This is a genomic window from Pseudanabaena sp. FACHB-2040, from assembly GCF_014696715.1.
Lineage (GTDB): Bacteria > Cyanobacteriota > Cyanobacteriia > Phormidesmidales > Phormidesmidaceae > JACVSF01.
In genome coordinates this window covers 228187-285857 of sequence record NZ_JACJQO010000013.1, presented here as the reverse complement: position 1 = coordinate 285857, position 57671 = coordinate 228187, and the positions used below count along the sequence as shown (strand labels likewise).

Genomic DNA, 57671 nt, shown 5'->3' with positions numbered 1-57671 from the left:
GCATCTCGGATGTACGGGGTTCGTCGGAGGAGCGCAACCGGGCTATTCAGGCCGATCTGCTGACCCAGTTTCGATTGGCGCTGGCGGTGGTAGATGCCCTCTGCGAGAAAGGCGATAACGCCTTTGCTAGCCAGTTTCGGGTTGATTTGGTGGAGCACATTCAGGAGCTAGAGGGGGGCATTACAGTAGATGCCGAAGTAACGCTGGTGCGCTACCTGCAAGACACGCTAGAGGGTTACTTTGAGTTTTTTGCCAGCTGCAGCCCCACCGCCCGTCAGGCCGTAGAGGCTTACCAAGCTGCTCTCAATCCGGCACACGGCTGTGTGTATGCGGCCCGCGCCCTCTACGACCAGACCATCAATCAGATCAATCTGCTGTTGCGAGATACCTGGAATCGCTGGCAGCAGACTATGCAGGGCATTACCCGCCACTACTGCGATATTGAAGCGACCGACGGAATTGACCATATGATCTATGCGGGTCGCTCCATCGATCCTCAGTTCACGCCTTTTCACCTGCGCAGTCTGCGCTACGAGCAGATGCGGGCGGTCTGCGACTGCGCTCGCGCCGCCTCTACCCTCAAAGACAACAGCCATACCCATTTAGAAGTTACCCATCTAGTGCTGGTGCAGGCCGCAACCGTAGACATCACCCACGATGAAAACACTGAGCGGCTGTTTGATGTGCGGGGCACTCGTGACACTCGCTATGAAATTGTCAAAAAACGGATCGACAAAGCCTGCGAGGCCGAAACGCGCGATCGCATTACCCAACCCGGTATGTTAACGGTGGTCTACTCCACCGAAGAAGAGTGGCAGGAGTACCAGCAGTATCTACGCTATCTGCACCGAGAAGGCTGGGTCGAGTCCACCATCATTCAGGGCAATGTAGAGCCGATGCAGGGCGTTAGTGGCCTAAAGTTTGCCAGGGTCAAAGTGTTGCCTGAGGGACTAGTTAGCTAGCACAATGCGATCGCGCCCCGTGTGCTTAGCCTGGTAAAGCGCCCCATCTGCTCTGCCTATCAGAATCTCTGGGCTGCTGCTTGGGGTCGGCACACAGGCTGCCACCCCCAGACTCAGCGTGACAAACGCCTCAATTTGAGATCCGGCATGGGGAATGCAGCGGCTGCGGACAGCTATGCGCATATCTTCTGCCACGATTTCAGCCCCGGCCAGGTCAGTTCCCGGCAGGATTACGACAAATTCTTCACCGCCGTAGCGGGCCAGCAGGTCAGCAGGTCGCTTGATGCTGCGGCTCAAGGTTCGCGCCACCCGCCGCAGACAGCCATCGCCTGCTTGGTGGCCGTAGATATCGTTGAAGTTTTTGAAGTAGTCGATATCGCACATAATCAGCGATAGGGGGGCCTGTTCACGGGTCAGTCGCCGCCATTCCTGGTTGAGGTACTGCTCAAAGCAGCGACGGTTGGCAACTTGAGTCAGCCCGTCTAGAAAGGCGATTTTTTTGAGCTGTTCGTTGGCCTGCCTCAGGTCGTGATTGAGCCTCGCTTGCTGAATGGCAATGCTGACCTGAGTCGAGAGGTTCTGTAGCAAGCGCACATCTGCTGTCTGCCAGAGCCGGGGGCGATCGCACTGATGCACTACCAGCAGTCCCCAAAGCGTTTCGTCCTGGAGGAGGGGCACGACCACCTCCGCCTGAATGCCAAAATACTCTAGAAACTGGAGCTGGTCAGGCTGAAGCTTTTGGGTGTGAATATTGTCTACCGCCAGCCCCCGACCCTGTCGATAAAAGTTGAGATATTTCTCGTTCACTGACCAAGGATCACGCAGGGTCCACTCCATCATGGAGGGGTATTTGGGGTCGAGCGACTCTTTGATGACTTGGCCGCTCATCACCGGACTGCACTGCAGAATAATGACCCGATCCGCCTCAATGAACTGGCGTACGGACGTCACCGTCTGCTCCAAAATGCTGTCTAGGTCTAGCAGCTGGCGGATGCGCTGGGCCAGTTCGCCAATAATTCGCTCACGCTGAACCTGGCGCTGCAGTTCGGCCTCCGCCCGCTTGTGATCAGTGATGTCTAGCGTGACTCCGGCCAGCCGCACGGGTCGCTTGTTTTGGGCAAAGACCCGGCCTCGGCTAGAGAGCCACCGCAACGAGCCATCGCGACGGATAATGCGAAACTCCAGGTCGTAGCGCTGGCAGGACTGAATCACGTTCTCTAGGGTTTGGCGGGTGCGATCGCAATCCTCCCCATGCACCATACTCAGAAACGTCTCAAAGCGCCCGTCAAACTCTCCTGCAGCCAGCCCAAACAGCCGCTCCTGCCCCTCAGACCAGACCATCATGCCATTGGTCAAATCCCAATCCCAGGTACCCGTACAGGCTCCCTCTAGGGCAATTCGTAACCGTTCCTCCCGCTCTTGCAGGCCCTTGTCCGGCAGGCACAAAGGCGGTCTCTCTTGCCCCGCAATAGGTAGCGGCACATGGGCGGCAACCCGTAGATTTAGGGGATGCAGTCCCTGGCGGGTCAAAATGCCAACTGGATGACGGGCCTGGTTCACAACCGGCAGCCAGTCAACGGTGCCCACTTGAAACAGATCCTGGGCCTGCCGCTCAAGGTCGGCGGAGGGCTTGACGACAGCATCAGATATAGGTACCGCAACCTGACCCACCAGAGTCAGAGACAAGTCTAGATTCTCGGCTGCGGCCTGGGCCGCCTGCTGGTAGGTGAAGAGGGATGGCTGCGGCCTACCTTGAACCAGCGCATAGGCACGATTAGCGGCAACCATCTGGTGGAGCACCTCAGCAACAGGCATTTGGGCAGGGGCTTCGACAGGCGTTGGGTCGATAGTCAGCGCCTGCTGAAAAGATCTGCAGCAGCAGGTGTCAAACAAAAGGTCTTCAGAGCCTGTCACTATAGTTAGCCACCGGGAGGGATTGTGGATCTGCTATTGCCAAGGGTTAGCACTATCTAGAGATATTCTTCAGAGTTCCCGGTGGTTACGGAGCAGCGCCAAGCAATCAATCTGATTTAACGTGAGGTTAAGAGGCCCGCAGCGTACCTGTCGGAGCCGGGGTCTAGAGGATAACACCGCACTGGCAGGCTCGGTTAAGCCGTAAGCTAAAGTACAAATGAATGGGGCATCTTAATTCTCTGCTGACTGCTGACTGCATGGATGTTACAACCCTTGAGCTAAAGTTTTTGCTGCGGCTTTTGGCCTTTCCCGGCTACCGCACCCCCATTAGCCAGATCAAGATAAATCCACAGACCAAAGCTCCAGAGCGTGACAGAATTTGCCACAGTCTATGCAGCAAAGGACTGGTGGATTTCACTGGCGAGGTTAAGCAGTTTAGCCTCACCCCCGCTGGCCGCACTCTGCTCGGCCTAGATACGTCTACCTTGCCCGTCACGCCTGACGAGCTTTTGGTTTTGCGGGCCTGCACCAGCACCCAGGGACTAACCACGCCCAGCCAAGTTTCTAAAAAGGTGCCAGCCGCCAGCCGCCAACGGCTAATTCAGGGCCTGGAGGGCCGGGGCCTTTTAAAGATTCGCAGCACTCAGGTCAAAGAAGTTTGGCTGACTGCCCCCGGCAAACAGTTTTTGCTGACAGACTGCACCCCCCAGGGCACAGCCCCCATCCTAAGCCTGTCCATGCTGGGGAACTACGTGCAGTTTTTAAGACAGACCTGGCATCAAGCAGTGCCGGAGACCCCCCTAGAGCCTGCTGCTCCCTCTAGCGCCGATGACGTGCTAGAAAGCATTATCGAACTAGATCAAAGGCTGGCAGCAGACAACTATTTGCCCATTTTTCGGCTCAGAGAGGCGCTGCAGCCGCCCCTGAGCCGGGATGCGCTCGATCAGCTGCTGTACCAGCTGCAGCGAGAGGACCGCATCGAGTTCAGCACGCTACAGGATGTGACGGCCTATAGCCGCAGCCAGATCGAGGCGGGCATTTCCCAAGACATTGGTGGGGCATTGTTTTTTATCAGCGTAATTGGCTAGCGTGGTCTATGAGCAGGACCCAAGGGGCAGAGATATCAGCGTGACATCCCTGGAGCAACTCGTTCAGCGCAGCGTCAATCCTTTTGACCCGGCTACTTTCAAGCCGGGCAACTTTTGGCAAGAGGCGCAGAACCCGGCCCAGGAGGTCACGGCGATTCACCAGGAGGCGGTGGTCACGGTTGAAGACCTCTTGGAGCAGGTGCGGTGCGATCGCATTTCCCGCACCCTGCTGCTAGCGGGGGATTCTGGCTCGGGCAAGAGCTATCTGCTGGGTCGGCTCAAGCGCCGGCTCAACGACCGGGCTTTCTTTGCCTACATTGGCCCCTGGCCCGACAGCCAATACCTCTGGCGGCACGTCTTACGCAATACCGTAGATAGCCTGGTTCACGCCCCTGAAGGCAAGGCCGAGTCGCAGCTGCTGCTCTGGCTCAAGAGCCTGCCCAGCCTAAAAGAGCACAGCCTGCTCAAGTGGGTGCAAGGCGAGCGCAGTGTTTTTATTCGAGAATTGCGGGCTAGCTTTCCGGCGGGTATTTACAATGCCAAGGAATTTTTTGGCGTTCTCTACGACCTGACCAACCCCGACCTGCGGCCTCTGGCCTGCGACTGGCTGCGGGGCGACGACCTTGATGAAGAAGACCTGAGTGCCCTGCGGGTCAAGGCATCGATTAACTCTGAAGATGCCGCCCAAAAAATCCTGATGAACTTTGGCCGCATCTCAGGATCGACCCAGCCCATCGTGCTCTGCTTCGACAACCTCGACAATATTCCCAAGCAGGCCGACGGCAAGCCCGATCTGCAGGCGCTTTTTAACGTCAACTCCACGGTTCATAACGAGAGCCTGAACAACTTTGTCATTCTAATCAGCATCATCACTGGCACCTGGCGGCAGTACCACTCGTCTCTGCAGCCTGCCGACAAGGCCCGAATTAACTGCACCCTGACTCTCAAAGGCATTCACCTGGATCAGGCAGAGTCGCTGTGGGCCAGCCGGCTAGCAGATTTTCATCAGCAGGCTGAACCTAAACCGGAGAGTGCGATCGCACCCCTCACGCGCCCCTGGCTAGAGAGCAAGTTTCCCGGTGGTCGCGCCCTGCCCCGCAACGTGCTGATGCTGGGCCAGCAGCTGATCAAGCAGTTTAAAGACAACGGTCACCTGGGCGATCCGCCTGCGCCTCAGCCGATTGACAAGCCGCCCCCGCCCCCGCCCCCTCGGCCCCATGCGGCTGCAGTCGAATCCGCCAGCTTTGACCTGCTCTGGCAAAAGGAGTTTCAAAAGGTGCGCGGTCGCCTCAGCCGCATCTCTCAGCTCTCATCACCCGAGCTAATCTGGCGGCTGCGCGAGGCCCTAGAAGCCCTGCAAATCCCCGGCCTTCGGACATCCTTTCTCAAAAGCCCTAAATTTTCTGCCTATTCCCTGGCCCACGAAGCGCCCGTTAGTACCGGCATCATCTGGACTGAAGATCGCAATATGACCAGCTTTTACCACCTCATGCGAGCCTGCGAAAAGGCGGTAAATACAAGCAACGGCAACGGGCGAGACTCCGCTGGCAAGGTTCACCGCATGTACCTGATTCGCGCCGAAGACCTGGGGCGGCCCAACAGCAAGGGGCACCAGATCTACCGCCAGGTCTTTGCCTATGCCAACTACCTCCATGTCATTCCCGACCTGCTCTCTGTTCACTATCTAGAGACCTATCACGCCCTGGTCAATGCCGCTTCTGGAGGCGAACTAGTGGTGGGTCACACCACACCCACCGTGGCCATGCTGCAGGAGATGGTGCGGCAATCTGGCTCGCTCAACGGCTGCCCGCTGCTACACGAGTTAGAGGTGGTGCCCGAAGGAGCCCCAGCACCGCCCCTGACAGAACCAGAAGCAAAGACCACCGTTAAATCCACCAAACCCACAGGCTCCAAGGCACCTTCCCGAGGTTCTCGCCCGAGCCGTTCCCACAGCCCAAAGTCGCCCCACTTGGATCAGGCCAAGGAGTACATTCTCAGCCTGATGACCACTCAGGGCCTAATGGGCGTCCAAGCCCTGACCGAAAACACGCTCAACCAGGTTTCCGGTCTTAGCGATCGCGAAGTTAAGCCGCTGATTCAGCAGCTTTGCCAAGAAAACCGACTGCAGTTTGTGGACCCCAACGCCGCCTACGAAGCTCAGCTCATCTGCCTGGTGCCAGAGTAATGCCGCCCCTGTCCGTCACCGATATTCGGCTCGCCTTTGAATGCCCCCGGCTGCTGTACCTGGGGTACCACAGCGGCGGGCAGACTTTGTTTTTGCCCGCTGGCGGAGCGACCGGCATTGGCAGCGCTTTTCATCAGCTAGCTGATTGGTGTGTGCGGCAGCTGCGGCAGGATGCTGCCTTTCAAGAATTTTTGAGGCCAGAAACTCTCGATAGCGCAATGTTGGCTCAGCAGATCCAGCAGCGGCTCTACGCCACAGTGTTCTACCCCTATTTGCAGGCAACCGTTAAGCGCGATCCGGCTAGGGCGGTGGGGCTACACCAGATTTGGCAAGGGCTACAGGGGTTGATCCAGCGGTGGGCCGAGTGGCTGGTGCAAAATCGGCGGTTTTGCCCGCCTGAACAGCTGATTCAAAAAACGTTTTTGGGCCAGGAGTTAACGGTGCGCTATACCTTTGCTCTGGCCAACGGTCAGCGGCAAACCGTTACGGGCCGCTACGACAGCCTAATGTACGACTTCCGGGAGCAGCGGCTCTGTGTAGCGGAGTACAAGACCTACTCCGCGCCCGACTCCTCGGCCCAAGTGGTGCAGGTGGCGCTATACGGGCTGCTGCTGCGGGAAACAGTAGGCGTGCCAATCAACTCAGCTGTCTATAGTGTGCTGCCAGACTGGCGAGAGCAGGTTTATTCCTGGGAGCAGCTGGCCGAAACCCTCCACCAGTTAGTGCCCCAAAAGCTCCAGCAGATTCAGACCTGGCTGGCCTGGCGGGTCGGTCAACTAGACCCACCGCCCGCAACGCCTTATCCCCATCTATGTGAGATCTGTCCGCAGCGGGCCAAGTGCCAGAGCTATTTTGGCGATGGGCCTTCCCCCGCTTCCTCAGAGTCCGCCAGGAAGGAGCAGTCTAAACCAACCAAGGCCCAGTCAAAGCAGCTTGATTTGACCGGCGGCAGTGCTCAGGCTTTGCAGGCTGAAGTTACGCAAGCCGTTCCAGTTAGGCAGCCCCAACCGACTGCACCCGTACCGCTTCCGGAAAAGCCACAGCCCGTCTCTCCAAAAGCGCAGAGTCAGGCAAAGGCTGATTCGGCCACAGCGAACTACGACCAAATTTCAGCCCAGCTAGTGCACACTCTAAAATCCTTTGGCGTCGGCGTAGATTCGCAGGGAGTGGCTGTGGGGCCAGCCTTCGTTCGGGTGCGGCTCAGGCCCCATATGGGCGTCAAGGTCAGCTCTATTCTGCGGCTATCGGACGATCTGCGGGTGCAGTTGGGGCTAACCGCACCGCCGATGATCGCGCCTCAGGCTGGATTTGTCAGCGTGGACTTGCCTCGACCCGACCGGCAGACAGCTCATTTTGACCAGTACCTGCAGCAACAGCACCTGCCGATCACAGCACCCGTACAAATCGCCATTGGCGTCAACCTAGACGGGGAGCTGATCGAGGCCGACCTATCTGACCCCAACACCTGCCATTTTTTGGTAGGCGGCACTACCGGCAGCGGCAAGAGCGAGTTTTTGCGATCGCTCTTGCTCTCCCTCGTCGCCCGCCACACCCCTGCCCACCTGCAAATCGCCCTGGTCGATCCCAAGCGCGTTACCTTTCCCGACTTTGAAACCCTGCCCTCGCTGCTAGAACCTGTGGTGAAAGATGGCGAGGGTGCGATCGCACTCATGACCCGCCTAGTCGAAGAGATGGATCGGCGCTATCAACGCTTCGAGCAGGCCCGCTGCGCCGACTTAGCAGGCCACAACGCCAAAGCCCAAGAGCCCCTGCCGCGTATCGTCTGCATATTTGACGAATACGCCGACTTCATGGCCGAAAAAGAAACCCGCACCGCCCTGGAGTACAGCATCAAGCGCCTAGGGGCCATGGCCCGTGCCGCAGGCATTCACCTGATCATCGCTACCCAGCGCCCCGAAGCCAAAGTCGTCACACCCCTGATCCGCTCCAACCTGCCGGGACGAGTTGCCCTCCGCACCGCCAGCGATGCCGACTCTATGATTATTTTGGGCGGCAAGCAGGGCGACGCAGCCAATCTACTAGGCAAGGGCGACCTGCTTTACCTCCAAGGAGCCCAGCTGCTGCGGCTGCAGAGCTTGTTTGCAGGGCAGGTGGCGGTTTAGGGGAGTAGAAGAGGCGTGGGGAGGGGGAGATTGGGGAGATTGGAGAGGTAGGGAGGATGGGGGAGATTGGGGGGAGAGAAAACGTATAGGTTGAGTCTTCCTTCACCTTCCCCACCCCCCCTATCTTCATGTCCCCGCGTCCCCGCGTCCCCGCGTCCCCGCGTCCCCCTTTCCCCCTACCCGTTAAAATGGGAATTTGCTGCTAGCTGAGACAACCATGACTGTCCGCGTTCGCCTTGCCCCCAGTCCTACGGGCAATCTTCACATCGGCACTGCCCGAACTGCTGTCTTCAACTGGCTCTTTGCGCGCCATGAGGGCGGCCAGTTCATCCTGAGAATTGAAGACACCGACGAGGAGCGATCGCGCCCCGAATACACCGAGAACATTCTCACGGGCCTCAAGTGGCTGGGCATGACCTGGGATGAAGGCCCTTTCTTTCAGTCCCAGCGGCTTGACCTGTACCGAGAGGCGATTCAAAAGCTGCTGGACCAGGGGTCGGCTTACCGGGCCTACGACACTCCAGAGGAGCTAGAGGCCATGCGGGAGGCCCAAAAAGCGAAGGGACAGGCCCCGCGCTACGACAACCGCCACCGCAATCTGACCGACGAGCAGCAGGCTGCTTTTGAGGCAGAGGGCCGCACTGCCGTCATCCGCTTTAAAATCGACGACGATCGCACCCTCACCTGGAACGATATGGTGCGCGGCCCCGTTACCTGGAAGGCCAGCGATTTGGGCGGCGACATGGTCGTAGCTCGGGCCTCGGCGGGTGGCCAGATCGGCCAGCCGCTCTACAATTTGGCTGTGGTGGTCGATGACATTGATATGAACATCACCCACGTCATTCGCGGGGAAGACCACATTGCCAACACGGCTAAGCAGATCTTGCTGTACGAAGCCTTTGGAGCGACGTTGCCAGCTTTTGCCCACACGCCGCTGATTTTGAACCAGGCAGGGCAAAAGCTCTCTAAGCGCGACGGAGTCACCTCAATTTTTGAGTTCCAGAAGCTAGGCTTTACCGCTGAGGCGCTGACTAACTATATGACCCTGCTAGGCTGGTCACCGCCGGATGCCGAGGAACTGTTTACCTTACCCCATGCAGCTGAGAAGTTTGGCTTTGACCGGGTGAATAAAGCCGGGGCTAAGTTTGACTGGGACAAGCTGGACTGGATCAACAGCCAGTATCTCCACGCGTTGCCGCCTGAAACGCTGCTAGAAGCTATCTTGCCCTATTGGCAAGAGGCGGGATATGCGTTTGATCTGGAGAGCGATCGCAACTGGCTACTGCCCCTGGCAGCTCTGATTGGTCCTAGCTTGACTCGCCTGCCTGACAGTGTGGCTCAGGCCCACTTCTTCTTCAGCGAGATTTTGCCTTACTCCAGCGATGCCAAGGCTCAGATGCAGCAGCCGGGAGCGGCTGAGGTGGTGCAGGCGGCGGTAGATGCGATCGCATCTGAAACGTCGCTCAGCAGCCCTGCCGATGTGAAGGCGTTAGCTGACCAAGTGGCTAAGGCCCAAGGCGTGAAGAAGGGCCTGGTTATGAAAACCTTACGAGCTGCCCTGATGGGAGATATGCAGGGGCCGGATTTGGCCGAATCTTGGGTGATTCTGCACCAGCGGGGGTTTGATGTGGCACGTCTGAAGGCGGCGCTGGGCTTAGTAGAAGGGTAGAGGGGTGGATCAGCAGGGGGGGAATGGGTTTTCTGCTCCCTTAATCTGCCTAAAAAATGGGGTGTGTCAGGACTTAAACTGGCGCACCCTATATTTTTCATTGATCGACTGAATCTGGTTACGTTACATTAAGTAAAGATTGATCTCATAAAGAGAGCTTGGCAATTTCTCTATCGCCGCTCTGAGGACAACTGCCCAATTCCCGATGCATTATTAACTTAAGGTAAGCATCCTTTTAAAAACTCTGCCCTTTGCTCTCCCTTAAGGAAGCTCTCTGGCATTTCTCTGCGAATCGTTTTTCTGCGACATCGTTCTCGTCTGCTGTTTTAGAGGCCACCTGGTTATGAAATTCTCCTGGAGAGTTATCTTGCTCTGGACCCTGCCGATCCTGGTGATTGGGTTCTTTTTCTGGCAAGGCGCATTCTCATCTGCACCGGCAGACGTGGGCCGCAACACTGCCAACACCCGCATGACCTATGGCCGCTTTCTTGACTATTTAGATGCTGGTCGGGTGACTGCTGTTGACCTCTATGACGGGGGACGAACAGCGATTGTAGAGGCGGTCGATCCGGAACTGGATAACCGGCTGCAGCACTGGCGGGTAGACCTGCCAGGAAATGCTCCTGAGCTGGTCAGCCGCCTACGGGCAATGGACATCAGCCTCGACTCCCATCCCATCCGCAACGATGGGGCGCTTTGGGGAGCCTTGGGCAACCTGCTGTTCCCGCTGCTGCTAATTGGCGGTCTTTTCTTCTTGTTCCGCCGCTCTGGGGGCGCTGCCGGAGGGCCTGGACAGGCCATGAGCTTTGGCAAGTCTCGCGCTCGCTTTATGATGGAAGCCAAGACCGGCATCATGTTTGATGATGTGGCCGGGGTTGACGAAGCCAAAGAAGAGCTAGAAGAAGTCGTCACTTTCCTAAAGAAGCCAGAACGCTTCACCGCGATTGGTGCCCGGATTCCTAAAGGCGTGCTGCTGGTGGGGCCTCCAGGAACAGGTAAGACTCTACTAGCCAAAGCTATTGCCGGAGAGGCTGGTGTACCTTTCTTCAGCATTTCCGGTTCGGAATTTGTAGAGATGTTTGTTGGGGTGGGCGCTTCTCGCGTTCGCGACCTCTTTAAGAAGGCTAAAGAAAATGCGCCCTGTATCATCTTTATCGATGAGATCGATGCTGTCGGGCGACAGCGGGGCGCTGGCATCGGCGGCGGTAATGATGAGCGAGAGCAAACCCTTAACCAGCTCCTAACCGAGATGGACGGATTTGAGGGCAACACCGGCATCATTATCATCGCGGCCACCAACCGGGCTGACGTGCTCGACTCAGCGCTGCTGCGTCCGGGTCGATTTGATCGGCAGATTTCAGTTGATCCGCCTGATGTTAAAGGGCGACTGGAAATCTTGGAGGTTCATGCTCGCAACAAGAAGCTGGCTCCTGAAATTTCTTTAGATGCGATCGCACGTCGCACCCCTGGCTTTACTGGCGCAGACCTCGCTAACCTGCTGAACGAGGCCGCCATTCTCACAGCCCGTCGCCGCAAAGAAGCAATCACAATGGGTGAGGTCGACGATGCCGTCGATCGGGTGATCGCCGGGATGGAGGGCACTCCCCTGGTCGATAGCAAGAGTAAGCGACTGATTGCCTACCACGAAATTGGCCACGCTATTGTCGGCACCCTGATCAAAGCCCACGACCCAGTGCAAAAGGTCACCCTGATTCCTCGGGGACAGGCTCAGGGCCTTACCTGGTTTACCCCCAATGAAGAACAGACCCTAATCTCCCGCTCCCAAATCCTGGCGCGCATTGCCGGGGCATTGGGCGGTCGGGCCGCCGAAGACATCATCTTTGGTGATGCCGAAGTGACGACCGGCGCAGGCAACGACCTGCAGCAGGTCACCGGCATGGCCCGCCAAATGGTTACCCGCTTTGGTATGTCTGACCTAGGGCCGCTGTCTCTAGAAAGCTCCCAGGGAGAAGTCTTCTTGGGCCGTGACTGGCTGCAGCGCTCGGAGTACTCCGAAGAAATTGCCTCCCGAATTGATGGCCAAGTGCGCTCTATTGTGGAGCACGCTTACAACACCTCTAAGCAGATCATCCGCGACAATCGGGCGCTGATCGACCGGCTGGTAGACCTGCTGATTGAAAAGGAAACGATTAACGGCGACGAGTTCCGCCAGATTGTCTCTGAGTACACGGCGGTGCCTGAGAAAGAGCAGTTTGTACCCCAAATCTAAGCCCTGTTAGGCTAACTACCGCAAAGACTCGTCCCTTGGGCGAGTCTTTTTTTAGCTTTAAGGATCTTCTATGGCCCGTCCGACTCTCTACCTGGCAATTACTAATCACGGCTTTGGTCACGCTACCCGTGCTGCTGCCGTTGCCGCTACGGTGCAGCAGTATCTGCCAGAGATGCAGCTTATCCTGGCCACTACAGCCCCGCAGTGGCTGTTTCAGACTTACCTGAAAGGAGACTTTACCCTCCGCCAGCGGGCTTTTGATATCGGGGTAATTCAGTCAGACAGCCTAACGATGGACAAGCCCACTACCTTGGCCAAACTTCAGGAGATCCGGCAGACAGAAGCCGATTTAGTGGCTTCAGAGGCCGCTTTTTTGAAAGAAGCGGGGGTCGATCTAGTGTTAGCCGATATCCCGCCGCTAGCTGTGGCCATTGCCCACGCTGCTGGGGTGCCCTGCTGGATGATGAGCAACTTCGGCTGGGACTTTATTTACCGGCCCTGGGGCGGCGAATTTGAAGCAATTGCTGACTGGATAGCAGCCCAGTTTGGGGCGTGCGATCGCATGTTCCGCTTACCCTTCCACGAACCCATGTCAGCGTTTCCCGCAATCGAAGATGTAGGGCTGACAGGGGGCAACCCTCGCTATGAGGTAGAGGAACTGCGAACTGACCCGTCCGTGCTTGCGCTATCGCAGGGGCAGCTCACGGCTCCGCCCGAAAAAACCGTCCTGCTCACCTTTGGCGGCCTCGGCATTGAAAAAATTCCCTATGCTGGCCTGGCCCATTTTCCCGACTGGCAGTTTTTGACCTTTGACCAGCAGGCCCCCGATCTGCCCAACCTGTTCAAAGTGCCCAACCGTCAGCTTCGGCCCGTCGATGTCATGCCCCTGTGCAGCCGAGTCGTCTCCAAACCCGGCTTTAGCACCTTCTCTGAGGCCTGCCGATTAGACCTGCCCATTATCACCCTCACCCGAGAAGGCTTTGCCGAGGCCCCAGTCCTGGTTAGCGCCATGCAAGACCACGCCTACCACCAGGTTTTAACCCCAGCCGAGTTCTTTGAAGGCGACTGGGCCTTTTTAACGCAACCCCTGTCGCCCCCTCGCAAAGACACGCCAATTGCTAAAAACGGCAACGAGCAGATTGCCGAAGCTGTTGTGGCCTACTTGCGATCGCCTCGGTAAGGGCGCAGGAGCCTGCGCCCGATACAGCTTCAGTCAGTTAATTCTTAACAATCAGTCCTAACAAAAAGAATCCGTATTAAACAGCCATCGGCTGGCGGCTCCAGCGATGCGCGGCCTGGGCAATGCGCTGGCCATAGCTAAGCGCCGTCAAGCGGTCACCCGAGTCCAAAGCTGCCTCAGCTTGACCCATCGTCATTGGGCTCTGGCCCATCATTCCCATGAAAGACCCCAGGCGGTTAACGCCATCGGTTTTGCCGATGTAGTGGCTGGGCAAATCGCCTGCCCCTACCCACACCATGCCGTGCTGCGTTGCGTTGATCGCTAAATAGAGCAGCGTGCTCTGCTTGTCACCACTCAAAGAACCAGAATGGGTAAAGCCACCAGCAATCTTATCCTTCCACTGCTGCGCAAACCAGGCCGAGCTAGCCGCATCTATAAAAGCTTTGAATTGAGCAGCCACGCCTCCCATATAGGTCGGCGAGCCAAACACAATGGCATCGGCCTGAGCCAGCGCAGCCATCACAGTGTCATCCTGCCAGCGGCCATCAACGATTTGCTCACCGGTAATTCGCAGTAGCTGAGCGGTCGCGCCCGGCACCTGATTCACGCCTTCTGCCAAAGCCTGGGCCAGCAAATGAGTATGGCCCGAGCCTGAGAAGTAGACAATTGCAACGGTTGTCATAGGATCTACTGGAGTAAGGACATTCAATCTAGAATAGATACTAAAAGTACCTACTTACTAAAGTAAAGTAGGTACCTCAAAGTAACTAACTAAATTCGCTCCATAAAATCCCAGTAGCTGTCATGCCGCGTCTATCAAAAGATCTCAACCCTTGCCCTGTCGGCACCTTAATGGCCATTTTGTCGGGGCCATGGACTCTCTATCTGCTGTGGGTACTTTCTACCGATGGGGCGCTCCGGTTTGGCGTGCTGAAGCGGCGAGTAGAGGGAATTTCGACTAAAGTGCTCACCGAGCGACTGCGGATGCTGGAGCAGGAGGGCCTGATTTATCGGCAGCATGAACCTACCATTCCGCCCCAAGTCACCTATGGCCTAACAGAGCGGGGGCAGGAGCTAGTCGGCGTGCTAGACCAGCTCAATGACTTGGCCCGGCGCTGGTATGGCGGCTCAAGCCAGCCCTGTGAACCGCCGCAAGCCTCTTAAGCTCCGCCTTTGGGCATGGGAAGATTGGGGGGGCTGGGCGGGTTTTGGTAAGGCAGCGGAATGTACTGCACCGAAGGTCGTCCCATCATCGGTTGGGGGTAGAGATCCATCAGGCTGTAAATGTCTAGGGGTAAGCCGGCTGTGACCGGCAGACCCATCTCTGTGGCCTCTTCCACGGCTACCGGATAGTCGTGGGTTACCTGGCCCGTGGTTAGGCGCTCAATGATTTTGTCGATGTTTTCGGGCTGGATTTTTTGCTCGGGAATGGCGTCTTCGAGGAGCGATCGCACAAACCGCTGCACTTGAGCGATGGCCTTACGGGACAGATCGGCGGTGATGATAGTCTGGTCGTCAATCTTCTCAATCGGTTTCTCCTCTAGCACTCGCAGCACGCTGGCTGCAGCCACATTGCCCAATTGCGGGTCTACAGGGCCAAGTACGGCGTTTTCATCCATGACAATCTCATCGGCCGCCATCGCCAGCATGGTGCCGCCACTCATCGCATAGTGGGGAATAAACACCGTCACCTTCGAAGGGTGGCGCAGCAGAGCGCGGGCAATTTGCTCGGTCGCCAGCACCAGGCCCCCAGGAGTATGCAGAATAATGTCAATCGGCACATTTGGCGGCGTCAGGCGGATAGCCCGCAGGATTTGCTCAGAGTCCTCAATGTTGATAAAACGAGACAGAGGAATGCCTAGCAAGCTGATCGACTCCTGCCGGTGAATCAGCAGAATCACCCGACTGCCGCGCTTTTGCTCCAGCATCCGGATGGCATTGAGGCGGCGAGACTCGACCAGTCGCCGCTGCAGTGCGGGCTGAAGCGATGACAAAACCAAGAAGATAAGGAAGAGATTGCCAAAATTCATAGGGCTTAAGCGCGTAGGAAGATCAGAGCAGAAAAATGGGCATCTGGGCCAGATATACCTGATTTAGCAAGAAATTTGGTCAGGAAAAAGGAATCTCCGACCTTTAGTAAAGCTCACTTTGCTATCTCTAGAAATCTCACTGCGGGAACAGGCCCCCCGATCGAACAGTCATACTTCACACTCTGCAATTATTAAAATCAAATGTTGAAAGCTTTTTTGAGGGTTAGCGCACCGTGATTGAACTGAGTTTGATGGTGCTGCTGGGGCAAGCCAGTTATCCCCTGCCAGCCTCGACTCTGGCCCACACAGACTTGGCTCAAGCAGCCCCTTCAGCCCAAAATGCTCCTGACCCTGGCTCAAGATCGGGGGTAACCAGCCCCAGAGAGCTAACTAGCAATCTATCCTTCGCGGTGATTAGCTCACTGTTTTCGATCGCGCCGACTAGCGCCAACCGCCAAGCCTTGCTCACCCTGCCGAATGCTGGCGAGGAAGCCCCCTTTGATGAGCTGTCCTGGGCTGCAGATGGCCGTTTGGCAGCTGTTTATAACCTCAGAGAAGTCTATGTCTGGACCCCAAACAGCCCAGCTCCGACTCAGGTGTTTAACAGCCAGTGTGCCTATATGCCTAACCTGGATCTGATTTGGCCCAGCCAAGGAACAACGCTGCTGATTCGAGAGCTGTGCGAGGCTCCTGCCTCCACCTCGTCTAGAAGCATGAGCCTGTATGTCTCCGATGCTACCAGCATCAGCGGCACTCGTCGTTTACCAGGGCTGCCTACCAATCTCAGCTCTCGCCCCTATGTGTCTCCCGATGGCAGCCAGGTTGCCTATGTCGAGGCAGACCATATTTATCGGCTGACTATCGATGCAGCTCAGCCTCAGCGCATCACAACCCAGCCTGGTGTGTACGGTGCTGCCGGCAGCCCGCTAGCCTGGTCTCCCGATGGCAGGCAGCTGGCTTTTTTTGAGGGCAACTATCCCAACCAGCGGCTCAATGTGGTTGATAGTGATGGCAGCAACCGTCGCCTGCTCACGCCCGAGCCTGACTTCCAAATCTACCGCAGCCGGATTTACTGGTCTCCCGACGGCAGCCGCATTGCGTTTTACCAGCCAGTAGATCCTCCCTATGACAACCGGGAAGCCGTGCAGCTGGTGACGCTTGCGACCGGAGAGATTAGAACGGTGACCATCCCTGGTTTCTACGATGCTTTGAGCTGGTCTCCTGATGGGCAGAAGATAGCACTGGCTTCAGGCAAAGTTGAAAATCAGGAGCTGTTTGTGCTGGATGTGGCAACGGGTGAGTTTACCCCGCTGACGCCAGAGCCTTTGGCCCAGGTCATGAATACCCTCTGGTCGCCGGGTGGTGACTGGATTGCTTTTAGCGGGGAGCAGGCTGGTCAAGATTTGGCCAATCAGGTTCTCTATGCAGTGCGGCCCGATGGGACAGAGTTGCGATCGCTCACCTCCCCCGATGAATATGTCTATCCCTTTGTCTGGGGGCCTTAGGCCGCGAGCCTTAAATCTCGGCTGGAATTTTGGCCGGATCGGGCACCGCTGCCAGCGCCTGCCGCACTACCTCTGATCCGGCCCCCAGACGGCAGGACTGTTCGGTGATCTGGCGCTTCCAGAGGCGGCTGCCAGGTTGCCCAACAAACAGCAGCAGCAGATGGCGGGTGAGGGTACTGAGCTTAAACCCTCGGGCACACCACTCATCAATGTAGGGCAGCATGGCCTCTGCCACCTGGTGGCGGGTCAGGGGTGGGGTCGTGGCTCCAAAGATAGCCTGATCTGCCGTAGCAAAGCTGTAGGGTTCGTCGTAGGCAGCCCGACCGATCATCACCGCATCTACCTGCTCAAGCTGGGCCTGGGCCTGATCCAGGGTCTTAAAGCCGCCGTTGATTTCAATAAACAGGTGGGGAAACTCTCGCTTAAGGCGATGCACGTCTTCGTAGCGCAGGGGCGGAATATCTCGGTTTTCTCGGGGGCTGAGGCCTTTGAGCCAGGCCTTACGAGCGTGGACCGTGAAGTAGCGGCAGCCTGTAGCGCTGACCACCGTCACAAAGTGAGCCATGTCTTCGTAGCGATCCAGGTCATCAATGCCAATGCGGTGCTTGACGCTAACGGGCAGGTTAGCTGCCGCCATCATTGCCGCGACACAGTCGGCTACCCGCTGCGGCTGGGCCATCAGACAGGCTCCAAAATGGCCGCTCTGCACCCGATCGCTGGGGCAGCCCACATTCAGGTTAATGCCGTCGTAGCCAAAGTCAGCTGCAATCCGGGCGCATTTTGCCAGCGCTGCCGGATCGTCGCCGCCTACCTGCAAGATCAGCGGCTTTTCTTCGGCAGAAAAGCCCAAAAGACGCTCTAGATCGCCGTGGAGAATGGCCTGACTCGTCACCATCTCGGTGTAGAGCAGCGTCTGCCGAGTGATTTGCCGCATAAAGTAGCGGAAATGGCGATCGGTGCGGTCCATCATCGGGGCCACGCTGAGCGGATAGCCTGGAGGAGCCCCAGCAGCAGTGGGGTGGGCAGGCTGCAAGATAGCAACAGTTGACATCGTCAAACGCTTTTTTTACCGAGGGGATAGTCAGAACAACCCTATCCATTATGGCGGTTCAGCTAACCCAATCAGCTTTCGCTCCAGCTAAGCGGTAGGATCGGCTACGGCACACTGCAACTGCACCTCAATGACTGCGCTGATCCAACTTACCGAAACCGTTCTCCACCAAACTCTCGCCCTGCAAATGCCCGCTGGCGGCGTAGCGCTCCAGGGCCGCCTGCAGGTGCCCGGAGACAAGTCTATTTCCCACCGCTCCCTCATGCTGGGATCTATCGCACAGGGAGAAACCCGCATTAAGGGCCTGCTGTTGGGAGAAGACCCGCGCAGCACAGCCAAATGCTTTCGGGCGATGGGGGTGACCCTCTCAGATCTGGAGCAGGAGTGGGTGGCGGTGCAGGGAGTAGGTCTGGGCAATCTGCAGGAACCCTCTGAGGTGCTAGATGCTGGTAATTCAGGCACCACGCTGCGGCTGATGCTGGGCCTGCTGGCGTCGCATCCGGGGCGCTTTTTTACGGTGACTGGGGATGGGTCGTTGAGATCGCGACCCATGGGCCGCGTGATCAAACCCCTAATCGAAATGGGAGCCGACATCTGGGGCCGCCAGGGCAACACGCTAGCGCCGCTGGCGGTGCGGGGGCAGCGGCTCAAGTCCATGCACTACCGCTCTCCCGTAGCCTCAGCTCAGGTCAAGTCCTGCATTTTGCTGGCAGGGCTCATGACGGAGGGGCGAACCACCGTGAGCGAACCGAGCCTATCGCGCGACCACAGTGAGCGAATGCTGCGGGCTTTTGGGGCGGATATCGCAGTGGATCCTGAAACCTGCAGCGTCGCAGTCAGCGGCCCTGCCACCTTGACGGGCCAGACGATTGTGGTGCCCGGAGACATCAGTTCTGCTGCCTTCTGGCTGGTAGCAGCCCTAATCACGCCCGGATCTGAGCTGGTGATTGAGAACGTCGGCATCAACCCGACCCGCACCGGCATTCTCGATGCTCTCTGGCAGATGGAGGCCGACATTACCCTAGAAAACGAGCGGGAAGTCACGGGAGAACCCGTGGCCGACCTGCGGGTGCGCGCCAGCGCCCTCAAAGCAGCCACTTTCAGCGGCGATTTAATTCCTCGCATGATCGACGAGATTCCAGTGCTGGCCGTGGCGGCGCTGTTTGCCCAGGGCACAACGGTGGTGAAGGATGCTGAAGAACTGCGGGTGAAGGAGTGCGATCGCATCACCGTCATGGCTCAGCAGCTCAATCGTCTAGGCGCGCAAGTCACCGAACAGCCCGATGGCCTAGAGATTGAGGGCGGTGCAATGCTTCAGGGAGCCGAAGTAGACAGCTACACCGACCACCGAGTAGGCATGAGCCTAGCCATTGCGGCCCTGCGCACCTCAGGGCAAACCACCATTCAGCGAGCAGAGGCGGCAGCGGTTTCCTATCCCAGCTTTGTTCAAACCCTGGCGAACCTATGCCAACCCGCATAATATGAGAAAACCTTGAATCTGGCGATGACCCAGGGTTGCCCCGTGACTTGAGCCTGTTTCTGAGCCAATCAGGCTGGCTGCGGCAAGCTGCTCTGGTGGGTCTGCCGCAGCTCGGCCACAGCTCCGATTCTGCTTAGAAACTGCCCAGGATCTACTTAGGATCGCAGAGAGCACTAGCGTCAATAGGGTCAATAGCCTCTTGCCGTTACCCCATTGATCTGAGATAGCTAGAGATACCCGAAGGCAGCAGCCTACCTAGAGCCTAGAGCCCTGTCGATTTGTTTAGTTTCGCTCCTGTCGCAGAAAACGCTGCCCTGCCCTAGGCTCCTCAGTTGAGGTGCCTGTTTCCCGATATTGGAAGGCTTTCATGGAGAAAATCCTGGTCATTGGACAGGAGAGCAAATCTCACAAGGCTATTTTGAGACTGCTCGTTAGCGAAGGCTTTGAAGCCATCACTGCCGATAATGTCGAAGCGGGCATTCAAACAGCTCAAAGTGAGCGCCCTGACCTGCTGGTTTCAACCCTAGATATTGATGGCAGTGACAGCCGGGTGCTTCTAGGCGCGCTAAAGCAGCGATCTGAGCTGGCCATTATTCCCTTCATTTTGGTAACCAACCAGGGCGAAAAATTTTATCTCAGAGAGTGCATTGAACTTGGGGCTGATGACTGCCTGGTAGAGCCCATCACCGACCCAGAAATCATCTCGGCGATCAAAACCCGGCTGCAGAAGCAGGCTCAAATTACAGAGCAGTATGTCGCTGTTTTAAGAAACACGGCTGAACGGCTCAACCGGCTAGCGCACTACGACAGCCTCACAGATCTGCCTAACCATCACCTACTGCACCAGCGGTTAGTGCAGGCCATTGAGCGCTTTAGCCAAAATCACCAGCCGGTGGCGCTGCTCTCCCTCAGCCTTGACCGCCTGCGGCAGGTCAACAACACGCTGGGCTACCAGGCTGGGGACGCGCTGCTTCAGGCCACTGCCCGAAGGCTGCGGGCTTCGCTGCCAGAGGGGTCTACCGTCGCCCGGCTCACAGGTAACCAGTTTGCCGTTTTGCTTACCGACTTTACCAGCCGGCAGGCGGTGCTAGCAGTTGCGCAAGACCTCATCAACCGCCTGTCTCAGCCCTTTTCACTGCCCAGTCAGGAAGTTTTTCTCACTACCAGCATTGGCATTGCCCTCTACCCCGAAGACAGCACCGACATCAGCACCCTGCTGCGTCAGGCCGATGCCGCCCTAGAGTGGGCCAAGCAGCAAAAAAGCAACTCCTGCCAGTTTTACCGCATCGATATTCCGGTGGTGCCAGCCGATCAAATTGTGCTCGAAACCTGGCTGCGCTATGCCCTGGAGCGGCACGAGTTTGAAGTGTACTACCAGCCACAGATGGGGCTGGTCGATCATCGAATTTTGGGAGCCGAGGCGCTGATTCGCTGGACTCACCCGGAGCATGGCCCCATTTCTCCAGCCCAGTTTATTCCTCTAGCCGAAGAGACTGGGCTGATCGTGCCCATCGGCGAGTGGATGCTGCAGCAAACCTGCCGCCAGGTGAAGCTCTGGCAGCAGCAGGGATTGCCACCTCTGCAGGTGTCGGTTAACCTGTCGAGCGTGCAGTTTAACCAGCCCCATCTGGGCCAGACCATTGCCACGCTGCTGGATCAGGCCGGGCTATCGTCCTCCGCCCTAGAGCTAGAGATCACCGAAACCGCGCTGATGCAGGATGCGGCCGCTGCGATCGCAATTCTTTCTGACCTCAAAACCCAAGGTTTCAAAATTGCCATTGATGACTTTGGCACCGGCTACTCTTCCCTCAGCTATCTCAAGCAGTTCCCGATTGACACATTGAAGATCGATACCTGCTTTGTACAAGGCGTTACCACCGATCCTAAAAACCGGGCAATCTTAACAGCGGTAATCCAGATGGCCCACGATCTGCAGCTAACCGTTATTGCAGAAGGCGTTGAGCTAGAAGCTGAACTAGCCTTGCTAGAGAGCTACCGCTGCGACATCGCTCAAGGCTACTACATCGGTCGGCCCATGCCTGCCAAGCAGTTTGAAGCCTTTTTAGCCAACTATTTGGCAAAGCCTGGGCAAAATATCGATAAATCTGCCTATGCTCACCGTTTCGGCGTAACTTCTTAGGAAGACCGTCAATTGCCTCTGCCACCCTGGGCACACTCTGAAGAAGCCAGGCGGGTACTGCCGACTTAAGGCTCATATGGGGCAACCGTTTATGTGGCAACCGTTTAGAAACTTTGTCAGCAGCCTACAAACCTATCATTTGCTTAGCCCCGATCTGGCGGTGCGGCAGCAAGTTAATCGGCAGTTGCGATCGCGCCCCTGTCTCAGCTGCCAAGAATGGTTCATCCGATATTGGACGCCGCCAGCAGTGCCCGAGGCGCTGCCTTCAGATCTAGTTGAGTTTACCTTCAACCGCCTAGCCGCTTACTCCGGATTGCGCCTGGGTCAGGTGCAGCCTCAAGATAGGCTGCTAGAAGATTTGCAGTTTCCGCTGGTGTGCTGGTTTGACTGGGGCCTTAACCTCTGTGGCGACTTTGAGCAGCGCTTTGGCATCGACATCACCGACAGCTTCGACGAAACCAGCCTGATCACCGTAGCTGACTTGGTGGAGTATCTGTATCAGGAGTTTTGTCAACATTAGGATTTAGGCTCAAAACTTCGCCGCCGTTTGCTAGGCTAATTCTGGAAATGCTTCGTGTTGAGGTCAACCATGCCCAGAAGCCAGCGCAACGACAACTTCATTGACAAGTCCTTCACGGTCATGGCGGACATGATCCTCAAACTTCTGCCCGCCAAACAGCGTGAGAAAGAAGCCTTTGCCTACTACCGTGACGGCATGTCGGCTCAGGCTGACGGAGAATACGCTGAAGCGATGGAAAACTATCGCGAAGCCCTGACTTTGGAAGACGACCCCTACGATAAGAGCTACATTCTCTACAACATGGGCCTAATCCACGCCAGCAACGGTGAGCACGACAAAGCGATGGAGTACTACCGAGAAGCGCTAGATCTCAATCCTCGTATGTGTCAGGCCCTCAATAACATGGCCGTAATTCACCACTACAAAGGCGAACAGGCCGAAGCCTCTGGCGATGCTGATGCGGCTGAAAATCTATACAACGAAGCCGCCCGTTACTGGATGGAGGCGATCAACATTGCGCCCAATAACTACATTGAGGCCCAAAACTGGATGAAGAACACGGGCCGTCTGAAAGTGGACTCGTTCTATTAATTCCTGCCCCTTTATCTCTCCCTCGTCTCCCCCATGATCGATCTCGAACAGGTTCGTAAAGTTGCGCTGCTAGCCCGCCTAGAGCTGTCTTCCGAGGAGGAGGAGCAGTTTACCGGGCAGCTCAGCACAATTCTCGAGTATTTTGAGCAGCTCAACGAGCTCGACACCGAAAACGTTGAGCCCACTACTCGCGCCATTGAACTGAACAACATCACTCGGTCCGATGAGCTAAAGCCCTTTGAGGGCCGCCAGAGCATCCTAAGCGGTGCGCCAGAGCGAGAGGAAGACTACTTCAAAGTGCCCAAAATTCTGGACTAGCGCCAACCAGCTACACCCCTACCCCAACCGTCCCCAGGCAGAGAGCCCCTTCTGCCCTCCGCCCTCTGCCTTAAAAAAAATTAACCCCCAAAACTCTGTCCCCTGCTCAACCTCCACCGCAGCGGGGAACAGCTTTTTGCCTGAGCAGCGCGAGCACGTTCGGCAGCCTCTCTTCAAATCGCTTGACAGCGTAGCCTTAACGACTACCGAGATCCGCTTGAGGCTGTTAGGCTATGACATAACAGGGGCAGACTTACCCTAGTTCTTCAATCGTACCCTCGTAGACAGCGGGTCCAACGTTTTTTCTAGTTGCCCCAGTTTGCCGACTGTTCATGACACATCTGGCAGAATTTGCAGCTGCTCCACCCCTACTCAGCCAAGTGCCGGTCGCCCTTTATCAGCGGCGGTTAGATGCTTCATGGACAGCCATCTTTTTCAGTGACTTTATTGAAACCATTACGGGCTATACCGCTGCCGATCTAACAGCAGGCGGGCGCTACTCCTGGGCCGAGCTGATTGAGCCGGAGAATCGAGTGACTGCCGCCTTGGCCATCAAATCGGCCATTGCCCAACAGCAGCCTTTTTCAGTGGAGTACCGCATCCAGCATGCCGACGGCAGCTGGTGTTGGGTGTGCGATCGCGGCCAGGCTGTCTATGGCGAGGATGGGCGAGTTGAGCAGCTGAGCGGCGTCTTGTTTGACGTGACGGCGGGCAAACAGTCCTCCTCTCTAGAGCAGAGCGAGCTGACCAACCGGGCTTTGATCAACGCCTTTCCTGACCTGATGCTGCGGATGCAGCGAGACTCTGCAACCTACGAAATTCTTACCTCCGGCAACGTTAACGTCGTTTGTCTCAACCCTGAGCAGCGGCGTGCGTCTCTGTCCAAGGTGCTGCCACCTGACCAGGTAGACAAGCGGCTCCACTTTGTCCGGCAGGCCCTTGATACGGGCACCCTGCAGATTTACGAGCAATCTTTTGTGCGGGAGGGCCGGCATCGGTGGGAGGAAGTTCGGGTTCTTCCCTGGACCGCCGATGAAGTACTGGTGATGGTGCGGGACATTTGCGATCGCAAACAGATCGAAGCCGAACTGCACCGGCTCAACCACACCCTAGAAAGCCGCATCGAAGAACGCACCCGCGCCCTACGCGCCTCAGAGCGCGACCTGAGAACCCTATTTGACAGCATTCACGAAGGCATTTTAATCCACGACACCCAGGGCAAAATCCTTGATGTCAACCGCACCCTGCTGAAAATGTACGGCCTGACCCGCCAGGAAATGCTCAAGGCTTCCCTAAAGGAAGATCTCTTTAGCCCTGACCAACCCGTCGAGATTCTAAGAGATCACTGGCAACAAGCCCTAACCGGAACCGCTCAGCTATTTGACTGGAAAGCCCGGCGGCCCAAAGACGGCACCCTCTTTGACGCCGAAATTTATCTTCAGCGCATCACCCTGCGAGAGCGACAGGTCATTCTAGTCAACATCCGCGATATCAGTGAGCGCAAGCGAGTCGAGGCAGAGCGGCAGCAGGCAGAGCAAGCCATGCGAACCTCGCGGCAGTTCCTGCAGCTGGTGATGGACAACATTCCTCAAGCCATTTTTTGGAAAGACCACGAATCGGTATACCTAGGTTGTAACCAGGTCTTCGCCCAAGCTGCCGGGTTAGCCGACCCCAGCGACATCATTGGCAAGACCGACTATGACTTGCCCTGGACCCAGACAGAAGCAGAGGACTACCGAGCCAACGACCATCGAGTTATGGCTAGTGGCAAGGGAGAGTACCATCTGCTAGAGTCCCAAATTCGAGCCGATGGCAGCCATATCTGGTGCGACACCAACAAAGTTCCCCTCTTTGGTTCAGACAGTCATCTAGTCGGCTTGCTCGGCACCTACGAAGACATCACTGATCGCATTCGCGCCGAAGAAGCGCTGCGCGAGTCAAAACAGCTCCTGCAGCTGGTGATGGACAACATTCCCCAGTCCATCTTTTGGAAAGATCGGAACCTAGTCTACCTGGGCTGCAACCAAAACTTTGCTAGAACCGCAGGGTTGCAGACCCCAGCGGAGATCATTGGCAAAACGGACTACGACCTGCCCTGGACCTCAGAGCAAGCAGAAGAATACCGGTTGGGCGATCGCACCGTGATGGAGACCAACACCCCCATTCTAGGCAAGCTCGAAATTCAGCAGCAGGCCGATGGCAGCCATGTCTGGCTGGAAACCAACAAAGTTCCTCTCTACAATGCCGAAGGTGCAGTGGTCGGAGTGCTCGGCACCCTGGAAGACATTACCGAGCGCAAACAGGCAGTCGATCTGCTCAAAGAACAGGTGCGCCTGTCTTCCCTACAGGCCGAAATCGACTCTATCTTGACCCGGGGAGAACCCCTGCAGGCTATGCTACAAGCCTGCACCGATGCTCTAGTAAAAACCCTAGACATTGCCTTTGCCCGCGTCTGGACCCTCTCTTCCACAGAAACGGTGCTAGAGTTGCAGGCCAGCTCTGGTCTCTACACACATCTAGATGGTTACCATAGCCGCATTCCAGTAGGCCAGTTCAAAGTGGGTCGCATTGCCGAGCAGCGCTGCCCCCAACTCTCCAACTCAATTCAAAGTGACCCTTGGATCAGCGACCCAGCTTGGGCTAAGCAGGAAGGCATGGTAGCCTTTGCAGGCTACCCGCTGATTGTGGAAGATCAGCTCCTCGGCGTCATTGGCATGTTTGCCCGCCAGCCGTTGGCCAGCAGCGTTGAAGATCTACTGGCGCTACTAGCCAATGAAATTGCCCTCGGCATTAAGCGCAAACAGACCGAGGTAGCCCTGTCTGAGTCAGAGAGTCAGCTGCGTCAGCGTACCCAAGCTCTAGAAACTACTCTGCAAGAGCTACAGCGCGCCCAAATGCAGCTGGTCCAGAGCGAGAAAATGTCCAGCTTAGGACAGCTGGTCGCAGGTGTGGCCCACGAAATCAACAATCCGGTCAACTTCATCTACGGCAACCTAAACCATGCCCGCAATTACATCGAGGATCTCATGAAGCTGGTAGAGCTGTACCAGCATTCCTACCCCGATCCGCTGCCCGCGATTGCGGCAGAAGTTGAAGCCATCGACTTGCCCTTTGTGCTTAAAGATCTGCCCAAACTGCTGAACTCCATGAAAGTTGGGGCTGACCGGATTCAGAAAATTGTCATGTCGCTGCGAACCTTCTCTCGTATGGACGAGGCTGAGCAAAAAGCAGTCGATATCCATGCCGGACTAGACAGTACCCTGATGATTCTGCAAAGCCGCTTGAAGGCCAGTGGAGGACGCCCAACCATTGAGGTCATCCAGCGCTATGGTCAGATTCCACCGATTGAGTGCTACGCCGGGCAGCTCAATCAGGTGTTTATGAACATCTTGAGCAACGCCATTGATGCCCTAGAAGAAGCTTGGGAAGATCAGCCCAATCTACAGCCAGAAATCATTCTCGAAACCAGCCTCACTCCGACTGATGTAGTGATTGTGATTGCCGATAATGGTCCTGGCATTGCCCCCGAAACCCAGAGACGCCTGTTTGATCCCTTCTTTACGACCAAGCCCATCGGTAAGGGCACTGGTATGGGCCTGTCAATCAGCTATCAGATTGTTACAGAGCGCCACCAAGGGAGCCTCACCTGCCAATCTGTCCCCGGCCAAGGTACTGCTTTTACAATTGCTATCCCCTACAGCTTGCTGGACTGAGGCACGCCCTGAGACCAAAACAAAATTCTGGCCCCAACGGCCTATTCCGGGGGTGCTACCGGATTGATGATGTTATACAGGCTGGAGTAGTCTGCATCGGCCAGTCCTTGCTCTACAGCTAGCTGCACTAGCTGCCGCACTTGGTCTGCCAAAGAAGTATCTATTCCAGCGAGCTCTGCTGTTTCCACAAACAGGCCCATATCTTTTAGCAAGTGCTTGGCTGGGAAGTTGGGGTCAGCAAACTTGCGGCTGATCATGCGATCGAGCTTTTTGTCGTAGGTAGGGGCATAGAGCGCACTATTGCGGACTACCTGCATAAACGTGGAGACTGGAATGCCATGCCGCTGGATTAAGCTCAGGCTTTGGGCAAAGGCTGCAGTAAGCGTGCCAATTAGCTGGTTCATGGCCAGTTTCAGGGCGGCAGCCGAGCCTACAGGGCCTACGTGCAGCGGCTCAGCGCTGAAGCAGCGTAGCACAGGCAGCCACTGCATGAAGTGCTCTGGAGTAGCTCCCACCATAACAATGAGCTTGCCAGATTTGGCTTCAGGAATGCTGCCTAGTACCGGAGCTTCTAGGTAATCGGCAGACAGCGACTGAAATTCCTGGCTCAGGGCACAGCTGTCTTGGGAGGAAATGGTGCCCATTTGAATAATGGTGCGGCCTTCTAAAACAGGCTTGACTTCGTCGCTCAGCAACACGGACCGAATGGCTGCCGCATCGGTCAGCATCAGCACTAGAGCATCTACTGCCTGCACAACCGTCACAGCCTGGCTAGACGGGGTAACCCCTGCCAGAGCTAGGGGCTTTAGCCTGCCAGCCGTACGGTTGTAGGCCCAGACCTGATGGCCTGCCGTCAGCAGCCGCAGCGCCATGGTTCCGCCCATAAGTCCGGTTCCGATTAGGCCGATTTTCAAAACTTTTTCCCCAGTAAAGCGGCATTTTCCACAGACCGAAGTCCCCTTTTCCACAAGTTAAACCCTGGTTTTCCACAGCCTAATCAGGACGGCTGTACTAGGCAGAAAGGCTCCAGTCTGGGGCTATTGCTGGTTGCCGGTAGAGCCACTGCCAAAGAAAACGCCTTAACCAGTTTTCCACAGCCTGACTATACAGCTTGTGTTGGTGAAAATGGAGGGGGCGAGCCTGAGCCCCTGGCAGCAGCAGTTGGTCAGCCGCATTAGAGGTCCAGTGCTCGATTAGCTCGGCAGTAATCTCAGGGTGAAACTGTATCCCAAAGGCGCTTTTGCCATACCGAAAAGCTTGATTGGGAAAGAGATCTCCCTCTGCCAATAGCGTACACTCAGAGGGCAACTCAAACCCCTCTTTGTGCCACTGATAGACATGCATCGGCTCAGTGAAGAACTCCCGACCTGGGGCAGTCGGGTGGAGGGGGAAATAGCCTATCTCTCGCAGGTCTTCGCTCTGGAGAACCACCTGCGCTCCCAGGGCCCTAGCCAGCATCTGAGCCCCTAAGCAAATCCCTAAATAGGGCTTCTCGGCTTCCAGAACCTGGGCAATCCAGTCCATCTCCTGGCGAATAAACGGAAGGGTGTCATCGTCGTTGGCACTCATCGGGCCTCCAAAAACGATGATGCCTTCGTAGGCATCTAGAGCCGTCGGCAGCGGTTGGCCGATGGCTGGACAGCGAATATCGAGGGCATAGCCCCACTCCTGAAGCACTTGGCCCACCAGCCCTGGGTTGGAGGTCTCTTGGTGAACGACCATCAAAATTTGGCGCATAGCTTTGACTTGGCGCACGATCGATTTCTACCTCACATCGGCGCGAACCGTACCTAATTTACCTATCTACTGTACAGAGGAATCTCAGGAGTGGGCATCACGCATATGGCGGTTGTCCGGCTAGAAACGGGGCGGCTTGCCGTTTACAAGCGGGTGAAGGAGCTGTGCAAGGTCGTTAGCAGGCGCTCGATTTCGGGTGTCAGGGTATCAAAGCGGCTGACGATGATGGCGGTTGCTGTGTCGTAGCCGATGTAGGTCATCAGAGCACTCTCGGGTGCTTCTGGCAGATCTATGAGCCACAGCTGCAGCGCCGTTGCCCCATCGATGGTGATAGCACCATAGTCTGCGAGGGAATAGCCCTGACTCTGAATTTCTTGTAGGGCTGGCGGCACTACCTCACCAGGGGGCTGCTCAATCAAGGTAACTTCAGTGCGTAGGTCTTCGGCCTGCGCAGCGCGCTCAGTCTCTGTTTGGGGGAAGTTGGTGATTACTAGGGGGCCTGCCTCAGCAGACGAGACTTGCCAACCCGGTGGTAGCTGAATCGAAAAGCGATCGCTATCAGTGTAGGTCTCTAGCTCCAGATCGGGGGCTGGGGTCTCGATGTTTGGAGTCGCTGGGGGAGCCGCTGCGGGGGCCGCTGACAAACGCACCTGCGCTAGGGCGGGAGACGAGCCCAAGCCCAGCCCCACACAGAGCAGACCCAACCCCAAACGCCGACAGAACACACTACGCTGATTAGTCATTGCAGTTTCTCAACAGAAATGGGACTATCCTAGCCCGACGCGGGCCGCGCGTTCCGGGTTCCAGCAAACGCGACTGCTACAGCCAGCCCCGCAGCCAGTACACGGTAATCCCGATGTATTCTTTCAGAGCTCGGGTGAACGGAGATAGGTCTTCTGCTTGGGGCACCAGGCTGAGCAGCCGTCCTTGCCAGGTCGTTTGATGTTCTTGGAGAGACTGTTGCGTGACTAGAAAATCAGTCGGGGCAGGTATAGCCTCTATGCCTTGATGGCGAAAGATGAGCAGCGATCGGGGCATGTGCATGGCCGAGGTGACTAGAAGCACACGATTGATTCGCCGCTGCTGCAGGATGGCTTTGACGTTGACGGCATTTTCATAGGTGTTGAGGGAGGTCGGATCTTCTGCGATCGCACCCCTCGGCACCCCCAGCGCCATCGCGAGCTGGGCCATATCGCCCGCCTCTGAGGGGCCGCCCTCCTTCCAATCGATGCGGCCGCCGCTAAGGATTAGCAGTGGGGCTTTGCCCGCCTGGTAAAGTCGCGCTCCGTGCAGTACCCGATCTCCGGCCTCAGCCACATCTACCCAGGGGCGCGGCGCTACCGCAGGCTTAATGCCGCCGCCCAGCACCACAATGGCTTGTGCCCGAGGCAAATCAGCGGTGGGTAGGTGCTGCCACTCTAAGGATTTCACGACCTGGGTAGCCATCCAGGGGTTGCCGCTAACCACCAACAGGCCCAGCGCCAGCGCGATCGCACCGGCAGCCCAGCGGGGTCGTTTCCAGATCAACCCCAGGGCCAGCAACAGCAACAGGCAGGCGAGCCCTAGAGGATAGACAAACAGAGGCAGCAGTTTAGACAGAAACAGAAACATGAAACCTCAGCTCAGGCCACAGAACGACAGAATTGAGAGGAGAACCGGTCGATCCCTCCAGGTTTAACATTCTTGCCTATTCCTGAGATTGCTTGGCCAGCAGCGATCGCAACTCCCGCACTAGGGCTTCCTGCTCCTGCTGTAAGACTTCTAAGCGCTGCACGATCTCTGCCGGGCGATCGGGCTCTGGTGAATGCTCAGAGGGTTTGACGAGAGCCGATTGGGTTGGACGCCGCAGCAAGCGAGACAGGGCTAGAAAGCCCCATAGCCCCACTCGAAACGGCAGCCGAACCAGGCTTAGCCAAAAGTTCTCAGTTAAGCGGGCAACTGCGCTCCACAGCCCGGCCAGCAGCAGCAGGGCAAGGATTGCGATCGCAACCACCCACAGAGAATGATCCAACCCCCAGGCCCATAGCGGATGAGTCTCTAAGAAGTCATGAAAAGGTCTGCTTAGAAAAGGCTGTAGTCCACTTCCCCATCTGTTGGCTAGCGCATCCATTGGTTTAGCAACGCGAGTGGTTTAGCAACGCGAGCAGCGTTACTCGTATTCCCGTTCACCCGCAGCGACCTGTAGCACCATCGGGTGACCTCCATCCTGGTGATACTTATCGGCCCAGGCTTGCAGCATCTGGTCGAGTTCGCTCAGGGCTTCTTCTTTACGGCTTGGGTCCACATCAAAAACCTCAATCGCCCGCAACACGCCTGCTTCCTCCTTAACCCAAGACTGCAAAAGGCTGAAAAAGCGAGCTACATCATCGATCATAGTAAACACCCGCTCCCGCTCCCCCTTAGGCGAATACACGGTGCGGGCCAGCGCAAACAGAGGTGCCCCCAGCAGCGGCGAATCTATCTGAATAACAGTTCCTGAGTACAGCAGCCTAAATTTGATGTGCTCGGTCAGCGCCTCACTAAAAGACATCCGCTGACAAACAGGCAAATCGGCCTGCGACAGCTCATGCAGCATCTCAATTAGGTCAGTAAATTCAGCCAGATCTAGCAGCTTGGCCTCAGGCAAATCAGACGGCAGGCTCTGCTCGATCTCCAGCCGTTCCCTGGGGGTGAGACCGTGCACAGTTACTCGTGGCTGGTCAGGTTGGCACGGAAAGTGCTCCTGCCAGAGGTGCGGCAGCGCAATCAGGTAGTAAGGCTCTTGAGAGTTGAGGGTTTTCAGCGTTTGCCCCTGATCGAGCGCATCCTGCACTTCCTTGATGATGGCTTTAACCCGCTTTGGCTCAACGTGATATAAAAAGCCCGTTTTGCGAATGTTCTTGCCCTGCTCCAGATAGGTGCTGTAGATAGCAAACTTGGCGGCAGTCGTGGCAGCATCTAGAAAGGCACCATAGCGATGCCCCCCCATCTTCATAGCACCCAGAGCTAAATGGATCAAAATTCGATCCGCTGGGCCAATGTCTAAATCCAAAAAAGAATCAGGGTCTGGGTTGGCAGATGCTTTTAATGGTCTAGTCACGCCGAGTTGAGTATCCCCGATCACTGTCTGACGCCATCGCTATAAATCATTCAGCTCTCCCTGGAAGAGAGATTATCTAGGATATGAGAAAACTCCGTAAATTACTCATTGCCAGCAGCAAGATAGGCGTGTTAACCCTAGAAAGCCTCTTGGGAAAAGTCTACCTGACAGTTGGTCTGCCGTTTTACTTGAGTGTTCTATTTAAGTTAAGTATCCCGCTTCTACCGCTGAATACATAAGTCAACAGTTCGTTACTTAATGCGCTAATTGTTGACTCCGTTCCCATTGGCAGATGTAGCTGCGCTTTAAGAGATCCCCCTAAAAAATCTGAGGACAAAGTGACTCAGCATTGCTGAGCATCCCCTGTCCCCAAATCTGTGTCTTCTGCTTTATGTCCCTAAAGCTTTAGGGACATAAAGCAGAAGAATTAAACAGGAGCTTTTGAGAATCAGCCCTTGCAGGAGATGGGTCTACGCTCTTGCAAGGGCTGATAGTTCGGCAGATGCTTTAGACAGCGGCTTTTCTAACCCAATCCGGGCCCAAGCTACTGCCCCCCACCAGCGGGAGCTGTTTCAGCTGGAGCCGGAGTTTGTCCTGCTGGCACTTCTCCTGCTGGGGCCGGAGTTTGTCCTGCTGGCGCTTCTCCCGCCGGAGCTTCCCCTGCCGCCGGTTGGGTAGAAGCTCCGCAGTAAGAGTTAACGGTGCTAATCAGCTGAGACTCAGTTTGCGATAGCTGCTCGATGGAGCTGACGGCTTCCATCGTCTGCTTCTGCGATTCTTCAATGCGGGCGGGCAGCTCTGCTTCTGAAGGCACAGTCACCACCAGATCCATTGCACTGCTAGCCTGCTGTAGGGAACCTTTAAAGCCCTCGACAACGCCAACGTAGTCATCACGAAAGCTCACTAGAGTGTCATCCTTCAGTTGGGCCCCTCTCAGATCGCCTACGAGGCCGTCTAGATCTGTCACCACCCCATCAACTGCTGAGGTGTACTGGCTGGCTGCAGCCTTAATGTCATCCAGGTTTCTGACCTGGGAGGCGTTTTGGCTGAAGCTCTGAATTTCTGTTTCAAATTCGGACATAAAGCCCTGAGTCTGGTTTACCACCTCAGCCAGTCGGTTGCACTGGGACACCCTAGAGGGGCCGCAACCAGCCAGCAGCAGCACTGTCAGGGCTCCCGCTGAAACCCCCAGTGGGCGAGGGCGAAGCGTCAGCATGAATGGTCTCCTTAGCTACTGAGTACTGCCATGACTTTCGCCATCGTACGCCCCCAAACATTACACCTAGGGCGATGGAGAAAGTTTTTATGAATTCCTTCTGGAATCCTTGCTGGCAGGTTTACTCGAAACAGTATGCCTTTTTTGTTAGCTTTCATGCCGCATTACTGGCAAAAACAATCGGGCTTTGGAGTAGGGGGGTCAGCTCTGCTGATAGGATCGAAGCACTGGGCGCGATCGCATCTCGTTCCAGCGTTTGCTGTTGGGGGTTCAAACCACTGCACAAGCAGGCTCCACACACAGCTCAGGGGCGCTAAGCAGCCTCCCTGGTAGAGTTGATTTCGAGTACGTTATGCTGAAAGATCTATTGGTCTCATAAACTATGACAACCCCTGAGGAGTTTTTAGAAATCACCAAGTGGGCCGGAATCGGCACCCTGGCACTGGCCGCCATTACGGTACTGGCCTTTGTTTTGAAGTGGGGGCTGCGCTTTCGGCTGGTGGGGGCTACGGGCTTTGCTGCCGTGCTGACCATTGGGCTTTTGGGATTGAGCTTCGAACCCTTTTCCCGCACTGCCATTCCGGGGGCCGTGCCCTACGCGACAGTTTTTGACTCCGGGGCCGAAAAGATTACCATCACTGTGCCGCCAACGCTTACAGAAACACAGCTGGAGGCGACTCTACGGCAGGCCGCCAGCAACCTGTTTAAGCCTTATCGCCTGGGCTCAGCAACCAGAGTCCCTACGATTCGAGCCCGCACGATTTTGCATGACTCGCCAGGGGTGTCTCAGCTAGTTTATATGGGGCAGGTGCAGCCTATTCCCAATGCCGCCACTGGAGATGATATGACCATCCTCCTAGACCGCAAGGCGCTGGCCCGGCTCTCATCCACCCAACCTTCATCCTCCGACACCTGATTCTTTACGCCTATGACCGTTGATACTTTGCCTGTGCTTGCCGTTGCTCCGGCTCGGGTAATGCGAGGGGCTGGCATTCTGGCCCAGTCGCAGGCTGCGATCGCAGCCCTGGGTCAACGACCTCTGCTCATTGGCGGCAACCACACCCTAAAAGTAGCTGCCCCTTTCCTAGCCCCGGCTTTAGCCGACTTAGCTGTTAAGCAGGCTTCCTACAAAAGCGACTGTAGCGAGTCGGCACTCAAGGCGCTGAAGGCCATCGCCCAAACTCATCAAGCTGATCTGATCATCGGTGTGGGCGGCGGTAAGGCACTAGATGCGGCTAAGCTGCTGGCCTATCAGCTGCGCCTGCCTGTGGTCACTATCCCGGCCTCAGCAGCCACCTGCGCCGCCTGGACGGCCCTCTCGAACGTCTATTCTGACCAGGGGGCCTTTCTCTACGACGTGGCCCTAGAGCGCTGCCCCGATCTGCTGATTCTCGACTACGATCTGGTGCTGACCGCCCCTCAGCGCACCCTAGTTGCCGGCATTGGCGATGCCCTAGCCAAGTGGTACGAAGCCTCCGTCAGCAGCGGTGCTTCCGACAAAGCCCTGATTATTGCGGCAGTGCAGCAGGCCCGCATCCTGCGCGACATTCTTTTTCAAAAAACCGCCGCCGCTCTGCAAGATCCGGGCGGAGCAGACTGGCAGGAGGTGGTCGATGCCACAGTGCTGCTAGCTGGGGTGATAGGTGGCCTGGGTGGGGCCCAATGCCGTACGGTAGCAGCCCATGCCGTCCATAACGGGCTGACTCAGCTGGAGGCTAGCCACGGCGCTCTGCATGGCGAAAAGGTTGCCTACGGCATTCTGGTGCAGCTACGGCTGGAAGAGATCGGGCCGAAAAACTCCCTAGCGGCGACCGCCCGGCAGCAGCTCCTGCAGTTTTATGACTTGGTTGGGCTGCCCAAGTCTCTAGACGACCTGGGTCTGGGTGAGATTTCCTTAGTAGACCTGCGACAAGCTGCCCAGTTTGCCTGCCGTGAAGGATCTGATATTCACCACCTACCATTTACAGTCGCACCTGAATCCCTAATGGGGGCAATGGTTTCGACCCTGGCTCCAGAAATGCGTTCTGTGGCTAGGTCCCTGTCCCATCCTGAAATTCTTGAAGCAACCTCGGAGTTAACCCCATGAGCCTGGATTGGATCCAACCTGCCCAACGGCTGAGCGCTTTGCCCCCCTACGTGTTTGCCCGCCTGGATGAACTCAAGGCACGCGCCCGCGAACAGGGTTTGGATTTGATCGATTTGGGCATGGGCAACCCCGATGGGGCTACCCCAGCCCCTGTGGTAGAAGCCGCTAAGGAGGCTCTAGAAAATGTGGCGAACCACGGCTACCCCCCCTTCGAGGGCACAGCCAGCTTTCGCAAGGCGATCACCTCTTGGTATCACCGTCGCTATGGCGTGGAGCTAGACCCCGATGGCGAGGCCCTGCCGCTGCTGGGATCTAAGGAAGGGCTGACCCACCTGGCAATGGCCTACATCAACCCGGGAGATTTGGTACTGGTGCCAACCCCGGCCTATCCGGCCCATTTTCGGGGACCTGCGATCGCAGGTGGCGAGATCTACCACCTCCACCTCACGCCCGAAAATAACTGGCTAATTGATCTAGAGGCTATTCCTGCAGATATCGCTCGCCGGGCCAAGGCGATGTTCTTCAACTACCCCAGTAACCCCACTGCGGCCACCGCTCCTCGCAAATTCTTTGAAGATGCGGTGGCCTTTGCCCGCGAGTACAACATTTTGCTGGTGCACGACCTGTGCTACGCCGAGTTGGCCTTTGATGGCTACCAGCCCACCAGTCTGCTAGAGATCCCTGGCGGCAAAGAAGTCGGTGTTGAGTTCCACACGCTTTCCAAGACCTACAATATGGCCGGATGGCGGGTCGGCTTTGTGGTTGGCAACCGCCACATTATCCAGGGCCTGCGCACCCTCAAGACCAATCTTGACTACGGCATTTTTGCCGCCCTGCAACAGGCTGCCGAAACAGCCCTAGCCCTCCCCGATGTCTACCTGCACGAAGTCCAGGCCCGCTATCGCACCCGCCGCGATTTTCTGATTCAGGAGCTGGCGACCCTGGGGTGGAACGTGCCCAAGACCAAAGCCACGATGTACCTCTGGGTGCCCTGCCCGCCCGGCCAAGGTTCTACTGACTTTGCCCTCAGCGTGCTGCAGGAAACTGGTGTCGTCGTTACCCCGGGCAACGCTTTTGGCCCTGGCGGTGAAGGCTACGTGCGCATTAGCCTGATTGCCGATTGCGATCGCTTAGGCGAAGCCGTCGAAAGGCTGCGGCAGGCCGGGATTCGCTATGAGCCGATGGCGGCAGCAAGGTAAAGCACACGAGGATAAGAGACGAGCAGCACTGCTCGCCTCCTATCCCCTTGCTTCCCACTGGTATATTGATTGTTACTGCGCTAGGCGTTCCTATGTTCAATCTCGGCTGGACAGAAGTCATCATCATCCTCGGGGTTGCGGTCTTGATCTTTGGCCCCAAGAAAATTCCTGAGCTGGGCAGTGCCCTGGGTAAAACGCTACGGGGTTTTAAGGAAGAGGTGAATAAGCAGGACGATCCGGAGGAGGGCCTAGAGGTCTACGACGAAGACTCAGAAGACGTCTACCGCTAACTTTGCCTGTTCAGTTGGCAATATTCGTTAGCAATATTCAAACTAGCTGAGATTTAAAGGCATTCCGTAAGGGAATGTCTTTTGCCGTTTAACCCCTGCCCATTGTGCAAAGTGCCAAACTCGCTGCCCGTGATGCTGCACCCCTATGGCTACCGATCAGGTTGCGCCTCAGCGTCGTAGCGTTTTTGCAAACGAAATTAAGTTCTCCTGCCGCACCGATAATGCCAGGAACCGTGCTTAAAGGCCTTCAAACTTTGGGGCTGATTCCCGCAAGCTTGGAGGGATAAAGTTTACCCTGGTAGAGGGATGACATCTGCTTGAACCTGGGCTTTCTGCCATATTCCTTGAGCATTTTAGAAATTCATGCGGCAATTCTGGAAATTCACCCTAGCTAGCCTGACCGGCACCTTCTTGTTCGTTGTGCTGTTTAGTGTGTTTACCGCCATTGGAGCGGTCGGGCTGGTAGGGATTTTGGCTGCAAACATGGCCAAGGGCAGCACCCCTCTGGTCGAAAAAGACTCCGTGATGGTTTACGACCTGTCAACCATCATCTCTGACTCTGAAGTGGTGCCCAGCCCGACAGACATTTTGTTTGTGGGACAAAGGCCCGGTCAGTTAACCCTGAGGGAAGCTGTCGTAGCCCTCAGGGCAGCGGCAGAAGATGACCGCATTACCGGCCTTTATCTCAAGGGCGGCAGCGAGCTAGGCATTGGGCTAGCCTCTCAAACGGAGCTAAGAAAGGCGATTGAGGTGTTTCGCGATAGCGGCAAGCCCGTCATTGCCTACGATGTGTCTTGGACAGAGCGGGAGTATCTCATGGCTTCCGCCGCCCAATCGGTTTACATGAATCCTTTTGGCAATCTCGAAATGAACGGTCTGTACGCCGAAATGATGTACCAGGCCGAAGCCCTCAGTAAGCTGGGCGTGGGGGTGCAGGTAACTCGTGTGGGCAAGTACAAGTCGGCGGTAGAACCGCTGCTGCGCAACGACATGAGCCCCGAGGAAAGGGACCAAACTCAACGACTACTGAGGGAGCTGTGGCAATCTATCCTTGAAAGCTCTGCTCAACCTCGCCCCGTAACAGCCCAGGCACTGCAGAACATTGCTAACAACCAGGGATTTCTCTTTGGCGAGGAGGCCAAGACCCAGCAGCTAGTCGATCAAATTGTCTATGAGGATGAGGTGATTGCGGAATTGCGATCGCACACCAACCAAAGCGAAGACGACCTTGACGACGAAGAAGACTTCCGCCAGGTCAGCCTGCAGCACTATGCCGACATGGCTGAAGATACTCTAACCAGCCGCAGCTCCAGCAACCAAATTGCTGTCGTCTATGCCGAGGGGCAAATTGTAGACGGCGATGGTTCGAGCGGGTTTGGTGGTAGCCAAGTCATCGCTGGAAATCAGATGGCTCAGCAGCTGCGCGAGCTGCGCCTAGACGAGGAGGTTAAAGCGGTCGTTTTGCGGGTCAATAGCCCAGGCGGCAGCGCCATTGCCTCCGAAATTATTTTGCGAGAGGTGCGTCTGCTGCAGGAATCGGGCAAGCCTGTAATTGTTTCTATGGGCGATGTCGCCGCCTCTGGTGGCTACTGGATCGCGTCCTTGGCAGACAGAATCGTAGCTGAACCTACCACGATTACCGGATCGATTGGGGTTTTCAGCCTGTTTGTGAACCTAGAAGATCTAGGTGGCAAAGTCGGCGTTAGCTGGGATGGCGTCAAAACTTCTGATCTAGCAGATATTTTCACCAGCACTCGCCCTAAAACGGCTAAAGAGCTGACCATTCTACAAAAGTCCGTAGACCAGATCTACGATGAGTTTCTGGCCCGAGTCGTAGAGGGGCGCGAACTGCCAGCCGCTAAAGTTGCTGAGATTGCCCAAGGCCGAGTCTGGTCAGGCCAAGCAGCCAAAGACCTGGGCTTGGTAGACGAGCTTGGCGGCCTAGAGCGAGCCATTGAGGTTGCAGCGGAGATGTCAGACCTAGGTGAAGACTGGCGGCTACAGGAATATCCCGAAGGGGATGAGTGGAACCGCTTCTTTGCCAGCTTCTTTGAGTCGGCTAGAGCCGAACGACCAGATCCGCTGACGGCTCAGCTAGAGAAGCTAAAGCAGGACGTCAAGATCATTCAGCAGCTAAATGATCCCCGTGGCATCTATGCGCTCCTGCCCTATCAAATCAAGTTCGATTAGTTTGTTTAAGCTGAATCCGGGTCTAGATAGACAGCTCCAGGCGCGCGTTTCTAGGGCACGCGTTTCTAAGGCACACTTTCTAAAGAAACAGCAGCAGCATTAGCACAAAACCTAGGGTGCTAATCATTAAGGACAGTGGGTTGCCTTCCTCTGTTTTGTCGGCCTCAGTGCTGTTGAGGACTCGCTCAAAATCGCAGTTGAGGCAGCGGTAAATCTCGTCTCGGTGGTACACGATAGAGTACTTGCCGCAGTTAGGACATTCGGTGCAGTTTTTGGGAGCAGAACTGGGGACAGATGGTGCAGACATAGTTAAGGGGGGATTAGTAGTAGATGGGACAGGGAAGAAGCCTTGCAAGCCGTTGGCTCCTCTCCATTCACCCTGGCTGTAGTTTCAACTTTGCCCTAGCCAACGGCAGAAGTCGATTGGAGAAACTTCAGAAAAGCTCAGCAATAAGCGTTTTTGCGATTTTTTGCCCCTTAAGCTGAACTTTTCCCACCTTCTTTTCCCTTCCAAAGAAATGTGATACTGTTTTGAAAAGCAAAGACCGATCGGTCTGTTAATGTCCAAGGCCCAAGAAACCCGCCAAAAAATTGTGCGCGAAGCGGCACTGCTGTTTAACCGGCAGGGCTATGCTGGCGCGTCTATGGCTGACATTATGCGGGTGACGGGGCTGCAAAAAGGCGGGATCTACAATCACTTCGGCAGTAAGGAGGAACTGGCCCTAGAAGCGTTTGAGTACATGATTCAGGAAATTACCCGGCACTACATGGCAGCGATTCGCAGCCAGCGCCATGCTGTTGATCGGCTGTTGGCAATGCTTGAGGTCTATCGGCACTACATCGACCAGCCCCCGATTGAGGGCGGCTGCCCCATTCTCAATACCGCCGTCGAGAGCGACGACACCCATCCTGTCATGCGGCAACGGGTACGGCAAGCGCTGGATAGCTGGCAATCGCTGATTCGGCGAGTGCTGGAGCGGGGAATGGAGCGGGGTGAGGTGCGGCCTGGCACTGATGCCGATGAACTGGCCACCCTGTTGATTGCCATGGTTGAAGGCGCGGTGATGATGAGCAAGGTCTACGACGATTCAATTTATTTGGAGCGGGCTATTCGTCATCTGCAGATCCAGCTTCAGGCGGTGAGAGCAGATGCTGTCAGAAGTTAGGGCACAGGCCGAATTTACCCAAACTCAGTAGCTCATTTTTTTTGATGCAAAAAAGACCGATCGGTCTCTTAGGAGGAAATTATGACTCAGTCTAATGCGATCGCACCCACTGATCTCTTTGCCGTTGAGCTGTCGTTTAAGGTGCAATCTTTTGACTTCGATAGCCGGGGATTGGTCAGCGAGTTTGCCTATCTGCGCTGGCTAGAAAGCCTGCGGCAAGAATTTCTGCAGCAGCACTTTCCCCAGCGAGCAGACCAGTACCTGGCGCTGGTGTCAACGCAGATTGAGTATAAGCAGCCGGTGCGATCGCAGCGAGTCTTAACCGGGCGACTATGGCTGTCAAACCTGGGCAAAACTCGCTGGACTTTACAAATTCGACTGGGCGGCTCAGAGGGCACAATTGCCACCGCCACCCAAATCGGCCACCTGCTTGACGCCCAGACGCTCGCGCCCCTAGCGCTACCAGAAGCAGTGGTGCAGCAATACTGGAACTATCAGTATCAGTGGCAGCAGTCATCGTAGAGCGGGATCTAGCACCTGGGCTTTTGCCTTTTGATTGACCCGCCGCGTTACGTGCCACTCCCGTCGCCCCCCTAGGTGGTAAGAGAGGGCCACCACTGCCACCAGGCTCTTAAACCAGAAGTAGATTGGGGAGAGCAGGCCATACAGCAGAAAGTATGCTGGTGGCAGCGGCAACACCTGCTGCCGCGATCTCATTGCCACAAAAAGCTGAAGAAACCCGCTTAGCAGGGTCAGCAGCGTGCTGATCAGGGTAAATCTGAACATGGTCTCCGACATCACTAGCCCAGACATCGAAAGGCTAAGGGCAATGGGAATGATCTGCAGGGCCAGAGGGTGAAATCCTTCGCTGTAGAGCAGCATAACTAGCCAGCAGATCCGCTGAGGCAGGTCAAAATAGCGCGATCGCGCCACCCGCCGCTGATGTGCTAGGGCCACCTCTAACCATCCCTGACTCCAGCGTCGTCGTTGAGACCAGAGTGTCGGCACATCCTCAGGAGCCAGCTCTGTAGTCAAAATCTGCGGATCGTGAACAATGCGATAGCCCTTCAGCAAGGCCCGCAGCGTCGCGTCAATATCCTCAGTCAGCATAGTGGCGCGAAAGCAGACCCGCCGCAGCGCAGACGTGCGCCAGTAGCCGTTAGAGCCACCAAACAAAGCCGTATCTACCAGCAGAGAGCGGCCATAGTGGCTAACGCCATAGAGGCACTCAAACTCCACGGCAATTAGCTGGGTCAGCCAGTTTTCGCCATGGTTGCGGATAATGTTGCGGCCCTGCACTAGGTCATACTGGCCCTGCTGCAGCCACTGCCAAGCCCGGATCAGGCAGTCAGCCCCCGGGTGGTGATCGGCATCGAAAATACAGGTCATCTTGCCAGTAGCGATCTGCAGGGCTGCATTTAAGTTTTGAGCCTTGGACGTGCTGCTCTCTACCCGCAGCAGTTTCAGCGTCGGGTTTGTCTCTGCCAAACGCTGCAAATCGGCCTCAATCGGCAGCGCTGTCGGCGTGTTATAGGCCAAAATCACCTCTAGCCGAGAGGTAGGCCAATCTACCTGAGTCAGGATATGCTGCAGAGTTTCGAGAATAATGCTCTGTTCATTGGGCAGGTAGGCGACCACCACAATAGAAACCGGCGGGGTTGACGCCAAGGGCAATCGGCTCAGGGCCTCTGGCCCGCGAGCAGCAGTTGGATGCAGCTCAGGACGTCTCCTCAGAAAACGCTGTAGAAGGCCTCGCATGGTGGTCTGCCTAGACTGGCCGAGTGCCCATAAAACAGCCCCTGTCTCAGCAGTCAGGATGAAGGCTGCCAGCAGGTAAACCCCGGAGATCGCAAGCTGCAGCGGCAGCAGTGTGCCTCCACGTCTCAACAGCAGAATATACAAAACCGCTGGAAAGCCCAGCAAGATCCCGTTTGTCAATATCAGCATCAACAACAGATCTACCGAGGTCTTTATCGTCTTGCGTGAATTCAATTGCGGCATACGGTTCAATACACTCCACACTCGGCTGCTTAGCCGATTGACTGGTTGTCCATGCGTTGATTAGCTACCGTTAAGAAATGGCTATGCTTCTACGAGAAACATAGCCACGCCTAAAACTGGTTATTCACTCAGGGCCTTTCCCGATCCGCCTGATCCCCACGGGAGGCCAGGTTGACCGAGAGAGGTCTTGGGCAATATTTATTTAGATTATCGAGCCACAGGTGGCAAACCAGCTATTGTCGAATTCTGTCGATTCAGCTGTTTTTGCTGCTCAAATCCAGACAATCTGCTAGTAATCGCCCCAATCGAGCTGAAAATCTTCAATCATCCAGAATGCGTGTTAAAAAGCAATAATAAGTGAACTTTGCTGCCTTATCGCTGGAAAAGAAGCCGTATGTATAAGGTCATCGTTCGAGCATTTGGGGGAGTTGAGCAGTTAGACATCGTCGATCTGCCCGATCCGATCCCGGCAGCCGGGGAGGTCGTCGTGGGGCTAACCAGCATCGGCATGAACAACGCTGAACTCATGGCCCGACGAGGTGAATACCGCCTGATATCGGGCAATCCTCCCTTTACACCTGGATTGGAGGGCGGTGGTGTGATTGTAGCGGTTGGTTCTAGGGTGAGCGATCGCAACCCCGGTCAACGCGTCATCCTCACGCTAGATGCTCCGGCCAGCAAGGGCCAAGGCCAGGGCACCTATCAGTCGCACTACGTCGTGCGGGCCGACCAGACCGTTCCAGCCCCCGCAGGGGTGCCCAATGAACTGCTAGGGACGCTCTGGCTACCCTACCTGACGGCCTGGGGCTGCCTGGTGTGGCAGCAGGCCCTGCAGCCGGGGCAAACAGTTCTCATTCCAGGGGCGAGCAGCAGCGTTGCGATCGCAGCCGCCCAGGTCGTCAAGCACCATGGCGGTATTGCTGTCGGCACCACCACCAGCGCCGACAAGCTGGCAAAGCTGCAGGCCATGCCAGAAGCTCCCTACGACCACCTGATTTTGACCCGCGACACCGACTGGTACCGAGCAGCCAAAAAGCTGACCAGCGGCAAAGGCTTTAACGTGATTTTTGATCCAGTCGCTGCCGGAGACTTCCTTAATACCGAGATTCGCCTCCTAGCCCACGGCGGCACCCTCTGGATCTACGGCCTGCTAGGCAAGCCCGATGTCGTCAACGTCCATCCGCTAATTCGCAAAATGGCGTCTCTGCGAGGCTGGGTGCTCAATCAGCTATCCGGCAGTGGGGTTGAACAAGCAGCGTATGAGCACGTTCTGCAGAGAGTTACCGACGGCACATACCAGATGCCCGTCGCCGCCCAGTTTTCCCTACGAGAGGTGCGTCAGGCCCAGGCCGTGATGGAGCAGGGCAAGCACATTGGAAAGCTGATTTTGGTGCCGTAGTATTCAAGGCTTCTGAGCCTTTCGCTACACCCCTGTCTGCGCCATCTTGATTATTCTGATCGGGCCAGTTATTCTGCGTCGGTTAAATGCTCGCTACAGCTCCATTTAGCTGCAGCAAAACCGATTTAACGCCCGCATCAGGCGACGACCTGAAGTTGTTTGAGTAGAGGCAGTCTCTGCTGGACTAGCACAGTCTCCTTATGCCTAAGCTCCTGCAAATTTTCCTCAGGCGTTTTGAGCGGCTGACCGTCTTTTACCAAAGTTTGTTTTTGGGCCGACAATATCTGCCAGGCAAAGGCTGCCGCCTCCTGTTTGCGAATCAGCCCCAGCAAAATTAGCTGGTCGATTCGGTCTAAGCCAACCCCGCTACCAATTAGGGGCGATGCTAAAAACTGCAGATCGGCGCTGTATTGGCTCTGCTCTAGCACCGCTCGATTAAACCGCTCAGTGCTCTGTCGCCGCTGCGCTAAATCAGCTTCGGGCAAGGTTGGAGCCGCCCAATTCGCGCCCACCAACACCATCAGAGCTTCCAACAGCCTTTCCAGGCTCAGCTGCTTTAGCCCACTGTGCTGAGTCAGCTGCCCTAGCGTGGTGGGTTTCTCGCTCAAAGCGTCAATTAGCGGCCGGTAGATATCGGCCTGCAAGGCAACCTCTCCCAGTGGCGACTGAAACTTGAAGGGAATGTTAGCCGCCAGTTGAGTCAAGACAAACCCCTGCTGCCTCAGCTTCTCTAGCTGCTCTAGCGGGCTGAGCCGTACTGCTCCCCGAATAAACAGATCACGCCTAAACTGTTGGTTGATCAAATAATCTCGCACCAGTTGACGCTGCAGCGGATCTTTGACGCTGGCAAACAGCTCCCGGGCTGACTGAGGAATGTTGAGCGCATCGATATGGTCGAGCAGATTGGCCGAGGCAGCAAACATCAGCTTGGCTGGCGACAGCTCTGCAGCCACCTGGGTAACAAACAGCGGATGCCAGTGGTCATTGAAATATTCGTGGGCCAGGTAATGCCGGTTTTGCTTCTGGAGCTGGTTCAGCCGCTGAGCCGCCAGCGGATTGGCTTTGAAGTAGCCAGTATCTGACTCAGACAACTTCTGCACAAACTGCAGCGCCTGATCGACCCGATCTAAAAGAGGTCCACCGCTGGCCTGCCCTTGCTCGTAAATCAGCCGCTGCAGCGGCATGATTGCTGCCCAGCCGGGATAGCAGTTATAGCTGATATAAACGACACCCGAAGGCTTCAAATGGCGGCGCATAAACTCTACGATGTGCGCCCGGTTTTCCGAGGAGATCCAGCTGTAAATGCCGTGCAGGCAAATGTAATCTAAAGGCGGCAGATCTGCCTCAATGTACTGCTCAAAGCTATTTTCGCTAAAGGTAACGTTATCGAGCGCCACCTCAGATTGAAAGCGGCGGGCAGTCGCAATATGGCTGGGGTTAAAATCAGTCGCAAAAAACCGACTCTGAGGGTTAGCCGCTGCTACCAGGTTGGCTGTAAAACCTTGGCCGCAGCCCAGCTCAGCCCAGGTAAAGCCGTGATCGGGCGGTCGGCTCAACCCAGCACAAAGCAGAGCAAACTGCAGGTGAGCGGGGGCCAGTTCCCGGTAAAAGCCGTGGGTATATTCAATTTCAGTGACGTAGCCGTCACTCCAGGAAACCATGACTAGTGCAGGCCCGGTTCAATCTGATTGAGCGGAATGAACCGCTCAATCGGCAGCAGAATAGGCTTGCCACCGAAAATCAGTTTGCCGCGATGAGTCTTGCGACTAATCGCCACCCCAATCGGGCGCTGCATCTCCTCCGGGTGAACTTCATAGTAGGTTCGATAGATCTGGCGAGCTGCCTTGAGCAGGGTAGGATCCAGTACGGGCGGCAGACCGTTGGGCTCTTTCAACAGGGCGGGCGTAGGACTCTGAGAAGTGGGTTGCTGTAGACCGTACACGGCTAATGGTGACTCATCTAGACAAGACTGTAATCGATCTACCAGGAGGCAGCAAATCCTTAATATTCCTTAAGAGAGCGCTTTCAGCAGCACTTCACCCATGCCCTTGCAGCCCACGGCAGTCATGCCCTCGGCCATGATGTCACCCGTTCGGTAGCCTTGATCGAGCACGGTCAAAACGGCTTGCTCCAGGCGGTCGGCGGCGGCGGGCTGATCCAGGTCGTAGCGTAGCATCATAGCGGCACTCAGCACCTGCGCTAGGGGGTTGGCCTTGTCTTGACCGGCAATATCAGGGGCCGATCCGTGAACGGGCTCATACACTCCCGGCCCGTCTGCCCCTAGACTAGCAGACGGCAGCATTCCAATACTGCCAGTGAGCATGGCCGCTTCATCAGACAGGATATCGCCGAAGAGGTTGCCAGTGACAATGGTATCGAACTGTTTGGGCCAGCGCACTAACTGCATGGCCGCGTTATCTACATACATATGAGAGAGCTCAATGTTGGGATAGTCAGCGGATAGGGCCGTGATGCGATCGCGCCACAGCTGCGACACCTCTAGCACGTTTGATTTATCTACTGAGCAGAGCTGGCCGCGACGCTTCTGAGCTGTTTCAAAGGCGATTTTGCCGATTCTATCAATCTCTGCTGGGGTGTAGACCATGGTGTTGACCCCCCGCTGCTCTCCGGCTTCTGTCTCAAAAATGCCTCGGGGTTGACCAAAGTAAATGCCGCCCGTCAGCTCCCGGACCACCATAATATCTACCCCCTCCACCACCTCTCGCTTGAGGGAAGACGCATCGACTAGCTGCGGCAACACCTTAGCTGGTCGCAGGTTAGCAAACAGGCCTAGGCCCGCCCGCAGACCCAGCAGCCCAGTCTCGGGGCGTTGCGATCGCGGCAGCGTGTCCCACTTATAGCCACCAATTGCCGCCAGCAGCACCGAGTCACTGCCCCGGCAAGTCTGCAGAGTCTCCTCAGGTAGGGGAGAGCCTGTCGCATCAATGGCGGCCCCGCCAATCAGCGCTTCTTGAAACTCAAAACTCAGATTCTCCTGGCGGCCCAATTCCTTGAGCACGTCAACAGTTACTGACATAATTTCTGGGCCAATCCCGTCGCCGGGCAAGAGCGTGATGCGGTAGGTCTGTGTCATGGGAAATGCAGGGTTGCGGCACAATGAGGAGAGAATTTGGCAGAAAGGGACCTGGTGCAGGCCCAATGTTCCTTAACGGCTCATTATCATACCCCAGCACCCTGCTGCATTGACGCTGCCATGACCCAGTACCTCTATCTTCACGGCTTTGCCTCCAGCCCTCAGTCAATGAAGGCTCAGCTGCTGCTGCGGCACTTTCAAACTCTGGGATTACCGCTAGCAGTGCCCGATCTTAACCAGGGAGACTTTGCCCACCTCACTCTGAGCCGCCAGATTCAGCAGGTGAAAGATCTGATTTTGCCCGCTCAGCCCACTGTTTTAATTGGCTCCAGCTTTGGCGGCCTCACCGCTGCTTGGCTAGCCGAGCAGCCTGAATTGCAGGGCCAGATAGAGCGCCTGGTGCTGATGGCCCCAGCCTTCCGCTTTCTAGAGCAATGGCTGCCCCGGCTAGGAGAAGACCAGCGCCAGCGCTGGCAGAGCGAGGGCACACTGCCGGTTTACCACTACAGCCAACAGTGCCAGCTTCCCCTACACTACCGCTTTATTACAGATGCTCAAACCTACGACGAACAACAGCTTCACCAGCCCATCCCAACCCTAATCCTGCATGGGCAGCAGGACGAAGTCATCAGCATTCAGGCCAGCCGCGACTACGCTGCCCAGCGCCCCTGGGTCAAACTCATTGAGCTAGAAAGCGACCACGCCCTAGGCAACGTGCAAACCGAAATCTGGCAAGCCATTCGGCAGTTCCTAGAACTTTAATTTAGGCACAGAAATGTAGATGCAGAAATCTGGGCGCAAGGGCTTAGGCCCCACCAGACGGGCCTTTTACCCTCTGCCTTCTACCCTTTACCCTCTTATAATGATCCCGTCACCCTCACTCAACCTCCATGAGCCTGCCTTTCCTGCGTCCTGACCTGGCTGAATTTGCTGCCTACACGCCCCACCCCGGCAGCGCTGATGATCTCCTGCCAGCCCAGGTCGATCATCTCGATACCAATGAATGTCCCTACGATCTGCCAGAAGCACTGAAGGAAAAGTTGGCATGGCTGGCTCACCATGAGATTTTGACAAACCGGTATCCAGGCGGAGATCATCTGGCGCTGAGGGCTGCGATCGCAACCTACGTCAACGAGTCAGCCCAACTGCCCAATGCGCCTTTCACAGGCGACTACATCTCTGTTGGCAGTGGCTCCGACGAACTAATTCGCTCGCTGCTAATTGCCACCTGTGCTGCGGGTCAAGGCTCTATTCTCGTCGCCAACCCAACCTTCTCGATGTACGTCATTCTGGCCCGCACCCTGGGCATTCCCGTGATTGAAGTGGATCGGGACGCAGACAGCTTTGAGGTAGATCTGAGCGCAGCCCAGCAGGCCGTGGAGCAAAAGTCGATGCCGCCAGTACGGGTCGTCTTTATGGTTCACCCCAACTCACCAACTGCCAATGCCCTCACCGCTGCAGAGTTGCGCTGGCTCCAGCAGTTGCCCCAAGACATTTTGGTGGTGGTAGACGAAGCCTATTTTGAGTTCTGCCAGCAGACCACCGTGGCTGAAATTTTGCAGCGCCCCAATTGGGTCGTCATGCACACCTTCTCCAAAGCCTTTCGGCTGGCAGCTCACCGAGTCGGCTATGCCGTAGCCAACCCCAGTCTGATTGCGGCCTTAGAAAAAGTTCGCCTGCCCTACAATCTGCCCAGCCTTTCCCAGTCAGCAGCCCAGCTAGTGCTGGAACACCGCCACGATCTGTTGAAGGCCATTCCACTGATTCTTCAGCAGCGTCAGACTCTGGAGGCTGCGCTACAGGCACAAACACCTCTGCGCCTGTGGCCCAGTGCCGCCAACTTTATCTACGCCCGCCCTCCAGTAACAGCAGAACCCCTAGCAGCAGAACTCAACCGCATCTTTCGCTACCTAAAAACCCAGGGAACCCTGGTGCGGCAGACGGGAGACGGCTTTCGCATCACTGTAGGCACTCCTGAGGAGAACCAGCGCACGGTTAGCCGAATACAGGCTGCTTTTGAGGCTTGAGGTTGGCTTCAGTTTAAAGAGTAAAGTTAGACCAGCCGCCGGGCCCTGCGAATCGTCGGCGGCAACACTCCCACCAGCAGGGCAAAGGCTTCGTCTGGTACCTGATCGACCAGGCTTTGGTCGAAATAGCTTTTGAACTGCTCCAAAATCATCTGGGCGCGCTCTAACGGCACCGCTTTATCTGTGAAATTTTGGGTGAGGCGCACCCACTGCAGCCGGATCCGCAGTGCCTTTTGCTGATCTTCTATCGATTCTGGCGGCAGCAGTGACAGGTTCCCTAAGGGGATCACCGCCAGGCAATCCTCATCAAACTCTCCCCCAATAGCAGCGCCAGGCCCGGCAAATTCAGTATAAAAACGCTTATGAATGATCAAGCCATTTTTCCGGCGGCTGTTGACAATCCAGAGCTGGCCGCTACGGACTTTGGCGAGAATATCATCAGTTTCAGAAGACTTTGGATTAATTTCAGTAATAGCTCGTTTTTGATGGGTTAGGGGCATAGATTCTGGCGACCCTGTAGCGCCAGGATAGCCGTAGGGAACAACAGGTGTAGTCTCTAGCAGATGCCCATTCGAGTGCCAATAATAATCGGGTGACATCCCTTGCCAGGTGAATTGTACCGAGGGTGTGGCTGAAATATTGGTTTACAACATATTTTAGGCTATGTAACCCAGAGACTATCGGTGTCTAGATGAGGACTCGCTAAAGTCCTGATAAAAAATTTTGTAAAGAGTTTAAGGGTTGTGTGAACTGAGGCATGCCCAGCGTTTACTTTCTGGAATCAGGGGCCGACTTTCTCCTTGAGCCTGCTCGCTTTGCCTGCAGCTATTGCCCGTTTACGACCAAGGGCTTGTGCATCAATAACCGCCGGGGGTAGGGGCGCAGCCAGGGCAGACCAGAGGACTTTGACTGCACCAGGTGAAACCCTGCTTTGCGATATAGCTGACGTGCTTGGAGATTGTCCTCCATCACATGCAGGTACAAGTCATCAAATCCCCACTCCAAGGCAATGCTTTCACAGGTTTTAAGCAGCAGTTGGGCGACCCCCTGCCGTCGAAACTCAGAATGTACAGCTAGATTGGAGATATATAGATGCTGGGGCTTGATCGGCTGCCAGGGCAGCGCATAGCGCTGGGAGAGTTCAATGGTGCCAGTGACGCAGTCGCAGTAGGTGTGCGTCGCCATCTGCACCGGCAGGATCTGCCGAATAACTGCCAGACAAGCGTAGTGGGGATTTTGCGATCGCAACCGCTGCCTGAGATCTTCAGAAATGCCTAGCTTCAGTAAGGGGTAGAGCCACCCCATCCAGCCTGTGCGGACATAGAAACTGCTGGTCAAGATTTCTGTTAACTGAGGCAAATCTTCCAGGCGCGCCGAACGCACTCGCATTTGCAGCGAGGATTCAGGCAGAGATGAAGATTCCGCATTAGATGAAGTCATAGGGTCACCCGAGAGCCAACACACCCAGTGCAGCCCAGCTTTTGAAAACTATACCCTTACTTCACCTCAACTGGCCCGCGCAGGACTTGGGGTTAGTTTGAGGCACAGACTGCAACAGCCTAAATTTTGAGCCATCAGCGAAAATTACGCAAAAATTAAGCAAACTATTGGGTTCAGCAGGCTCCCCTGAAAACGCCGCAGAACTCCTATTATTAGGGTGCATCGGCACTTCGAAGAGGCAACAAACTCGGTTAAAGTTTAAAGTTTTCTAGGTTGTAAGGTCAAAATCCTCTGGTTAAGCAAACCGGGATCAACCATACTAAATGAGGGTGCATGGACTGAGCGCAAACTTACTGGATCCGGCCATCTTCTAGAAGCAAGCCTAAACGTCAGACCGCGCTGGAGAGAACGGCATTGTGCCACCTGAGTTTCAGGCGTCGCTTCGGGCTGTGATTTTGGGCATCCTGAGGTGGGCAGGAGTTGTTCCCTACCTTTCCCAAGACTTGGCATCCTGTGTCTCTAGTCGTTAGAGCGCAGATGCCTGCCGTTTGACCGCACCAGGTGCATGAGTACACCGCAATCTCGCCAAACTCCAAAAGGCCCTAAACCCAAGCTCCTGGTTGTCGATGATGAACCCGACAATCTGGACTTGCTCTATCGCACTTTTTACCGAGAATTTCAGGTTCTGCGGGCTGACGATGGGCTAGCCGCGCTCCATATTCTGGCAACTCATCCTGATGTGGCGGTGATCATTTCTGACCAGCGGATGCCGGGCATGAGCGGCACTGAGTTTCTGCGTCGCACCGCTGCTGACTATCCCGACATCATGCGGATCATCCTCACGGGCTATACCGATGTTGAGGATCTCGTTGGGGCTATTAACGAGGGCAAAGTCTTCAAGTACGTCACCAAGCCCTGGGACGACGTAGAGCTGAAGGAAATCGTGCGGCAGGCCCTAGAGGCCCATCGCCTGCTAAAGGCCCGTACGGCAGAACTCAACCGAGCCCTGCGGCAAGAAACGCTGCTCAATGCCATCACCCACACTATCCGCAGTGCCCAGACCCTACATGAGATGCTGCAAACCATTGCAGACACCGTTGGGCGCACGATGGACGTCAGCTATTGCGTGCTGCGGCCCTTTTACGAGTCTAGCCTGCCTCAAAGTGCCTATTTCACCTACTGCAGCCCATCTCATTTGTCTGACGATGAGATCACCTGCAGGCAGGCCGATTTAGAACAAACGCTTTGGAAAACCCAGGAAATTCTCCTGCTAGACCAGCCCCGTGACAGCTCACCAGCGGTAGCAGAAAACCCCGACCGTCAGGTGGCCTTTGAGCGGCTTGGCATCCAGTCTAGCCTGCTGATTCCGCTGCGGTACAAGCAGGATTTGATGGCCGTTTTGGCGCTGCACCAATGCCAGGCTGACCGAGTTTGGGAGCCCAGTGAGGTGCAGCTGCTGGTAACACTGGCAGATCAGGCAGCCCTAGCAGTGGCCCAGGTGCAGACCTACGAACGAATTCAGGCGTTGGCCCAGCGTGAGGCGCTGATCAACACGATCACCACAGCCATTCGCTCTAGTCTCAATCCCCAAAAGACCTTTGCTGCCATTACCTATACCCTGGGGCAGGCGCTTCAGGTAGATGGCTGCGCCCTGTCACTCTGGACAGAGGCAGAGGAGTTTGTGCAGTGTGTGGGCCTTTATAACGTTGAGGACAGTGAGGCGGCAAAAGCCCTGGCAGACCCTACGGCCCCCGGTATTCCCCAGTCTCAGGTGCCGATTTCTGGCAATCCGGTCTTGCAACAGCTGCTAGCCACCCAAAAGCCGGTTGTGATCCACGACCTCGACCAGCAGCCAGAGCTGGTGCACCACGACCTGCCCCTCCGAGCCCCGGCCAAGGCGCTGCTGGTGGTACCGCTGATTGTCGATCGTCAGATTATCGGCAGCATTTCTCTGCGCCAGTTTTATCAGCCCCGCTCGTGGCATCCAGATGAGGTGGAGCTGGCTCAGGTGGTGGCAGCTCAGGCTGCGATCGCAGTGCAGCAGGCCCGGCTCTACCAAACCACTCGGCAGCAGGCCGAGCAGCTGCTGGCTCTAGACCGGCAGAAGACCGAGTTCTTCCAGAATGTCTCCCACGAGTTTCGCACCCCGCTGACCCTTATGATTGGGCCGCTAGAGGGGGTGGTGGCCCAAGGCGAGGGGTTGGGCTATGACCAGGCCACCATCGCCCTGCGCAACTCTCGTCGGTTGCTGCGGCTGGTCAATCAGCTGCTCGACATTCAGCGGCTCGATGCGGGCCGTATGCAGCCCACTTTCCGCCCCTGTGATCCGGCTGCCTTTATCCACGAGATCATTGAGGCGTTTAGGCCCTATTGCGATCGCAAGTTTCTTCATTTAGTAGCCGATCTGCGGCCTTCTCCACCCCTTTATTTAGATATGGAGAAGTTCGACAAGGTTCTCTACAACCTGCTCTCCAACGCCATCAAATTCACTCCGGCAGAAGGCACGATTACGGTGCGGCTGATTCCGGCAGCAGACACTTGCCAAATTGAGGTCGAAGATACTGGTATCGGCATTCGGGCTGATCAGCTACCCTACCTGTTTGAGCGGTTTCGTCAGGCAGATGGCTCAAGCAATCGCAGCCACGAAGGTAGCGGTCTGGGTTTGGCCTTGGTGCAGGCTTTAGTCAAGCTCCACAGCGGCGATATTGCCGTTAGCTCCCACTACGGCCAGGGAACCAAGTTCACTATCACCCTGCCGCTGGGCAAACGCCACCTCTCTCCGAGCCAGATTATTGAGCAGTCGGTCAACCTAGAGCGGCAGCGGGCAGCGGTAGAGCTAGCCGACGTAGAGCTGCCCTTTATCGAGGCCGAGAAAGCCGCCGAGCCGCCGCTGCTCTACGAACATGGCCTGCCAGAGACCCTGCCCCAGATTCTAGTGGTCGATGACAACCCTGATCTGCGAACCTATGTCTCGCATGTGCTGCAGCATGTGGGGTATCAGATCCGCACAGCTCACAATGGGGCAGTGGCCTACGAGATGGCCTGCACCTTCCGCCCAGACCTGATTTTGACCGACTGGATGATGCCAGAGTTGACTGGGCTGGAGCTGATTCAGAGAATCCGATCCAACCCTGACCTGAGCAGCACCCCCATTGTTTTGCTCACCGCTAAGGTAGACGACGAAACCCGCATTGAGGGGGTGGAGCAGGGAGCCGACGCCTATCTAGGCAAGCCCTTTAACGACCGCGAGCTGTTGGCCGAGGTGCGCAACCTGCTGGCGCTCAAAGCTAATGAGCGACGAGTCGCCGAACTCAACCAGTACTTAACTGAGTCGGTGCTGCGGCGATTTTTGCCCAAGTCGCTGGTACAAAAAGCAGCCCTGGGGCAGCTACAGCTAGATCTCAAGCCTGAACCCAGGCTGATCACGATTTTGTTCTCAGATATGGTCGGGTTTACTCAGCTCTCCAACAGCTTGGGACCCCAGCGCATTGCTGAACTCCTCAATGAGTACCTGGATGCGATGACCCAGGCCATTTTTGAGTACGGCGGCACTGTCGATAAATTTATGGGAGACGGGGTGCTAGCGCTGTTTGGGGCACCCGAAGACTTGAGCCCGGCTGAGCAGGCGCGCCGTGCGATCGCAGCGGCCCGTCGGATGCATCAGCATCTTCGTCATCTCAACCAGCGTTGGCAGATTCAGGGCATTCCGCCGATCCAGTTTCGCTGCGGCATTCACCAGGGCAACGCTGTAGTGGGTATGTTTGGCAGCGCCGAGCGTACTGACTTTACCGCCATTGGCCCCAGCGTCAACATGGCCGCTCGCCTGCAAGAGGCCGCCATGCCCAACCATATTTTGGTCTCCGAAGACGTGGGCAAATATCTTAACTCCGATGCTATTGTGGGGGCTCAACCTCTCCTGCTCAAAGGCATTGACGATCCTGTTATGACCCTATCTGTCCGGGTGGAGTTTGACGATATTCTCACCTCTTCTACCCCCTAGCCCACCTACTCATGGGCAACTTCACAAGCCCCACAAGCCTCAGCCAACATCGCGATCCTCGCCTGCTCTGGCCGCTGCTGGGTACCGCCTCAGTGATCGTTCACGGGCTGGTGCTGGCCTGGCTTGGCGCGGTGCGACTCAATGTGCGACCTCTGCAAAACAGTTCTCCCATCCCCATCCAAATCCTCAGCGAAGAAGCCACGGCTGCAGATCCAAACTCTGTCCCCCTAGATCCATCTGACATCCCTAACCCAACCCCAGATGAGTCTTTGACCGCTGCCCCCCAGATAGCCCCTGCCTGGGAGCAGCCGCCCGCAGCAGAAGACTTCCTGCCAACCGCTCCCGACGAAACCGCTCAACAAATTCCCCAACCCGCTCCCGCCCCAGCCTCCTCCTCTTCCCCATCTCCCCCACCCGCTCCTACTCCTCCCACCTCCCCAAATCCCCCTGCCCCCGCTCCCCCACCCACTTCCGCACCACCTAGCAATGGCTCAGGCCAGCTTATCCCCCTCGACCTCCAGGTCGATCCTGGCGGCAGGGATTTGCCTGATACATTGCCCCAGTTTCAGTCCAGCAGCGCCATTTGGGTTCAGCCGTTGTTAGCAGGCTGCGGTCAAAGCAGCCTAACTGCCGTCAGCGCAACGGTGCGGCTACGGATCACTGTCGAGACTGATGGCCGTATTTCTCAGACGGCAGTGGTGCAGAGCAGCGGCGATACGGCTCTAGACGCACTGGCGGCCTGCTTGGTGGAGCAGGGCCTACAGCTGGTGCCCGCCACCACTGCAGGCGTAGAGCGCCCCACTGATGCGGTCATTCTTGAAGCTCAGCTACAGCTTTAAGAAATTTTGGAGGGCAGCAGCCATTGGGCGGTAGAGTGTGCTAATTTTATATACGCCTGTGAAAAGCACGGGTCTAGCGGGTGTAGTTTAGTGGTAAAACCTTAGCCTTCCAAGCTAATGATGAGGGTTCGATTCCCTCCACCCGCTTTCAATCTTGATCACAGCCTATTCTAAAGACCGTCAGCACCTCTGGCTGTCTTCGCCTATAACGCAGAGAGACACAGTGAATCGCGTCCCTACGTTTTTGCATGAGGCCGAAAATTTAGAAGGTTTTTATGGGCAGAGGGGTGCGATCGCACCTCCCCCGCCTAATCTGCCAAATCCAAAATGAACCCTAAACCTGCGGTGGTGGGTCGCCAATCTCCTCACTCTGCCCCCGCACTGGAGGCAGCTTGTCCACCAGACCCATTTCAAAGGCTGAATCGGGCAAGTCCCCAGCTAAGTACTTACCAGGTTCAAACAAACGACCCGGTGTAAAGCACATTTGGCGCAGCTCTACCGTCTCAGAGCTGAGAAACATTTCTCGGGAAAGCCGTCTTTCTAAAGGCATGGTCTATTCTCCTACTCGTCAATTTGCCAAAGTTCGCGTGTGTAGTCTTCGTCCAAAATCTTCTTCGGCCGTATCACCAAAATGACTCGCCCCATGAGGGACGCGCTAGGCTTCTCCTCAAACCAGTCGATCACAATCTGGTCAGCCTGCTCTGCAACAAAATAGCTGTCCGGCTTCCACTCTCGCTGCGCCCGATCAACAATCAGCAGCACAGATTCCGCAGAGGCATCTGTTGACACATTCGGCAGCTGATCTAGCTTTGCAATCAGCGCAATTGGATCTTCCGCCTGCAAAATTACCTGCCAACCTGGAATCGGCACCCAAGCCCCCGTTCCAGAAAATTTCATCATGCCAAACGGTTCCTCTGGAATGGCTAGAGGAACGGCTTTGATGTCGTCTACGGTCAGGGGCAGCTCCCCCACGACAGGGAGAATGCGCGGCAACTCTGTCTCACTCTCTAATCGGTAAATCGGCAGTTTTGGGGCTGGGCGAGATTTGACCACCGAAAAGTCCATCAGCAGCTTCTCTATTTGCTGACGGGCGCTGGAGCTGTAGACGTAGCGCAGCCCCTGGGCAATGAGGCGCGATCGCGCCTGCAAATCACTCTTTTGGCGGGCCAAATTCCAGAAATGAAAGGCCACTGCATCGCCAGGATGGTCAGAAAACCCCTCAGGGTTTTCCTTACGATAGGAATATTCTTTGATGGGTTTAACGATGTCGCGCACCTCATCTGAGTCGAGCCCATGCTTGAGCACAAACTCAGCGGTTCTAGCCCGATCGGTCTGAGAGAGAATCCGCAGTTCATACAGACTGTCGCTGCCCTGGTGCTGAAAGTGAGCCTTAACCGACTCTTCCACGCCTACTGCCAGCATTGACTGAAACACCTGCATAGCCACGATGATCTGGTTTTGCTGGATCGGCTCAAACCCAGTCTCTTCAAAAATCTTCTGCGGATTAAAGCCTGATTTTTGCAGCGTCTGGCAGGCCTGCCCCCACTCCACCCAGTCGCCCTCTTTGCGCCGCAGCCGAGTCAGCAGCGCCTGAGTATCGACCGCATCACCGGCATCAGAAGCATTGGGAGGGACCATCGTCATCGCTATGCAACCTGTCAATCACCTTACTTCCCTGACTCTAACGTGATTTGAGCGGCATCAGCCCCTCTCGTAAGAGAAAGTTGTAAGAACCCTTGACGAAGAGGCCCCACCAAGGCAATATGGTTAATGCGCTCAGCGCACAAGGGGATATAGCTCAGTTGGTAGAGCACTTCAATGGCATTGAAGGGGTCAGCGGTTCGAATCCGCTTATCTCCATTAAATTAAGAATATAAGTTGCTCGGTTTTTGTGCGATCGCAACTCTTTACGAAAACCTTGAGCAGCTATCGTAGCAAACTAACAAGTTTGTAGGATGGGCAAAGCAAAGCGTGCCCATCATTCTGCTTAGATTTTTAAGATTGTGATGGGCACGGGCTTTGCCCTTTGCCCATCCTATTTTGCTTACAACCTAGATTTAGCTTTCTATGTCTTGATTAGGAGCGCTTCGTTTAATCAAGACACTGATGTACTCGCCAGTCGCTCCTATGAGTTGTGGCTGAGTCCAGAAAGTCTTATCAGCGTAGTTCAAAGTAGCCAGCAGTTTTTGCGTTGCAATGATCGCTCCGTAATCTCCAATAAGGATGTGCTTAAGCGTTTCCTGGCTTGAGAGAACCGGAATGGAGCGCAGTAATTCAGTTTTGCTAGTGATCATGTTTCTACCTTCTAAAGGAAAACAGGGAGACCTCTAGGGCTCCAAGAAGGTATGAAGATGGGCACTAGGGCTAAAATGAGCCTAGCGCTTCCTTTCTACCAGATCTAGATTGGGAGCGTTAGGGGGATTGGAAAGGGTGAGATCTTTCCAGTCCTCCGTCTAGGCTCTCCCTGCATCTAAAACGGTATCAGAACAGTTCAGTGAGTTCAACCGTATTTAAGAAAGTCTTGAGAGCTAGGGCAAGAACCTTCATTTTGATTTTTCAAGTGCAGAAAGGCACCACAACTTGCTTTTTGCCAGTCATTCTGCAATGAAAAGAGGACATTCTTGCAGAACATCCCCTTTTCATTGCAATGCACCACCCCTATCTGAGTTCAAATAGGGGTGGTGCGATATTTAACTAGACAGCAGCAGGGGCATTCTGCACAACGATGCCGGGTAGTGCATCAAGCTGGGCGTCGTTCAAGGGCGTACCGCCAAATCGGTCCACCATGCGGGCCATTGCACCTGTGAAGGCCGCATTGTAGTCTGTCGCTACTTCGTTTGCAACGTAGTCATTGCGAAGGTCTTTATAGGCAAAGTCATTGGGGGCAGAAGGCCCACCTACTAGAGCTCCATAGAGAATGTGAGCATTGGGTTGAGAGCCATTAAAGCCACCCCAGTCTGTACCGGAAGCTGCTCTATGGTGGGGGTTAACCGGAGAATTTTTGCCAAAGCCCACCATGTAGCTAGACTGGCGAGGATTGTCGCCCAAAATGTAGTCTATTTGCTTCTCTGCAAAGGTACTGTATTTGCCCTGGGGATTGGTCACAGTGTCGGCATAAACTCCTCCCACAAAAGCCATGTTGGCAGCACTGCGAAGAGAGCCCCACTCGCCGCCCCAAGCCAGTCCACCTGAAGTATAGGTAACACCGC

General features: G+C 55.9%; 49 protein-coding genes and 2 tRNA genes (2 of these 51 only partly in view). 29 read left to right on the top strand and 22 right to left on the bottom strand.

All coding sequences use genetic code 11. The features are described 5' to 3' along the window. On the top strand, nucleotides 1–962 hold the 3' portion of the coding sequence (locus H6G13_RS16995; protein WP_190484850.1) for a GAF domain-containing protein. It extends 1306 nt beyond the left edge of the window; the window shows 962 of its 2268 coding nt (coding positions 1307–2268); its start codon lies beyond the left edge, outside the window; the stop codon is at nucleotides 960–962. Here H6G13_RS16995 and H6G13_RS16990 read toward each other — a convergent pair. Then, nucleotides 951–2876 (bottom strand): diguanylate cyclase, encoded by a 1926-nt coding sequence (locus tag H6G13_RS16990; protein WP_190484848.1) that lies wholly within the window; start codon nucleotides 2874–2876, stop codon nucleotides 951–953. The two genes, H6G13_RS16995 and H6G13_RS16990, sit on opposite strands and share 12 nt — an antisense overlap. Nucleotides 2877–3133: 257 nt before the next feature. On the opposite strand from H6G13_RS16990, the gene H6G13_RS16985 reads away from it, so the two are divergent. The 6 genes from H6G13_RS16985 (at nucleotide 3134) to H6G13_RS16960 (ending at nucleotide 13351) form a co-directional block, all read left to right on the top strand. Further along, complete coding sequence (locus H6G13_RS16985) at nucleotides 3134–3964, top strand: hypothetical protein (protein WP_190484846.1); 831 nt, start codon at nucleotides 3134–3136, stop codon at nucleotides 3962–3964. Nucleotides 3965–4004: 40 nt separating this feature from the next. Continuing rightward, complete coding sequence (locus H6G13_RS16980) at nucleotides 4005–6149, top strand: P-loop NTPase fold protein (protein ID WP_190484844.1); 2145 nt, start codon at nucleotides 4005–4007, stop codon at nucleotides 6147–6149. Continuing rightward, entirely contained in the window at nucleotides 6149–8272 is a 2124-nt protein-coding gene (locus tag H6G13_RS16975; protein WP_190484842.1) for a DNA translocase FtsK, read from the top strand. The genes H6G13_RS16980 and H6G13_RS16975 overlap by 1 nt, the downstream gene beginning before the upstream one ends. Before the next feature lie 217 nt (nucleotides 8273–8489). Then, a complete protein-coding gene (gene gltX, locus H6G13_RS16970) occupies nucleotides 8490–9941 on the top strand; it encodes a glutamate--tRNA ligase (RefSeq protein WP_190484840.1) in 1452 nt (483 codons plus the stop codon). A 343-nt stretch (nucleotides 9942–10284) separates the two neighbouring features. Next, complete coding sequence (gene ftsH2, locus H6G13_RS16965) at nucleotides 10285–12171, top strand: ATP-dependent zinc metalloprotease FtsH2 (RefSeq protein ID WP_190484839.1); 1887 nt, start codon at nucleotides 10285–10287, stop codon at nucleotides 12169–12171. Nucleotides 12172–12241: 70 nt separating this feature from the next. Next, nucleotides 12242–13351 carry a glycosyl transferase gene (locus H6G13_RS16960; RefSeq protein ID WP_190484837.1) on the top strand — a complete coding sequence of 370 codons (1110 nt, stop codon included), beginning with the start codon at nucleotides 12242–12244 and terminating at the stop codon, nucleotides 13349–13351. Between the two features lie 76 nt (nucleotides 13352–13427). Here the strand turns inward: H6G13_RS16960 and H6G13_RS16955 are convergent, their stop codons facing one another. After that, nucleotides 13428–14033 (bottom strand): flavodoxin family protein, encoded by a 606-nt coding sequence (locus H6G13_RS16955; protein WP_190484835.1) that lies wholly within the window; start codon nucleotides 14031–14033, stop codon nucleotides 13428–13430. A 122-nt stretch (nucleotides 14034–14155) separates the two neighbouring features. Here H6G13_RS16955 and H6G13_RS16950 point away from each other — a divergent pair, with 122 nt between their 5' ends. Then, entirely contained in the window at nucleotides 14156–14515 is a 360-nt protein-coding gene (locus H6G13_RS16950) for a helix-turn-helix domain-containing protein (protein ID WP_190484833.1), read from the top strand. Here the strand turns inward: H6G13_RS16950 and H6G13_RS16945 are convergent. Beyond that, on the bottom strand, nucleotides 14512–15381 hold the full coding sequence (locus tag H6G13_RS16945; protein ID WP_190484831.1) for a hypothetical protein: 870 nt from the start codon (nucleotides 15379–15381) through the stop codon (nucleotides 14512–14514). The genes H6G13_RS16950 and H6G13_RS16945 overlap by 4 nt on opposite strands. A gap of 233 nt (nucleotides 15382–15614) precedes the next feature. On the opposite strand from H6G13_RS16945, the gene H6G13_RS16940 reads away from it, so the two are divergent. Next, nucleotides 15615–16886, top strand: coding sequence for a PD40 domain-containing protein (locus H6G13_RS16940; protein WP_190484829.1), 1272 nt, complete (start codon nucleotides 15615–15617; stop codon nucleotides 16884–16886). Between the two features lie 10 nt (nucleotides 16887–16896). Here the strand turns inward: H6G13_RS16940 and dusA are convergent, their stop codons facing one another. Further along, on the bottom strand, nucleotides 16897–17937 hold the full coding sequence (dusA, locus tag H6G13_RS16935) for a tRNA dihydrouridine(20/20a) synthase DusA (RefSeq protein WP_190484827.1): 1041 nt from the start codon (nucleotides 17935–17937) through the stop codon (nucleotides 16897–16899). Between the two features lie 130 nt (nucleotides 17938–18067). Between dusA and aroA the strand changes: the two genes are divergently transcribed. The 6 genes from aroA to H6G13_RS16905 all read left to right on the top strand — a co-directional run bounded on the left by aroA (nucleotide 18068) and on the right by H6G13_RS16905 (nucleotide 26699). Further along, complete coding sequence (aroA, locus tag H6G13_RS16930) at nucleotides 18068–19417, top strand: 3-phosphoshikimate 1-carboxyvinyltransferase (protein ID WP_190484825.1); 1350 nt, start codon at nucleotides 18068–18070, stop codon at nucleotides 19415–19417. Between the two features lie 367 nt (nucleotides 19418–19784). After that, nucleotides 19785–21557, top strand: coding sequence for an EAL domain-containing protein (locus tag H6G13_RS16925; protein ID WP_190484823.1), 1773 nt, complete (start codon nucleotides 19785–19787; stop codon nucleotides 21555–21557). A 91-nt stretch (nucleotides 21558–21648) separates the two neighbouring features. Beyond that, the gene (locus H6G13_RS16920) at nucleotides 21649–22077 is read left to right on the top strand and encodes a hypothetical protein (RefSeq protein WP_190484821.1); all 429 of its coding nucleotides are present in this window, start codon (nucleotides 21649–21651) and stop codon (nucleotides 22075–22077) included. Nucleotides 22078–22146: 69 nt separating this feature from the next. After that, entirely contained in the window at nucleotides 22147–22668 is a 522-nt protein-coding gene (locus tag H6G13_RS16915; protein ID WP_190484819.1) for a photosystem I assembly protein Ycf3, read from the top strand. Nucleotides 22669–22701: 33 nt separating this feature from the next. After that, a complete protein-coding gene (gene gatC / locus H6G13_RS16910) occupies nucleotides 22702–22986 on the top strand; it encodes an Asp-tRNA(Asn)/Glu-tRNA(Gln) amidotransferase subunit GatC (protein ID WP_190484817.1) in 285 nt (94 codons plus the stop codon). 332 nt (nucleotides 22987–23318) lie between these two features. Continuing rightward, nucleotides 23319–26699 carry a PAS domain S-box protein gene (locus H6G13_RS16905; RefSeq protein ID WP_190484815.1) on the top strand — a complete coding sequence of 1127 codons (3381 nt, stop codon included), beginning with the start codon at nucleotides 23319–23321 and terminating at the stop codon, nucleotides 26697–26699. A gap of 41 nt (nucleotides 26700–26740) precedes the next feature. Here H6G13_RS16905 and H6G13_RS16900 read toward each other — a convergent pair whose 3' ends face one another. From H6G13_RS16900 to H6G13_RS16870, 7 genes are all read right to left on the bottom strand, one after another. Then, on the bottom strand, nucleotides 26741–27667 hold the full coding sequence (locus H6G13_RS16900; protein WP_347277497.1) for an NAD(P)-dependent oxidoreductase: 927 nt from the start codon (nucleotides 27665–27667) through the stop codon (nucleotides 26741–26743). Between the two features lie 43 nt (nucleotides 27668–27710). Continuing rightward, a complete protein-coding gene (locus H6G13_RS16895) occupies nucleotides 27711–28454 on the bottom strand; it encodes a gamma-glutamyl-gamma-aminobutyrate hydrolase family protein (protein ID WP_347277496.1) in 744 nt (247 codons plus the stop codon). A 125-nt stretch (nucleotides 28455–28579) separates the two neighbouring features. Further along, nucleotides 28580–29179: a hypothetical protein gene (locus H6G13_RS16890; protein WP_190484814.1), complete on the bottom strand. Its 600-nt coding sequence runs from the start codon at nucleotides 29177–29179 to the stop codon at nucleotides 28580–28582. A 76-nt stretch (nucleotides 29180–29255) separates the two neighbouring features. Next, entirely contained in the window at nucleotides 29256–30047 is a 792-nt protein-coding gene (locus H6G13_RS16885) for a YdcF family protein (protein ID WP_190484812.1), read from the bottom strand. Nucleotides 30048–30123: 76 nt separating this feature from the next. After that, complete coding sequence (locus H6G13_RS16880) at nucleotides 30124–30447, bottom strand: hypothetical protein (RefSeq protein ID WP_190484810.1); 324 nt, start codon at nucleotides 30445–30447, stop codon at nucleotides 30124–30126. 138 nt (nucleotides 30448–30585) lie between these two features. Continuing rightward, on the bottom strand, nucleotides 30586–31467 hold the full coding sequence (gene hetR, locus H6G13_RS16875; RefSeq protein ID WP_347277498.1) for a heterocyst differentiation control protein: 882 nt from the start codon (nucleotides 31465–31467) through the stop codon (nucleotides 30586–30588). Between the two features lie 592 nt (nucleotides 31468–32059). Next, on the bottom strand, nucleotides 32060–32731 hold the full coding sequence (locus H6G13_RS16870) for a hypothetical protein (RefSeq protein WP_190484808.1): 672 nt from the start codon (nucleotides 32729–32731) through the stop codon (nucleotides 32060–32062). A 382-nt stretch (nucleotides 32732–33113) separates the two neighbouring features. Here H6G13_RS16870 and H6G13_RS16865 point away from each other — a divergent pair, with 382 nt between their 5' ends. From H6G13_RS16865 to sppA, 5 genes are all read left to right on the top strand, one after another. Then, nucleotides 33114–33647, top strand: a complete 534-nt coding sequence (locus H6G13_RS16865) for a Ycf51 family protein (protein WP_190484806.1) — start codon at nucleotides 33114–33116, stop codon at nucleotides 33645–33647. A gap of 12 nt (nucleotides 33648–33659) precedes the next feature. Further along, nucleotides 33660–34817 (top strand): iron-containing alcohol dehydrogenase family protein, encoded by a 1158-nt coding sequence (locus H6G13_RS16860; protein WP_190484804.1) that lies wholly within the window; start codon nucleotides 33660–33662, stop codon nucleotides 34815–34817. Further along, nucleotides 34814–36016 carry an aspartate aminotransferase gene (locus H6G13_RS16855; RefSeq protein ID WP_190484802.1) on the top strand — a complete coding sequence of 401 codons (1203 nt, stop codon included), beginning with the start codon at nucleotides 34814–34816 and terminating at the stop codon, nucleotides 36014–36016. The genes H6G13_RS16860 and H6G13_RS16855 overlap by 4 nt, the downstream gene beginning before the upstream one ends. A gap of 92 nt (nucleotides 36017–36108) precedes the next feature. Continuing rightward, nucleotides 36109–36306, top strand: a complete 198-nt coding sequence (locus H6G13_RS16850; protein ID WP_190484801.1) for a twin-arginine translocase TatA/TatE family subunit — start codon at nucleotides 36109–36111, stop codon at nucleotides 36304–36306. 363 nt (nucleotides 36307–36669) lie between these two features. Beyond that, on the top strand, nucleotides 36670–38496 hold the full coding sequence (gene sppA, locus H6G13_RS16845) for a signal peptide peptidase SppA (RefSeq protein WP_190484799.1): 1827 nt from the start codon (nucleotides 36670–36672) through the stop codon (nucleotides 38494–38496). Nucleotides 38497–38575: 79 nt separating this feature from the next. On the opposite strand, the gene H6G13_RS16840 is transcribed toward sppA, so the two are convergent. Further along, complete coding sequence (locus tag H6G13_RS16840) at nucleotides 38576–38803, bottom strand: hypothetical protein (protein WP_190484797.1); 228 nt, start codon at nucleotides 38801–38803, stop codon at nucleotides 38576–38578. A gap of 253 nt (nucleotides 38804–39056) precedes the next feature. Here H6G13_RS16840 and H6G13_RS16835 point away from each other — a divergent pair, with 253 nt between their 5' ends. Next, nucleotides 39057–39662, top strand: a complete 606-nt coding sequence (locus H6G13_RS16835; protein ID WP_190484795.1) for a TetR/AcrR family transcriptional regulator — start codon at nucleotides 39057–39059, stop codon at nucleotides 39660–39662. 81 nt (nucleotides 39663–39743) lie between these two features. Beyond that, nucleotides 39744–40184 carry a thioesterase family protein gene (locus tag H6G13_RS16830; protein ID WP_190484793.1) on the top strand — a complete coding sequence of 147 codons (441 nt, stop codon included), beginning with the start codon at nucleotides 39744–39746 and terminating at the stop codon, nucleotides 40182–40184. Here H6G13_RS16830 and H6G13_RS16825 read toward each other — a convergent pair. After that, nucleotides 40176–41663 carry a glycosyltransferase gene (locus tag H6G13_RS16825; protein WP_190484791.1) on the bottom strand — a complete coding sequence of 496 codons (1488 nt, stop codon included), beginning with the start codon at nucleotides 41661–41663 and terminating at the stop codon, nucleotides 40176–40178. The genes H6G13_RS16830 and H6G13_RS16825 overlap by 9 nt on opposite strands. A 394-nt stretch (nucleotides 41664–42057) precedes the next feature. Between H6G13_RS16825 and H6G13_RS16820 the strand changes: the two genes are divergently transcribed. Further along, nucleotides 42058–43062, top strand: coding sequence for a zinc-binding dehydrogenase (locus H6G13_RS16820; protein WP_190484789.1), 1005 nt, complete (start codon nucleotides 42058–42060; stop codon nucleotides 43060–43062). A gap of 137 nt (nucleotides 43063–43199) precedes the next feature. On the opposite strand, the gene H6G13_RS16815 is transcribed toward H6G13_RS16820, so the two are convergent. From H6G13_RS16815 to leuB, 3 genes are all read right to left on the bottom strand, one after another. After that, the gene (locus H6G13_RS16815) at nucleotides 43200–44723 is read right to left on the bottom strand and encodes a class I SAM-dependent methyltransferase (protein ID WP_190484787.1); all 1524 of its coding nucleotides are present in this window, start codon (nucleotides 44721–44723) and stop codon (nucleotides 43200–43202) included. Nucleotides 44724–44725: 2 nt separating this feature from the next. After that, nucleotides 44726–44959 (bottom strand): hypothetical protein, encoded by a 234-nt coding sequence (locus tag H6G13_RS16810; RefSeq protein ID WP_190484942.1) that lies wholly within the window; start codon nucleotides 44957–44959, stop codon nucleotides 44726–44728. 114 nt (nucleotides 44960–45073) lie between these two features. Continuing rightward, complete coding sequence (gene leuB, locus H6G13_RS16805; RefSeq protein ID WP_190484785.1) at nucleotides 45074–46156, bottom strand: 3-isopropylmalate dehydrogenase; 1083 nt, start codon at nucleotides 46154–46156, stop codon at nucleotides 45074–45076. A 120-nt stretch (nucleotides 46157–46276) separates the two neighbouring features. Here leuB and H6G13_RS16800 point away from each other — a divergent pair, with 120 nt between their 5' ends. Both H6G13_RS16800 and H6G13_RS16795 read left to right on the top strand, forming a co-directional pair. Further along, nucleotides 46277–46918, top strand: a complete 642-nt coding sequence (locus H6G13_RS16800) for a YqiA/YcfP family alpha/beta fold hydrolase (RefSeq protein ID WP_190484783.1) — start codon at nucleotides 46277–46279, stop codon at nucleotides 46916–46918. Between the two features lie 128 nt (nucleotides 46919–47046). Then, nucleotides 47047–48183: a histidinol-phosphate transaminase gene (locus tag H6G13_RS16795; protein WP_190484779.1), complete on the top strand. Its 1137-nt coding sequence runs from the start codon at nucleotides 47047–47049 to the stop codon at nucleotides 48181–48183. Between the two features lie 26 nt (nucleotides 48184–48209). Here the strand turns inward: H6G13_RS16795 and H6G13_RS16790 are convergent, their stop codons facing one another. Beyond that, complete coding sequence (locus H6G13_RS16790) at nucleotides 48210–48782, bottom strand: hypothetical protein (RefSeq protein ID WP_242028371.1); 573 nt, start codon at nucleotides 48780–48782, stop codon at nucleotides 48210–48212. A 226-nt stretch (nucleotides 48783–49008) separates the two neighbouring features. Further along, nucleotides 49009–49623: a GNAT family N-acetyltransferase gene (locus H6G13_RS16785; protein ID WP_190484777.1), complete on the bottom strand. Its 615-nt coding sequence runs from the start codon at nucleotides 49621–49623 to the stop codon at nucleotides 49009–49011. A 565-nt stretch (nucleotides 49624–50188) separates the two neighbouring features. Between H6G13_RS16785 and H6G13_RS16780 the strand changes: the two genes are divergently transcribed. From H6G13_RS16780 to H6G13_RS16770, 3 genes are all read left to right on the top strand, one after another. Next, nucleotides 50189–53623, top strand: a complete 3435-nt coding sequence (locus H6G13_RS16780) for a response regulator (RefSeq protein ID WP_190484775.1) — start codon at nucleotides 50189–50191, stop codon at nucleotides 53621–53623. A gap of 11 nt (nucleotides 53624–53634) precedes the next feature. Further along, nucleotides 53635–54462 carry an energy transducer TonB gene (locus tag H6G13_RS16775; RefSeq protein WP_190484773.1) on the top strand — a complete coding sequence of 276 codons (828 nt, stop codon included), beginning with the start codon at nucleotides 53635–53637 and terminating at the stop codon, nucleotides 54460–54462. Nucleotides 54463–54538: 76 nt separating this feature from the next. Beyond that, nucleotides 54539–54609 (top strand) — tRNA-Gly (locus tag H6G13_RS16770). Nucleotides 54610–54796: 187 nt separating this feature from the next. Here the strand turns inward: H6G13_RS16770 and H6G13_RS16765 are convergent. Continuing rightward, nucleotides 54797–55012, bottom strand: a complete 216-nt coding sequence (locus H6G13_RS16765; RefSeq protein ID WP_190484771.1) for a hypothetical protein — start codon at nucleotides 55010–55012, stop codon at nucleotides 54797–54799. A gap of 11 nt (nucleotides 55013–55023) precedes the next feature. After that, complete coding sequence (locus H6G13_RS16760) at nucleotides 55024–56106, bottom strand: RuBisCO accumulation factor 1 (protein WP_190484769.1); 1083 nt, start codon at nucleotides 56104–56106, stop codon at nucleotides 55024–55026. Between the two features lie 143 nt (nucleotides 56107–56249). On the opposite strand from H6G13_RS16760, the gene H6G13_RS16755 reads away from it, so the two are divergent. Further along, a tRNA-Ala gene (locus tag H6G13_RS16755) sits at nucleotides 56250–56322 on the top strand. 197 nt (nucleotides 56323–56519) lie between these two features. On the opposite strand, the gene H6G13_RS16750 is transcribed toward H6G13_RS16755, so the two are convergent. Continuing rightward, nucleotides 56520–56756: a hypothetical protein gene (locus H6G13_RS16750; RefSeq protein WP_190484767.1), complete on the bottom strand. Its 237-nt coding sequence runs from the start codon at nucleotides 56754–56756 to the stop codon at nucleotides 56520–56522. Nucleotides 56757–57156: 400 nt separating this feature from the next. Further along, nucleotides 57157–57671 carry the final stretch of a glycoside hydrolase family 9 protein gene (locus tag H6G13_RS16745; protein WP_190484764.1) on the bottom strand. Its footprint extends 2071 nt past the window's final position, so only the last 515 of its 2586 coding nucleotides appear in the window; its start codon lies off the right edge, out of view; its stop codon occupies nucleotides 57157–57159.

Coding starts and splice junctions, on each gene's coding strand:
- H6G13_RS16775 (WP_190484773.1), top strand. CDS start 53,635: ATGGGCAACTTCACAAGCCCCACAAGCCTCAGCCAACATCGCGATCCT.
- H6G13_RS16955 (WP_190484835.1), bottom strand. CDS start 14,033: ATGACAACCGTTGCAATTGTCTACTTCTCAGGCTCGGGCCATACTCAT.
- H6G13_RS16820 (WP_190484789.1), top strand. CDS start 42,058: ATGTATAAGGTCATCGTTCGAGCATTTGGGGGAGTTGAGCAGTTAGAC.
- H6G13_RS16920 (WP_190484821.1), top strand. CDS start 21,649: ATGTGGCAACCGTTTAGAAACTTTGTCAGCAGCCTACAAACCTATCAT.
- H6G13_RS16750 (WP_190484767.1), bottom strand. CDS start 56,756: ATGATCACTAGCAAAACTGAATTACTGCGCTCCATTCCGGTTCTCTCA.
- H6G13_RS16905 (WP_190484815.1), top strand. CDS start 23,319: ATGACACATCTGGCAGAATTTGCAGCTGCTCCACCCCTACTCAGCCAA.
- H6G13_RS16985 (WP_190484846.1), top strand. CDS start 3,134: ATGGATGTTACAACCCTTGAGCTAAAGTTTTTGCTGCGGCTTTTGGCC.
- H6G13_RS16800 (WP_190484783.1), top strand. CDS start 46,277: ATGACCCAGTACCTCTATCTTCACGGCTTTGCCTCCAGCCCTCAGTCA.
- ftsH2 (WP_190484839.1), top strand. CDS start 10,285: ATGAAATTCTCCTGGAGAGTTATCTTGCTCTGGACCCTGCCGATCCTG.
- H6G13_RS16890 (WP_190484814.1), bottom strand. CDS start 29,179: ATGACTAATCAGCGTAGTGTGTTCTGTCGGCGTTTGGGGTTGGGTCTG.
- H6G13_RS16870 (WP_190484808.1), bottom strand. CDS start 32,731: ATGCTGACGCTTCGCCCTCGCCCACTGGGGGTTTCAGCGGGAGCCCTG.
- H6G13_RS16760 (WP_190484769.1), bottom strand. CDS start 56,106: ATGACGATGGTCCCTCCCAATGCTTCTGATGCCGGTGATGCGGTCGAT.
- H6G13_RS16840 (WP_190484797.1), bottom strand. CDS start 38,803: ATGTCTGCACCATCTGTCCCCAGTTCTGCTCCCAAAAACTGCACCGAA.
- dusA (WP_190484827.1), bottom strand. CDS start 17,937: ATGTCAACTGTTGCTATCTTGCAGCCTGCCCACCCCACTGCTGCTGGG.
- H6G13_RS16790 (WP_242028371.1), bottom strand. CDS start 48,782: ATGTCACCCGATTATTATTGGCACTCGAATGGGCATCTGCTAGAGACT.
- H6G13_RS16855 (WP_190484802.1), top strand. CDS start 34,814: ATGAGCCTGGATTGGATCCAACCTGCCCAACGGCTGAGCGCTTTGCCC.
- sppA (WP_190484799.1), top strand. CDS start 36,670: ATGCGGCAATTCTGGAAATTCACCCTAGCTAGCCTGACCGGCACCTTC.
- H6G13_RS16780 (WP_190484775.1), top strand. CDS start 50,189: ATGAGTACACCGCAATCTCGCCAAACTCCAAAAGGCCCTAAACCCAAG.
- H6G13_RS16865 (WP_190484806.1), top strand. CDS start 33,114: ATGACAACCCCTGAGGAGTTTTTAGAAATCACCAAGTGGGCCGGAATC.
- H6G13_RS16975 (WP_190484842.1), top strand. CDS start 6,149: ATGCCGCCCCTGTCCGTCACCGATATTCGGCTCGCCTTTGAATGCCCC.
- gltX (WP_190484840.1), top strand. CDS start 8,490: ATGACTGTCCGCGTTCGCCTTGCCCCCAGTCCTACGGGCAATCTTCAC.
- H6G13_RS16785 (WP_190484777.1), bottom strand. CDS start 49,623: ATGACTTCATCTAATGCGGAATCTTCATCTCTGCCTGAATCCTCGCTG.
- H6G13_RS16815 (WP_190484787.1), bottom strand. CDS start 44,723: ATGGTTTCCTGGAGTGACGGCTACGTCACTGAAATTGAATATACCCAC.
- H6G13_RS16925 (WP_190484823.1), top strand. CDS start 19,785: ATGGAGAAAATCCTGGTCATTGGACAGGAGAGCAAATCTCACAAGGCT.
- leuB (WP_190484785.1), bottom strand. CDS start 46,156: ATGACACAGACCTACCGCATCACGCTCTTGCCCGGCGACGGGATTGGC.
- H6G13_RS16945 (WP_190484831.1), bottom strand. CDS start 15,381: ATGAATTTTGGCAATCTCTTCCTTATCTTCTTGGTTTTGTCATCGCTT.
- H6G13_RS16850 (WP_190484801.1), top strand. CDS start 36,109: ATGTTCAATCTCGGCTGGACAGAAGTCATCATCATCCTCGGGGTTGCG.
- aroA (WP_190484825.1), top strand. CDS start 18,068: ATGACTGCGCTGATCCAACTTACCGAAACCGTTCTCCACCAAACTCTC.
- H6G13_RS16825 (WP_190484791.1), bottom strand. CDS start 41,663: ATGCCGCAATTGAATTCACGCAAGACGATAAAGACCTCGGTAGATCTG.
- H6G13_RS16915 (WP_190484819.1), top strand. CDS start 22,147: ATGCCCAGAAGCCAGCGCAACGACAACTTCATTGACAAGTCCTTCACG.
- H6G13_RS16950 (WP_190484833.1), top strand. CDS start 14,156: ATGCCGCGTCTATCAAAAGATCTCAACCCTTGCCCTGTCGGCACCTTA.
- gatC (WP_190484817.1), top strand. CDS start 22,702: ATGATCGATCTCGAACAGGTTCGTAAAGTTGCGCTGCTAGCCCGCCTA.
- H6G13_RS16860 (WP_190484804.1), top strand. CDS start 33,660: ATGACCGTTGATACTTTGCCTGTGCTTGCCGTTGCTCCGGCTCGGGTA.
- H6G13_RS16795 (WP_190484779.1), top strand. CDS start 47,047: ATGAGCCTGCCTTTCCTGCGTCCTGACCTGGCTGAATTTGCTGCCTAC.
- H6G13_RS16885 (WP_190484812.1), bottom strand. CDS start 30,047: ATGTTTCTGTTTCTGTCTAAACTGCTGCCTCTGTTTGTCTATCCTCTA.
- H6G13_RS16765 (WP_190484771.1), bottom strand. CDS start 55,012: ATGCCTTTAGAAAGACGGCTTTCCCGAGAAATGTTTCTCAGCTCTGAG.
- H6G13_RS16830 (WP_190484793.1), top strand. CDS start 39,744: ATGACTCAGTCTAATGCGATCGCACCCACTGATCTCTTTGCCGTTGAG.
- H6G13_RS16835 (WP_190484795.1), top strand. CDS start 39,057: ATGTCCAAGGCCCAAGAAACCCGCCAAAAAATTGTGCGCGAAGCGGCA.
- H6G13_RS16960 (WP_190484837.1), top strand. CDS start 12,242: ATGGCCCGTCCGACTCTCTACCTGGCAATTACTAATCACGGCTTTGGT.